Here is a 57,671-nt window from a genome sequence, read left to right on the forward strand (position 1 = left end):
AGCAATTCCCTGGTCGTAAGCTTCTTTCCAAACGGGAGTCATTACGAGCAGCGTCAGAAAAAGCGCAATGGATGTTAGAACCTGACTGGGGGGCAATTGTTGCGTACCCAGGGCCTGCCGCAATAGTCCTAGTACAACAATCACTCGCACAAAACAAGTTGTCATGAGCAAAACCGCTGGGGCCAAACTGAGCACGGTCAACAGCAGCATCACCTGCAACGCACTGGACAGCCCATCCGGACTGGCCCAGGCCTCGGGACCAGCGGCCAATCCCGAGGGAAGCCCCAATGTGGTTCCCGTGTTGGCCCCTTCCTGGGCCGTGGCGGGCAATTCGCTCATCAACCACGCGCCCAAGCCCAGCATTAATGGGGCAAGCAGTGCGGGTCGAAGTTTGAAGCAACAATTGGCCATCCTGGCCTCCCGTTTCCTTTTGAATACGTGGTATTTTTGTTAATTGATCCCTTAGCTGAGCAACCGCGTCGCCATACCCAGCTTGTTTCTCGCGCTTTCCAATTGACTATCGGCAAATGATCCTGGCCCGAGGGGGCTGGTCCCCCCTGCGGCGCGCCCCGCTGTCCCCCCGCTGTTTGGCTGAATGCCGCTCGTGGCCAGAACGCCTGGGGATGCGGATGGTTGCGGGGGGTAGGATTGCGTTGCGGAGGACTGTGGCGCTGCATCATCCAGGTCGGCATCTTTGCCGGCGCGCCCCGTTCCCCACTGGGCCAATAATTCACCAAACACGCGGCTAGAGCTGTCTTTGCGCCGCTGTTCGCACAGCCCCGCCAAGCGATCGATTTCCAGGGGATCGGTGATTTCGGTTAAGGTGTCGCATCCCGCGGGAGATACCGCCACCAGGAGGAGTTTATTGCCAAAGCGGATCACTTGCAGCGACTGCCGCCCCTGCCAGGGAACTTGTCCCAATAAGCCGACTACATCGCTTCCCAGCTTTTGCCCGGCGGCGGGTAGCGTTCGCTTGAGCAACTGCATGCAAATCAAAAACAGGCCAATCACCAGTCCCAGGCTTAGCAGCATCGTCACCCAGCCGCTGGAGCTTTTTGCCACTGGGGGCGTGGCGGCGGGTCCGGCCAAAACCAGGGGAGTCGTCTTTGCCGGCGACTGCCGCGGGAGTGGTGTCGCGGCCGGTGATGAGGGGGGGCGATTGTGCGAAGTGCCCGTCAAATTGGCGCTACTGTGCGTAACAGCCTGGTCAGATGGATGTTGCGGCAGGGGACGGGGGGTGGGTCCGACGGAGGGGAGGATGCGTGGCGGAGATACGGGGCTCGTGGCTTGTGCTTTGTCCGTAGAGGACCGCTGTTGCAAGATAGACAAGAATTGAGCCGAATCGGCGGGAGTGTCCGAGGGCGGCGTCGCGTTTGACCCCGGAGTGGCCGCAACTCCCGGCTGCCTCGTCGTTTCCACCGTCCCGGATCGTTTCCAAGGTGTCACTTCCTGGGCCTGCAATCCAATTGCCCGCCAGGGATAAGCCGCTAAAGCTACGCAGCAGGCCAGCACTATCCGCCAGTGGTTTTTAAAACGTCGGGAAACGAGGTTGGGCGATAATTCTGTGCGGGACATCCGTGGCCTGCCTGTGATGATCTAAAGTTTTGTATTTTTTGTTTCCGCAAAGTCAATCCGACCGTCATCCCGTATGGCGGCTAGGCGACAGCCTGTTCCCCCGCGACCAATTCGGCCACGCGCACGCAGAAATTGTCATTAAGAATCAACACCTCGCCCCGGGCTATCAAACGGCCGTTGACATAAATATCAACGGGATCCCCCGCCAGCCGATCCAAAGGGACCACCGCGCCGCGGTTGAGTTTGAGCACGTCCTCCAAGTACATTTGCGAGCGTCCCAACTCGATCTTTACCTCGAGTTCGACATCGCGCAGCAGATCGAGCGTGGTGCTTTCTGTATTGGCGGGGGTGCCCGCGAATTCCGGCAGTCGAAATGGCACCACATCCGGCGGCGCGGGAACGGCGGCATTAATGGATGCCAGGGCCTGTTCCGCTTGTTGAAAGAGCAGATCAATGTCGCTACCCAACTCGGGAGCGGGGGAGGGTGATGCCTTGGGGGGAGCACTGGTTGCCGCGCTCCTTGGGGAAGGCTCGCTCGCGGCCGGGGCGTCTGGCGTAGACGCGGACCCCGCGCTCGACGGGGGAGAAGCTGTGCTGGCGGGCGCGGTTTGCGCTAAGAGTTGTTCTATTTCCGCCTGACTGAGGCGCATGGAGTCATCGGCCATGGGAATCCTTTCCCGCGAAATTATTTTCGTCCGTAGCGGTAATTCCCGGCGCGGGGGTCTATGATACCACGTTCGGCGGGTATCATGGACCGCAACTGGCGGGCGGGACTTACTGCTGCACGACGGAAAAGTCGCTAAAAATCATCTCTTTGAGCAAGGGTTCGCCCAAGAGGGAGTTAGTTTTCGCTAAAATCTGTCGTTTGATCAATCCCAATGCGGGGTCCGAAAGGTCCACGCTGGAAGAATTACGAATGGTGACAATCACCGTGTCGCGAAAACGATGCTTATGCTTTTTTAGCAATTTGCCAAATTTGCTATCATCCTCCGGTTCTGCACCCGGTTTGCTAGCAGGGGCGCCATGCCCTCCGCCATGGCCACCATGCCCGCCGCCGTGGGCGTCGGCGGCTTCGTCCTTTTTGGTTTCCGGTTCGGCTTCGACCGTGCCATACAGGTGAAAATCAATCAAAATCGTGCTATTGGTCGATTGGTCAAACGAGGTGATGGAGTACTTGCCCAGGTCCACCTCGCGGGTTTCGGCCTTGTGGCCGCCATGGGCGTCATGGCCATGCCCATGCTCGTCGCCGTGGCTATCCCCGTGGCCTTCCGCGGCATGTTCGCCGGAGCCGTGCTCGGCATCGGTTTTTTGCTCGGTCGCGGCGGCCGTGGGGGCCGCGGGCAACAAAAAATACGCCAGTCCGCACTGCATGAGCACGATCCCGGCGATAATGCCGCCAACTTTTAGCTGGCCCATGATCCCGGGCTTGCCAGCGGCGGCGGGGGCTTCGGCTTTGGCGTCGTGGGCGGCGTTGCTCATGGGAAATGATTTAGCGCAAACAGGTGGGGGTGGGGCGGGGTAAAAAATCGACGGCGGACCGGCGCATTCTTATTACCGCGCGGCTTATCATGTCAAAACTAGCTTGCGACTGGGAGGCAGGCAAACGGCGAACCGGTGTCGCCTTATCCGCGGAGGGGATCGAGGGCAGTTAAGCCGATTGTGCCGGTTAGGCGGGCCATTCTCCGCCGGTCAAAGAGCGATTCTTGGCGATGGCGGAACTAACGATCGGGGGCAAAAGCACTTTGGCCCGTTGATAATCCAATGCCAACCGCAAGACTTCCTCTTGCGACTCGCGCACGACCAACCGGTCGCCATCGGTCAGGGTGATGGAAGTGTCGGGGAGCGATTCGATGTAGCGGATCAATTCGGCATTCAAGATGAATTGCTGGCCGTTGATGCGCGTCAGGCGGATCATGGGTTTTATAATGTGGATGGTAAATTTACGGTCGAATTCTACCTCTAGCCCCGCTGAAGGGGCCAGACACCCCCTCCTTACTCATTCTGCCCGTTCCCAGACTTGTGTCAATCAACGGCGTGGGTAAATCGGATGCTCTCCTGGTTACCGTTGCAGATTTAACAACTCGTCCAGCAACTGCTGGGCTGTGGTGACGACCCGGGTGTTTCCCCGATATTGGGAAGAAGCCAGAATCAAATCAATCAAATTCTTGCCAATGTCGGTGTTGGACAGCTCGATCGCCCCGGCGATGATGCTGCCGATCCCTTGCTCGCCGGGACGTCCCTGAATGGGCAGCCCGGAGTTGACGCCGGTGGAGTACAAATTTTCCCCTTTTTGCTCCAAACCGGTGGGATTTGCAAACCGCGCTAAGACAATCTGGCCCAGATCGCGGGAGGTGCCGTTGCTAAACACGCCGCGGATGATGCCATCCTCGCCGATGATAAAGCTGGATAACTCCCCCGCTCCCGACCCATCCTGCCGCGAAGCCGACAACGTGCTGCGGTTAGCGGCCAAACCGGAAAGTTTGGAAAAATCGAGATCAAATTCCAGGGGCGATACAGAGGAAACATTTCTGCGGTCGATGGAGACCGTGTTTTCATCAAAGGAAATCACGTTCCCTTCGCCGTCAAAGCGAATTGTGCCGGTTCCCACGGCAATCTTAGTCCCCGTCAGCGGATCATTATCCGGCGAATCGGCAAACCAACGATACGTGGTGGAGGTGCTGTCCCGGCTTTCCATCACCGCCGTGACCCGCACGTTGAGAGGGATACCCAGCGAGTCGTACACGATAAAGTCCGACACGGCGGATTGCCCCTTGGCGGTTTGAGTGGAGGTAAACCCCATATCGGGCGTTTCGACCTCGTTTGATCCCGTGGGGGTAAATTTGAAACCGGACAGACCGATATCCAGCGCGTTATCCACGCCATTGTTTCCTATAAATTGAATCCGTCCCGAGGTTAGCACGCTCCCCCCAGGCTGGGCTCCGGTGATGTCGACGGGGATGCCATTGGAACTGTCGGGCAACTGAATGCCAAAAGAATCCTGCATAAAATTCACCAGATCTTGGACCGTCGTAGCCGCGGTAATGGTCAGGGTTTTGGCATCCAGCGTGCGTCCCCCTTTGATCCCCTCAAAGGAAAGCGTCCCCGGACCAAACAAGTTTTCATAATTGCTGCCGTCGCGGCTCACCACATTGGACAAGAGCGTGCCGGAATTGATCTTTGGCCCGTCAAAGTCCAGCACCGGATTGGCTATGATCGCCGAATCGAGGGCGTTATCCACAAAGACTTCGCCGGTCGTCGTGGTCGTGGGATCAATCGTGGCCAGTCGGTAGTACGTGGTTGTCTGGCTGCTGGTGTTGCGGTAAATATTAATCCTAGCCCCGGGTCCGGCAAATTCCCCCGTGGGGGCTGGCAGATTATCCAGGCGGATCCGGTCGCCTGTGACGTTAATCGGTCCCACGATCGCGGAGGGGCGGCTTTCCAGGGTCCCCAGGCTGGTATTGGAAAATGTCACATAGTACTGATACTGGCCCGTAAGGAGATTCGTATTTTGCAGGCTGCCGGTTACGAGCGCGGCGTCGGTGGTTGTGTCGTTAAAGCTAGTGGTCGTTTGATTAGCCAGATCGGCCACCAAATAAGCGGGGCTGGTTGTGGTCCCCCCCACGGGAGTCCGATAAATCCGGCGGCCGGTGTAATCCCCCGTTCCATCAGTGGGAATGCTGGTCAAATTGATGCCGGAGGAAGCCCCGCCAAGTGTCACGGGAATCGTGGTGGAGGACGTTTCAGTGCCGTTCTTGCCGTAATACACCACTCGATAAATATAAGTCCCCGCCGCCAGGGCCGCCCCCGCTCCCGCGCTGGCACCGGCAAAAGCGCCCGCTGTCGGCGGATTGGCCACCAATATATCCGTAGATGACGTCGGATATGACGGATGATCATACAGCGCGTCGCCCAAGATGCCGCTTTGGATAATTTCCGCCGTGTTCGCCACATCTCCCGTCGGCGTGAGTGTCCCTTCAAAAAAAACATTCGCTGTCGCCTGCGCCACGGCTTCCGACCCGAGGGGAATCACCAGCGGCTGCAGGGTGGTGGATTGAATGTCAAAGTTTTGATCCACCCCGTAGCCTAGCAATTTTTGGCCTGTAATCGTGACCAATTCGTTCGAGGCGTTCGTCTTGAAGATGCCGTTGCGGGTATAAAACTGATCGCTGCCGGTATTGGAAACAATAAAGAACCCATCTCCCTGAATGGCCAAATCAGAGGGGCTGGAACTAACCTGGATCGTCCCTTGCGAAAAATCCGGGGTAATTTCGGCGACTTGCACGCCCAGACCGATTTGACGGGGGTTGGTGCCGCCGGATTGGTCGCTGGGACCGGACCCCAAGCTGCGCGTTTGCAAAAACTGCGTGGCAAAGTTGGCTTCGCTGGCCTTAAAGCCCACGGTGCCGGCATTGGCCAGGTTATTACCCACCACGTCGATCGTCGTTTCCGAGGCGTTCAGTCCGGTGAGGGCGGTATTGAGGGCGGATGCGAGACCCATGGCGGTAACCTTCTGCGGTAAATGGTGTTAAGGGATGGGGGACGGATGGAATAGGTACGGACAACCTGAATTCAAATGGCAATATATATTCACGGGGTGGTTGAAATGGCGGAATAAACCAGTCCGCCACAACCGATATGGGCGGTTACGATGCCGCGTTCGTGGGTAAAATTTCACGGACGTTGGTCAAGCTCGCGGTTCGCTCGCCAATGTGGACTTTAACCACCCCCCCCGCGACGGTCACTTTGTCCACCACGCCCGACAGATCCTTCTGATCATCCCCCAGGGCGGCGATTTTTTTGCCGATCAGGTTGGTCCCGCTGGACAAATTTTGGCCCAGCAAGACCGAGTCCAACGTGGACGACAACTTATCGCTGGCCGAGACCTGACGAATCTGGCTAATCTGGGTGAGCAGTTGCGTATTGTCCGCCGGATCCAAGGGGTCCTGGTTTTGTAGTTCGGCGATCATTAGCTTCAAAAACTCGTCGGTGTCGATATTTTGCAGCGCGGTGTTGGAGGAATTGTTGGAACTGCTGGACGTGCCGCTGACGGATGAAGTGGTGGTCATGGGTAATCCTAGCGAATCGGAAAATGAATTCAAAAAATGGTCCTGGGGATCAAACGATTACATTCAATCCCCCCGGTGGATGCGGGGCGTGCACACTGCGGGTGATTGTTGACAAGTTGGCGCGGGCGGGAGTGCTTCCCTCCGGAAGCCGATTATTTCGCTGAATTTGGCGTTCCCGGGCCTGATCGGCAAAATCCCGGGCTTGACCATCGGGGGATCGCTGTTGGTCGCTTACATCAACCTCAAACGCCTCGATTCGCACGTTTTGCTCGGCCAGGCGTTCTTTTAGTTGCGGCAGACTTTCCATCAGGATATTTCGCGCGGCCGTGGTTTCCGCCTCCAGCCGGGCGGTCAAATTCCCCTCGCGATAGGTGACTTCCAGTTTGAGCGAGCCCAGCTCCGGCGGGCTTAATCGCAGGCGCAATTCGCCCACCTGGTCCTCGAGCGAATGAAACGCCCGGGCGACGCGCTGGATCAGCCGCACCCGCTCTATTTCAGTCAGATGGGAGCCGGCGGAAGCGGAAGAGCCCTGATCAGCGGCGGGATTAGTGGGTGCGGAATGCGCTAACGCGCCCAATGGACGTGGCGGGACGCCAGCGGGTGGGGAGGGCGTGCCCCCTGGCGATGCGGGGGTGGCAACGGGGTTTGCGTGCGCGGAAGTCTCTTTGCTCGTGGCGTCCGACGCTGTGTCCGTATTCTGTGTGGCGACGCTAGTGACGTCGAGTTGAGTGGCCAGCGCTTGAACCAGCTCCGCGGCGGCTAACTCGGCCTCGGTGGAAGAGTCACCCTCGCCACGGGATTTGGCTTTTTTCAGCAATTCGGCGGTGGTGGGGACGGGCTCATCCGTTGAATCCGGGGAGGCTGGATCCGTGGTGGATTTGCCCGCTAAGGAAAGGTTACCCGCGACCGCTAGCGGCAACGCGGCAGGATCAGAACCAGGGGACTGACTGGGAGGGTTTTGATCGGTGGGTGTGGCTTTCGCCGGCAGCGCAGGATTTGCGTGGGGCTGGAGCAGTGGGTTGGACTCGCTCGGGGTAACACCAACGGCGGAACTCGCCAGGGAATCAGGCGCGGCAATCTCTATGCCTGATTCCGTCCCCTCCGTTAACACCAATTCGGTAGTGGAAAGTTCTGGGTCAGTGGTTTCCTCGCCCGGCAACGCAAGATTGGCGGGAGTGGATGCGGTGGGTGCTAGTGCGGCCAAACTGGCTGCTAGTTCCACCGCGGTTGACTCAGCCACTGTATCACTTTCTAAGGCCGCATCGACCGGTTTCAGACTGGCGTTGACGGGCTGGTTGGTAATCCCCGCCCCGTCGTCCCCTTTAGTAGCCTGGTTGGTATCGGCCTCCTCCCCAACGGGTCGACCAGCGTCCGTCGAGGCGGGCTGGCCCCCGTTTGCGGAAGCTACGTCGTGGTGGGATGTTGGAGCCTGGGAGTCGCGGGTCGATTGTGTCTGTTCCGGCTGGGCGTCATTTTCCCGTCGTGGTCCCTGTTTTGCTGTTGCCGCACGCTCAGAAGCGGTTGGCGGCGGGTTATTAGCGGGGCGGTTGTTGCGGGCGGATTGCAGGGTAGAGGCGAATTCCCGTTCCCGCTCGTCACGGTTTCGCTCGACCCGCGGGGTTGCCCCCCTCATCTCGCGAGGGGAAGCAGTGGGGGGAGGGGCGGCATGGGACAAGGTTTCGGCGCGCGCAACTGTTGTCGTGGCCTGGCCCGGCAACGCGCGCAGTCGTTGAAAAGCGGTACTCGCGCCGGTCAAAGTAAAATCCGCCATGTTAATAATCCATGCGCAAATGGTAAATGTGTCAGGCCCGCGTGTCAGGGTGTTAAGCGGGGAAAACAAAGCTTTAATGCCAAGCACCCCGCATCATGAATAACTCCCAAAATATTTGAACGGTGAATCCCTAACATTCGTTCCTGCTATGAGTCGCTCTAACTTCCCGCCGCGCCGGGTGAAACCGAAGGTTCGGGCGCGGACTCGGTGGTCTCTCCATCAAAGGTTGGCAACGATTGTCGGTCGAGTCGCAATAACCGCAGGAGTTCGTCGATTTTGATTTGATCCTCGGGCGTCTTGAATTCGGCGATGATCTTGGCTTGCTTGGCGATCGGCATAAAGCTAAAGATGCGGGCGACTTCCTCGTTCTCTCCTTTATTAATCATCGTCAACATCAGTTCCTTGGCTTGCTTCGGTTTGACCGATTCCCAAATTTGCCGAATCGCCGCCCGTCCCTCATCTTCTTTGGTGGTGATCAACTTATTCAGGTTTTCGGAGTAAAACCGCTTTTCCGCCGCAAAATTTTCGATCTTTTCCAACAGCTTGAGCCGCTCCCCCTCCAGCAGCAGCGACTCGCTTTTGATCGCTTGCTCACGCAGGTCGAGGTCTTTTTCGCGAACCTGGTTTTGACGCTCCCACTCCGCGAATGTTTTGGGTTTGTCATCCACTTTCTGCGCGGGTTGGGCGGCGGCGTTGGGCAGGGCTTCTCCCCGCGCGACGGCCAGCATCATCGCCACCTTTTGCGGCTCCAGGTATCCCTGGGACTTGGCATAGACCGCCAACAGGCCCAGCGTGATCATGGAAGCCACGCAAAAGTACACCATGACGGTGCCGAATAAACCCAATAATTTTCCCATGTTTTAGTCTCCGCCGGCTTGGCGAGCGGGAATTTCCCGTTGCCCGCTGACGCGCAAGGCCAATTCGTCAAACAGTTGCTGTTCACCGCGCAACTCCCCGGCCCGCCACTGTTCCCACTGGTTTTCCCGCAGGCGTTCCAGCACCCGCACTTCCTGGTCGGCGCGGGCTAGTCGTTCGCGCCGCTGTTCGATCTCGGCCAGGATCAACTGCCGCTGCTGTTCGGTGGCGGCGCGTTCCGCCGTTAATTGATATTCGTACCTCTGCCGCTCCACCAAGGTATCGACATTTACCGTCCCCCGGGCCAGCTCTTGCCGGCTGGCTTGGCGGGTAGCGGCGGTTTCGCGGTCCAGCGCGCGCACTCGCTCATGAACGATTTCTTCCGCTTGCAGCGCGGCCGCCAGTTCCGCGCGTTTGTCATCGCGGTCCGCTTCGCGCAGCCGTAACAGGGTTTGCAGGCGAAATTGAAACGGCGGCATCTTAATTCACCGTTTTGAGGTTGAGCCGGGCTTGGATTTTGGTGTGCAACTGTGCCAGCGACGCCTGGGCATCGGCCAGGGTGACGCGCTCATCCACGCGCTGCCGCAGGAACTTGTGCATTTCATCCAAAAGGTCGATCGCCGCGTCCACCTGGCGATTGGCCCCTTTGCGATAGGCGCCAATACTGATCAAATCCTCGTGATCGCGATACGCGGCCAGCAATTCGCGCAGGGCCAATGCCCCGTCCAAGTGCGTCCGGGGGACGATGTCATTCATTAAACGGCTTAAACTGACCAGACAGTCGATTGCCGGATAATGCCCCCTCCCGGCCAGCTTGCGCGATAGCCACGTATGCCCATCCAGCAGCCCCCGCATCGTGTCGGCAATCGGTTCCTGCGGGTCGTCTCCTTCGACCAAGACCGAATAAAACCCCGTGATACTTCCCAGGGGGGACCGTCCCGCGCGCTCGACCAATCGCGGCAAGAGGGCAAACACCGACGGCGGATAGCCGCGAGTGGTGGGGGGTTCTCCCGCCGCCAGGCCAATTTCGCGCTGGGCCATGGCAAACCGCGTTACCGAATCCATCAATAAGAGCACGTCTTTTCCCTGGTCGCGAAACGCCTCGGCAATGGCGGTGGCGGTATATGCGGCTTGCACGCGACGCAAGGCCGGTTCGTCGCTGGTGGCAACAACCACCACGCTGCGCGCCAATCCGGCGGGACCTAAATCCCGCTCGATGAATTCATTGACCTCGCGCCCCCGTTCGCCGATCAGGCCGATGACGATCACATCCGCCGCTGTATAGCGGGACATCATGCCCAGGGTGACGCTTTTTCCCACGCCCGATCCGGCAAAGATCCCCATCCGTTGACCTTTGCCGCAGGTCAGCAAACCATCCACCGCCCGAATTCCAGTCCCCAAGGGGGTATCGATCCGGGGACGGCTGGTGGCCAGGGGAGGATTACGATCAAGCGGCACGCGCTGGCTGAGCGCGGGCTGCGGCCGCCCGTCAATGCACTCGCCTCCGGCATCCACCACCCGCCCTAACAATTGATCTCCGACCCGCAGCCAGCGGGCGGTCCTGACCAGCCGGACGTTATTGCCATGCCGCACGCCACCCAAGGCCGCATACGGGTACAATAGCGTCAGTTCATCCTGAAAGCCGATCACTTCGGCGCGCAACGGCCCTTCGTGGGCGCGGTCAATTTCGACCAAGGCCCCCACGGGAGCGGGAAAATCCGCCACCGCCGCCGTCATGCCGACCGTCCGCACCACTTTACCCGTGAGCATGGTCGGCAAAATGCGTTCGAGTTGTTCCAAAAGTTCTGTCATACGCTTCGATCCGCGATTTATTTGTGCCGCTAACCGTTGAATACTATGCTTGTTCGGATATTTGTTTGTTATCCAAGTCCTTGAGGGCCGATGGCGTCAATTGCTTAATAGCCGACAACGTTTGATCCCTGCGGGCCAAAGGCCCGACCTATCCCAGCCTAGGGCAAGCGCAGCGTCGCCCTAGGTAATTGGGAATTAAATCATGGTTGGGCCAACGGCCCGGTTCATAACTTTCACGTCCCTCCCTAGCAACACACAGGATTCGCGAGTCTTCTTCACCTATGTCCACTTATTAACTACAGTTTCACCGTGTCAGGCTCCCGACCCCGCAAGCCGTACTTGTGGCGGTGTTTGTTCTCAACTTTCGTTTTGGCCCGTTAGTTCGCTAATGATGCGCTCTAGTTGGGCGGAGATGGTTTGATCGATCATTCCGTGTTGGGTCAGGATGCGGCAACCCCCGGCGCTAATCGCGGGATCGGGCACAATCTCGGCCTGGGCGATCCGGCGAAACTCCCCCGTAATTTGCGAAATTTGGGGGCCCAGCGCGGCGTGGTCCTGGGGATTTAGCAAAATTCGAATCTGGGTCGCGCCCGTCGCCATATCCAGCGCCTCGCGCACCAATTTGACCGGCAAATCGGGTTGTTGGGTTAATTCAGCGCGGAGCAGTTTTTCGGCGATCTTGGCGGCCAGGGTGACCGCGGTCGCTTCCCAATGCCGCAGCCAGGATTGCTTTTCATCCGCTAGTTCGGCAATGACCTGCCGCAGGGCCGGCAACAGGTGTTCCAGTTTGTGCGAAATTTTTTCATCCAGGATCTTTTCGGCGGCGACGCGCGCGGCGTTCTGACCCTCCGTCTGCGCCCGGGACTTTAATAACTCCGCCTGCTTCTGGGCTTCCACCACAATCTGGGCGGCCTGGACGCGCACTTGCTCAAGATAAGTTTGGGCCTGCTGGCTCAAATCATCCAGATTAAACGCCATTCGTTGGACGGCGCGGCCGGTCCCGCTTTTGATGACGGTGGACATAGGGGATAAATCTTGCTCTGGCGGTCAAAAAATGGTTGTAAAAAAATCTCTTTCGGCGCGGCGCTAATCTGGAGCCGATTAAGCAGCCAACTGGCGCGGTTTATCTGGGTACGCGGCGGCGGGCCCAGCGCGCAAATAACCTAACTCCAACGCGGTGCGAATCACCGCCGCCTGGGCAGCGGCACGCTCCGCCGCGGTCGCCTGCCCCACCTGGCGAATCGCGTCCAACAACTGGACGGCCTGGTGTCTGGGCAATTCCCGACCCACGGATTGGACAAAATCGGCCTCCGCGCTGGCCAAGGCCAGGACGGCGTCCCCGGGATCGGAAATTTGCAGAACATGCAGCGCGTGCCGGGGGTCCAGCCGTTGAAAATCCGCAAACAACGCGCGAGTGGAAACCCGCTGGTCCCGCAGTGAGTCCAGGGGTGCTGCGCGGGGAGCGCGGAGTACCCGCAGCCGGGGTGCCAGCTCTTCGCGCAAATGGGGCAAATTTTGTAGTACCTGGTGTTCGGTGGTTTCGGCGGAGACAGCTAAAATTTCAGCCAGGCGATGCACGCCGCTGGCGCGGCGGCGCTGTTGCCGCGTGTGCTGTTCGACTTCGCGGGTAAAGACCGCCGCGATCTCTTGCAACACCGCCGAGTCGGTCACATCCAGGTCGATCATCCGCCGGGCCAGATCCACTTGCTGCCGCTGGGGCAATTTGGCCAGCAATTCCGCAGCGCGGGAAGGGGGTAAATGGGCCAACACCACCGCCACCGTCTGGGGTTGTTCCCGTTCCAGTAGTCGCAGCAGCAAATCGCTTTCGGCCGCATGCAACGCGGCGAATGGATCCACCGGCCGCGCCGACGAACCGGGCCACGCCGCCGAAACATCCCCCTCATATGTGACCGCCGGCTGTTCATTATGATGCAGCGAAAGTTCCACGCCGCCGGGACCAGAGGTGTAGGTTACTTCGTCTTCGGTAAATTCCTCCTCCAACGGTGATATCTTCGCGGTGGTGGTCCCTATCGCGGGAGCGCCCCCTAAAAATTCCGCCAACACCGCTTGTTGCGTCTCGGGGGAAATATCATCCAAATCCAAAACCGCCCGCCGCACCAACTGGGCCTGGGCGGGCGTCATTTGCTCGAGCAGTCGATCGGCCGAATCCCGATCCAATGTCGAGATCAACACGGCGGCTTTTTCCAGGGGTGTCAAGGTTGTCAAGGATGGCATATCGTATTAAAGCTCCGGCAAGGCCCTCCGGCAGAAGGGTCACAATTTTTGGGCAAACAATCGCTGGACGACGCTGAACGTGTTGGGGGAAAAAAATGGTTCAGGTGTTTAGGGACCGCTGATCCAACTGCGCAAGACATTGGCCGCGGTATCGGGATCTTCGCGGACGATTTCCACCAGTTCCTCGCGCAGGGAATTTCCGGATTTATTGCGACGAAGCAGGCGTTTAACTTGATTGGCCGGATTGGCGGCGGGATCACCCCCAGCGGGAGTTTCACCGGTGGGGTTGGCCGCGGAGGCCGCCGCCGGGGCGGGTTCGGGTTCGGGAGGGGCCGGAGGAGTGGGAATACCCCGCACCAGCGACCGCAGCATGACCAAACCCATCAGGCCCAAGAATCCCGTCCCTAGACTGCTCCAATTTTTCTCCAGCCAGGATAACGCCGTGGCGGACAGTTCGGGCGCGGGGATCTCGGCCTGGGGCAGATCATGAAACATGGTGACCTGGACCAGATTGGTCGTGTCCTTATCGGGATCGACGCCTTCTTTGTATGGCAGCAGTTTACGCACAAAGTTTACGATCTTGGTCCGTTCGGTGGTTTCGATTTGGTTAAGTTCATTAATCGTGGGCTTACGCGCGGGCTGGCCGGCGGCGGGGGGATTTTGTTGCTGCCACAGTTTTTCGTAATAGCTGGCGGGCACGCCAATGCTGACCGTGACCACGCTGGGGGTCAGGGGGGCCCGTTTGATGACGGTGTCGCTGCCGGGGGTGGCATAGCGGTTATTCACCGTGCTTATTTCCTTCTCGTTGCGGCCCGCGGCGCTGGCGGCCGCGGCCAGGCTTTGCGGAGCGTTGCTGACTCCCCCCTGGGCGGCCAGGCCGGGACGCCCCGTGTTGGCGGGAAGCACCTGCGTGCTGGTTTCGGAGTTTTCTTGCTGGGTGAGCAAGATCGTCTTGGAATCAAGGCTGGTCTTGCGCTCGGTTTCCTCCAATTGCGGATTGAGCTGCACATTGACCGCGACCACGGCCCCCGGCACATACGCCAAGGCCTGGCGTATCTTTTCATGCCAGTTGCGCTCGTGGGCCAGCTTGGTCTGGTTGTAGGGGTCGAGGCTGCCACTGGCCACCTCTCCCGCGCGCCCGGCGGGATAAACGCGATTGTTGGCCAAGTCGGTCACGGCGACGCTTTCGGGTTGCATGCCGGCAAAGGCCGCCGCCACCAGGTGGCGTATGGCCTGGACGCGCTCTTCCTCCAGGGCCACGCCGCCAATGGTCTTGACCCCGACGGAGGCCGAATAAATTTTGCGGCGGGTCAAGCCCCCTTCTTCCTTGATGTCATACAGGACGCTGCCGCTTTCGATTCCCTGCATCTTGCTGATCAGTTGGGTCAACTCCATCTGCATGCCGTACTTGAGCCGTTCGGACTGCTTGGATTTACTTTCCCAAAAGCCGCCGTCATCCAGTGATTTTTTGATATAAGACAGCGCATTGGCGGGGAGGGCGTTCGCATCGGCCAGCGCCGCCATATAGGTGGAGGCCTCGCCTTGTGGCACGCGGATGCGGTTCCCCTCCAACACATAGTTTTTCAGCCCCGCCTTGCCAAACGCGGCCTCGATCGCGCCGATTTCGCTGGAACTGACCGCCTCCCCCCCAAACAAAAACGAATTGGGCGGGGTCAATTGGTTATTAAAAAGATAGGCCGTGCCAATCACGACCACCGCCAAGAGCAGCGTCACCACAATCCGTGCGCCGACGGACAGCGAGCGGTACACGCTATTCATCTGCGCCAGCAACTGATTCAAAACGTCCATGTTTTGACCAAAATAAAAGGGGCTTAGCCGGTGTTTCTTGCCATGACCAAAACTCGGTGTGTGTAATTACTCTCTGCCCCGGTACGGTGCGGGTTATCCCTGGCTGACGCGGCGGGCTAGGGACGGTGCCTGCTACTTACGAATTACACGCGAATGTTTTTAATCTCATCGTATGCCGCCATCAACTTATTGCGAATCTGCATCATCGTGCGAAAAGCCAGGTCGGCTTTTTGCACCGCCGTCAACACTTCGGCCGGGTTTCCCCCTTGTCCAGTAAATAAGGCCTCGACCGCGCGGTCCGCGTCCTGCTGCAGGTTATTCACCTGCTGTAGCGAATTCAGCAGCGTGTCCGCGAACTGGCCATTGGCCGTTTTAGCCTGTTGCAAGCTCGACAAACTGGTCACGCCGCTGACCAGGCTGGAGCCGGATAAATTGGTGTGAATACTGTTCATGGCTACCAAGGCTGTTGATTTTTCTTACCTGGCCGCTGGGAAAACCCGCGGCCCCCCGCTGGCGTATGCAGCGGTGTTTAACCGAGTATCTTTAACGTCGCCTGGCCCAGTGATTTGGTCATTTCGATCACGCCCACATTCGCTTCATACGCGCGGGTCGCTTCCAGGGCGTCAACGGATTGCTCAACCAGATTGATATCCGGATAAGCCACCCATCCCTGGCGGGCACCCTGGGTTTGGGCGTCGGGATGTCCGGGCTGGTACTTCCAGCGCGGCTCGCTGGCCACTGTTTCAATTCCCGCCACTCGCACGCCGGCGGCTCCCTCCGGAGTGTGCACCGCCCCATCCGTCTGAAAGACCGCGAACTTCGGCTGAAAGGGGACCGCCTCGCCCAGTTCATTGTGGGTGGTGCTGAGGTTGGCCATGTTGCTGGCAATGGTATTAAGCCGGACGCGCTGCGCGACCAGGGCGCTGGTGCTAATATCCAGGGCGGTGTACATGGGGTGTTCCCTTGGGACCGAGGATCGCCGCCTGACACAGGGCGGCTAGAAAAGCGGCGAATTATGCCGCAAACCGGCGGGCGATCGCAAGGGAGAAATTTACAAAAGAGCCCGCTAGCAAACGGGATTCTTTATTAGTTCTTTTTATTTTCTGATTTTTTAGCAGCAACACGCCTATCAGGGGCGTAACTAGGCCCGCTCGCTGATCGCCGCCTGCAATAGTCGAAATTGACTGGTCATGATGGAAATTGCCAGGTTGTGCTGCATCTGGTTTTTGGAAAGCTGGGCGATCTGCTCTTCCAGCGTCACATCGACCAGATCGTGTCGCATCACCGTTCCCCAGGCTAGGTCGGAATTGCGGCCGCTCCCCGCCAACTCGGGCAACATGCTAGCGGAGTCGGTCTCTAGCGCGGGCTGGCGCCGTTCCTCCACCAGTTGTTGCAGGTGGCTTTCAAATTGGGTGGTCGACAAATCCCGCGCTTGATAGCCGGGAGTGTCCAAGTTCGCGATATTTCCCGCCAACAGGTTGTGTCGCGCCTGGGAAAAATTCACCACCTGCTCCAAGATCGGCACGGTCGTGTTTTGCAATAAGCCATTGAGCATGCATTAACCTCCCCGGCAAGAAACGTCATTTAATGTGCGAAATATTACTCCGCGACAAGATCAAACGAATTAGCAAGTCAGCATGTTCTAGCAAGTCGTATTGTCAAAGAGCCTGCTAACTCTTTGGCAAACCGCATGCCAGCCCGACAAAAAAGCAACTCGGCTCCAGCCGATGGGGAAAATGCTCGGGGATTTTTATGGGGAAATTTGCGGAAATAAGCCAATCTGCCTCTTTTCACGCTTTTTCGTTACCTTGTCAAACCGCCCCGCATGCCAAGTTTGTGTATCTTGTTGAGCGGCAGGTTTTGCCATGCACCCATGCTAAAAATCTCCGCTAGCGGCGGAAATTGCCGATCGTCAGGCCGCGCTGGCCCTCGCCGCCGACGCCGGTGGCTTGGACCGGGGGGTATAACCATACAATTTAAGTTTGCCGGAGAGGGTGCGCACGCCAATGCCCAGCGCCGCTGCTGTTTTGGCCCGATGCCCCTCAAATCTTTCCAGCGTTTCTTCGATCAGTTGTCGTTCCATCTCGTGCATGCTTAGCGGGGCCGCGGGAATAGCGCGGGGCGGGTCGCAACTGGATGGGGTCAAAGGCCGGGCCATACCCGCCTGCGGCACAACCGCCGCCGGAGGGTGTTCGGCCAAAGCGTGTCTGGGTTCGCGGGAGTTTTGCGGCGCGGAAATCAGCCAATCGCGTAAATCGTCTGCCCGCACGGCGTCTCCCTGGCACAGCACGGTCGCGCGGGTCATCAGGTTTTCCAGCTCGCGCACATTGCCGGGCCAGGCATGTTCGGTCAGGACCCGCAGCGCGTCCGGGGTCAATTCGACGACGGACCGCTGCATCCGCTGGGCCGCGGCTTGTAAAAAGTGCGCGGCCAATTCGGGCACATCGGCGAGGCGCGTGCGTAGGGGAGGCAACTCCAGCGGCACGACCGCCAGCCGGTAATACAAATCTTCGCGAAAACGGCCCGCCTGGATTTCAGCCGGCAGATTGCGGTTGCTTGTCGCCAGCACTCGCACATCCACGGTTTGAGTTTTACTCGCGCCGACCCGTTCAAAACAGCGTTCCTGCAGCACGCGCAATAACTTGGCCTGCACCGGCAATTCAATCTCGGAAATTTCATCCAACAAAATTGTCCCCTGATCGGCCAATTCAAACCGCCCCACCCGCGGCGCATCGGCCCCGGTAAAGGCTCCCTTTTCATGGCCAAACAGTTCGCTCTCGAGCAATTGAGCGGACAGCACCGGGCAATTCAAGCTAATCAGCGGGGCCGCCGAGCGGCCGCTAAGAGAGTGAATGGCCCGCGCGACCAGTTCCTTGCCGGTGCCGCTTTCCCCGGTGATCAGGACGGTGGCCGGGGTGTCGGCGACAGCGGCGATGCGTTCGCGCAGCCGGCACATGGCCGGACTATCTCCCAGCAACTGCGGCGCGACGGGGGTCGCCTGCGCGGCTGCCAGGGGCGCCTGGTCCCAGGACGCGCCATGCGCGAGCGCCCGCTCCACGACTTGTTCAAGCTGCGTCAGGCCAAACGGTTTTTCCAAATAATCAAAGGCCCCATGCCGCATCGCGGCCACGGCGGTCGCCACCGAAGCATGCGCGGTGACCATGATGATTTGCGCGCCATGCGGACATTGCCGCAGCGCCTGCACAAACTCTAGCCCATTCATGCCGGGCATTTGCAGGTCGGTGATGATAATGTCGTACGCCTCGTGTGACAGTTTTTCCAGGGCCACGGGCGCGCTGGCCGCGCCGGCGACATGGTAACCAACGGAGGTCAGCACGTCGGCCATCGAGTTGCGCGCGGCATCGTGGTCATCCACCACCAAGATACGCGGCGACTGGGACGAGGGGGATTTGGCCAATAATCGACTCATGCCACTTTCTCCCGAAGGTGCGAAGGTTGCGTTCCCGGCTGGTAAGGGGGAATAGCGGTGGTGCGCGGCGCGGAATGATTCCTCAATAAAGAGGGATGCGGCAACGTGTGTGGCGCATCATCCCCCGCGTGATATTCCCCGGCGCGGGACGCCGGAAGGCAAATCGTCACCGCCGCCCCTCCTTCGGGACAATTGTGCAACAGCAACTCTCCGCGATGCGCGGTGACAATCCGTTCCACAATGGCCAATCCCAGGCCGGTCCCGTGGGCCTTGGTGGTAAAAAACGGCTCGGTCGCGCGCCGTAGTTGCTCCGTCGTCCAGCCGGGCCCATTATCGGCGATCTCTAATTCCCAGCCGCGACTGGTGCTGACGGCCGTCACGGTGATCTCCCCTCCCCGGGGAAGCACATCCAGCGCATTGAGGGCCAAGTTTAACAGCGCGCGGCGCAGTAAATCGGGATCGGCCCACAATAGGCGGTCCACGCCCAAGTCGCGATGACAAACGACCCGCTGGGCCGCGAACTGCGGGGCCAAGGAGTCCAGCGTCGCGTCGATCAGCGGCAACACGGCGAATTCCACCGCTTGTACTTCCCGTTCGACCGTAAAGTGAAGCAGGTCCTGCACCGTGGATTCGAGCGCGGTCAGCCCCGCTTGAATTTGTTCTAGTTGCCGCATCCCTTCGGCATCCTCGCGCAGCCTTCGTTCCAGCAGGCTGACGTATAATCGGACCGGCATCAAGGTATTGCGCACCTCATGGGCGATATGCGCGGCCATTTGGCCCAGGTCGGCCAGCCGGTTTTTGCGGGCCAATTCGCGATTTTTTATTTCTAGTTCCGCCGTCAGGCGATGCACTTCGCCCCGGAGTGTTTCGTGGGTTTGTTCCAGGCGCTGGGTCGCGCCTTGCCAGGCCTCCAGGATCAAACGCAAATCCTGATCCGGGGGGGACGCGCCCAGGTTTACATTGGTTTGCGGAATTGGCATGGCGGGGAGCTTTCGAAAAAAAATTATAAGATCCGTCTGATTGTGTCAAAGCTAACAATGTGTGTCGGGCAAATCAGCCGCCGGGCGCTGTCCATCGGTTTTTTTGCCTTTAGCCATCCGCGCACAAATCGAGCTGCGCGGGTAGTTCACCAGCGGGGGTTTCTTGCGCGTCATACGCCTGCCGCGCGGCCAGAGTTTGCTCCAGACCCAATAATTGGGACGCCACCGAATCACGCCGGGAGATCATTTGCGTTTCGCAGTACTGCTCTTGGGCCATGATCAGCCGCAACAACTCTTCGCACCGGGTTACACTCGCCTGACACTCTTCCTGTTCGGTCGCGGAATTCCACACCCGCTGGGCGGGGTCTTGCCGTTGCCATTCGGCCAAATCCCGCTGCAAACTTCCCAGTCCACCCAACAACCGCTGCTTCACACCCAGCAATTTGAACAATTCCGTAAAATCCTCGTTCTGGACCAGTTCCATCTGCCGCTGGCCCAATTCCCAAAGCCGCTCCAAGAGCGCAACCTTCAGCCGCAAAAGTTCGGCAGCGGCGACGGGGATGGTATGGGGGGTGGGCATCATGAATCACTGATTAAAATCGCGAAAATTGCACGGTCGAGGGTTATAACTGGATCATCCACTGAATGATGCGGGACCATTCTTCCCGTGTATGATTTGACGTGCTTAAAAACTCCTGATCGCTTTTGTCGATTCGCGATAGCACGACCCGCGCTTGCTCCAAGGTCAGGCGGGCTTCGTCCTTGCGTCCCAGTTTTCGTTGGGATTGGGCCAGTTGCAAAAACGCCTCCAAAACTTCTGGCTCTCCCTGATACCGATTTATCAGCCCCGTGTAAATGCTGATTGCCTCTTCATCCCGGTCCATTTCGGCCAGGGACGAACCTAGCGAGTAATAGCAATTCCTCAAGAGAGAGTGTTCCAATTCGTTTAAGGGAAGGTCTTCGCGGCGGTTTGCCAGAATTTCTTGGATTTGCTGATATTGCTCCATGGCCGCCAGCAGCAGCCGCCGAAGTTCCTTGGTGTATTCATCGCGGGCGGTGCGAATCGTGACCGACTTGAGCCGCTCCCGCGGGTAAGCCGCCAGCGCCCGGTAGGATTCGGCGATAATATAACGGGTGGTGATAATTTGGTGGGAATCGGGGTAACGCTCGACCGCTTCCCCCAGTCGGCGGATCGCTTCGCGATAGCGTTCCTGGGCTTGCAATTGCTCCGGCGCAAGCGTGCCGGCGGCCAGATTGGCTTTGGCGCCGCGGGATTCGAGCTTTTGGGCTTCTTCAAACAAAAGCGAACCCAGGGCAAACAGCGCGTCGCGCCATTCAATGCTAGCGGGCGTGAGCTGCGTGCTTTCCAGATTGGCCAGGTACAGCCTTTTGGCGTTTTCCAGGTCTCCCTGATTTTGAAATGCCTGCGCGGTTAGCAGCCGCGCGCGGTAGCTGGCGGCGTCGCGGGGAAAACTGTTGATACATTCCTGCAAGGTCGTGAGCGCTTGCTTGGGCTGACCGATTTGGATTTGACACTCCCCCAGGTTAAGCAGCGCCAAGGGGCGGCGGTCGCGCAGTTCATAGCGCAGGTAGTCCGTGAACATCTCCGCCGCGGCGGCATATTCCTGGCCCAACAGCAGATATTCCCCCGCCCGCCAGACTTCATTGTTATAGCGGGGTGAATCAAACCGCAGGCGGGCTAGTTCGGCATAGGCCTGGCCCGCCAAAAGAAATTCCGCCCGGGCGAGGAGCATGGTTTTATCCGCCTGGGGGGCGATTTGCGATTGGGATTCCGCCTCCAACTGCCGACCGCGCGACACGTGCGCGCTGGCGGTCATCTCCAGGCTTAGCTCGGGATTAAATATTTGGCGAAAGCTGGCGGCCAGGCGGGCGGCGGCGGCGAATTCCTGGTTATCGACCAGCGCGCGGTAAGCTCCCAGGAGCTGCGTCTGCAACTCTGACAGTGGCAATAGCGGGTTGTCGTATTCGGCCGCCGCTCCCGCCTGCTGAATGCATTCGATCAATGTGGGAATAATATCTCCGTGCAGATTGAGCCGTTCACAAAGCATGGCCTCGGCCAGGCAGGCCGAAATCCCCTCGGGCGTCTGCGGAAATTGCGTCCGCGTCCGCTGAAATGTTTCCCAAGCTTTTTTATCCTCCCCCAGCTCGCGGTGGCAAACCGCCATCAGGTAGTAGGCCCGGCGGGCGATCGCCTCCCGTCCCTGGCCCAGCGCCAGTGCCTCGCGCAAATGGTCCAGGCTCTCTTGGATTAACTGGGCGGCCTCCGCGCGCTGTTCTGCGGTGGGAGAATCCGTGGCCGCGACTCGTTCCCTGGCTGTGCGCAGGCCCAATTCCGCCTGCAATAACAACCCATCCAGGGCGGCCTCGCTATCGCTGCGGATTTCCCGCAGTGCGTCGCGGCAATCGTCATTGGCGCGTTGTTCAAAAAAAATCCTCGCCCGGGCGAGCAAGGCTTGCTGCCGCTCGGTAATGGGTAAATCCGGCAGGGCCAGCAAACGGGAGTTATAGTCGAGCGCCTGCCGCAGGTCGGGGCTGGGCTGCTGAAAAAACGCCTCGGTTGCCAGCTTGAGCAGCGTTATCGCGGAGGCGGGATTTTGCGACAGCGCGCTGGAGATGTAGGGGCGCGCGGCGGCTCCTTGGCCGGAAACAACCAAGGCTTCGCACAACAGCGCCAGCCCCTGCGCCTCACGCCCCGACGGCCAGCCGCGGGTGCGCGCTTGTTGCAAATATTTCGCCGCCTGGCGGGCATGGCGGACTTGATCCGCCTCCCACATCCGCCGGGAAATATCCACTAGGATCGCCCCCCGCACAAAATCCGGCGCGCCTTGTTCGGCGGCGGTTAGCGTTCCCCCCGCCTCCGCCCGGGCCAACAAGTCCTCCGCCTGGCGGGTCAAGCCGCGATCCAAGGCGTCCAATACCACCGAGAGGGGAACGCGCGGCGGGGGTGTCGGTAACAGCGGGTTAAGCCGGTGGTAAGAGACATACCAGGTCAACGGGATCAGGGTGAGCGAACTGACCAGGGACACCACCACAATCATACGTTGTTGCGAATTTAATCCGGGGAGCGCCGCCAGATGAATCAAACCCCGGCAGGTCCGCCACAATAATCGTCCCGTGCCGCGCGTCAGCCCCGCCAAGCGTCCCAGCCAACCGGGGGGACGCGGCGGGATAGCGGCGAGCGTGGCGACGGCCGGCGCGGGTTCCGCCGGCGCATCCAGCCCGGCCAGCGCGCCGCTTAGCTCATCAATCCGCGCCAGCGGATCAAGCTCGGCGGGGGTTGTTGCAGACGGTCCAGAAGACGCTGAACCCGCGGCGGGAGTGTTTTCGGCGGTATCGGGAACGACCGATGACATGCGACCCAATCGGAAAAAGCATCCGGCGGCGAATGTCAAATCAATTCAGCGGACGCCGCGCGAAATATGGCGGCGTAATCATGCCCGGACCCGCGGCGCGGGTCAAGAGTGGCTGCCCCCGGAATAAAACCGGGCTAATTACAAAAAGCACAATGCGCGCGGCGGACTAGTGCTGTGTCAACGTTAAAGATTCGAGTCAGGCAAATCAGCCGCTGGGCGCTAGCCCACGCTTTTTGCCGCACTAACCGTGGGCTAGCGCTCTACGGCTCATCCGAAAAACGAAATCGTTGACAGAGCGCTAGGATGTTAATTCCGTGGGGGCCCAAGCCTGCGCGGCCGATACGGAACGGCGCGGTTGGTTGATTTGCTCCATCAACCAGCGATCCATGTCTGCTAGCATCAGGTCGGTCAAGCCATCCTCGCCCGGATATTGGCGCAGCATCATGTTTAAGCCTGCGGCATGAAACAGCCGGAGTTGCTCGCAGACTTGGTGTTCGGGATAAAGCTGGCTCTCTTTGCAGGTGGTGATAAACAGGGGTAGTTCGCGGGCCTCGTGCAGTTTGGCCAAGGGAGCCGCCGAATCGGGAAACGCCCCCCCCAGGGACAATCCCCCCGCAAACAGCCGCGGCTGCCGCAACGCCAGCCGCAACGCCATCGTCCCGCCGGACTCCAGCCCCGCCACAAAAATCCGCCGCCGGGAGATATGAAATTTTTGCGCGGCCAGCTCTAAACAACGCAGCACCCGCTGCTCCGCCTGCTCCACGCCACGGGGCGAATGATCCCAGGTAAATCCCCCAACGCCCAGGGGCGCATGCGGGTGGTTATCCGGGGCGGTGCCGCGCGGGCCCACGGCGACATAATTTCGCAGACTGATGTGGGGCATCACTTGGCGAAGTTGCTGCTCTTGATCTTGGGGACCATGCAACCAGATTAACAGGGGATAGGCATAATTGCGTTCATAATGCAGCGGAGCAAATAAGGCAAAATGCAGCGGTTCCCGCGCGGAATCACCGGACTGGCGGTCCGCGTCCCCTATTTCAATCGCCCGAAGGTCGTGTGCCTGGGTGTTACAGGCGTCAACGTCGGAATCGGTTAAACCCGCCAGGGTGCGAAGTGAACCAGGATGGCGATGAAGCATGGGTACGATTTGTAAAGAGAAAGCGATTAACGGTAATCGCCGAAATGGATGGGATGATAAGACTCACTCTGACGCGACCGCAACAGTCAGCGAATTTTTAATCCACGGTGCTGTCATTAAACCCTTTCCGCGGGCAAGAGTTTCTCACAAAAATCGCCATTGAACCGGGGCAGCCCCGGGAGCAACAAACCGGCGAACAAACCAGCCCTCAACAATCGCTGACCAGACGCGGTAACTGTCGTGGCGGAAATATAACTGTCGTGAAAAAACGGAACTGTCGTGACACAAACAAAACTGTGGTGATAAGGTGGGAACGGTCCTCGCCAAGCTTCTGCAATTGCAAGTAGAACATCCCTGTTGTCGTGGACTGTACTGGAATGTCAGGACAATTGTCAATCGCAAACATTACGCATGGCATCCCATGATAGTTTGCTACGAACCAAAATTAATTGCTAGCATCGCAGAGGCATAAGAATAACTCATCCGTCAAACACAAAAATTGAATGGATGCTGCGGTTTGCTAGCGAAACCATGCGCTGCCTGCTCCGCGCCTTTAACCAGATTTGGCAAAAAACAAAGCAGAATGCGCGACCGCGATGACTAGCACCACGAGCAGCAAACAATGGCAAGTTACATCCACGCGACCCGTCGCAAGCCCACAATCTAACCGGTAAGCTTGCTAACCGGTAAGCTTGCCCATGGCGGCCACCAGTTCCTTGACGGCTAGCACGCTCTTATCAAAGGCAGCGCGTTCCTCGGCGGTCAATTGCAACTCGATGATTCTTTCCACCCCGGCGCTTCCCAGAACCACCGGCACGCCCACATAGTAGCCTCCCACGCCATATTCGCGGTCGCAATACGCCGCGCAGGGGATCAGGCGCTTTTGGTCGCGGACGATCGCCTCGACCATTTGGGCGGTGGCGGCGGCGGGGGCATAATATGCGCTGCCGGTCTTGAGCAGACCCACGATTTCAGCCCCGCCATTGCGGGTGCGGGTGATGATTTCTTGCAAGCGGGCGGGTTGGATCAATTGCGTAACGGGAATCCCCCCGACCGAGGTGCAACTGGGGATGGGGACCATCGTATCCCCGTGACCTCCCAGCAGCATCGCGCTGATATCCTCAACGCTGACATCCAGCTCTAACGACAAAAACGCGCGATACCGCGCGGTATCCAGCACGCCGGCCTGACCCAAGACGCGATTGGGGGAAAATCCGCTGACTTGGAGCGCGCGCTGGACCATGGCGTCCAGCGGGTTGCTCACGACGATGATGATCGCCTGGGGGCTGGTGGCTTTGACTTGTTCAGCGACCGAGCCGACAATTTTGGCGTTGGTCGCCAGGAGGTCGTCGCGGCTCATGCCGGGCTTGCGGGCGATGCCGGCGGTGATGACCACCACGTCGCTGTCGGCGGTGGCGGCATAGTCGGTGGTGCCGGTGATCCGGGCGGTGAATCCCGCAATGGGAGACGCTTGAAACAGATCCAGGGCCTTGCCCGCGGGCATCCCTTCGGACTGGGGAATATCCAAAAGCACCACATCCCCCAGTTCGGCGGCGGCACACCAGTGAGCGCACGTCGCGCCCACATTGCCAGCGCCAATGATACTGATCTTTGCGCGTCGCATATTCACAAACCCCCTTCGCAGAAAATGGCCGATTACCCGTCGAGGAAAAACTTACCAAACAGTTCCACCGCGCCGGGCTTTGAACAACTGCAAACTACCCCACAAAATTTCCTTTGAACAGGGGTAAAAAAAGAATTCTCCGGTTGAAGCGAGAAACCACTTGACAAGTACCAGGACGCTATTACACAACCCTGATTAAGACGAGCAAGCCGTTCCAGGGGATTCTTAGAAAAGAGCGAAATTTTATCAAGAGTAAACGCAGTGAACGATGGTTCGATGTTAGAAGAAACACGCGGCATTCAACCTACTTTGTTTCCTTTGTTAATTTTTATTCACAGTAACATGCGACGCGACGTTTGTTCACACAGTCCGTTTTTTGTGTCTCCGCTAGCTCCGTTTCTTCCTATTCAAAATGTCTTACAGGATTGTTTTATACAGGAGGAAGCAGAGGCAGCGGAAAATACATGGATGCTTACAAAGAGGAACCGTAGCGAATGAATCGCTTGATGTCAAAAGAGATACGCGGTGCCCAACTTTCGTTGTTAACTTTGTGCATTAATATTCGCATTTTAAGTATTTCACGTGCGAATAGCCCGGGCTATTGTTCCGCGGGCGGGGGAAGCTCTATCTTTACCGGCGTGGAAGGGACCGGTGAACCGCCCGCCGCGCGGGACTGGGCGTACAAAACCGCCGCCAGGATAATTCCCGCGGCCAATACGCCCAGGATAATCCAGCCCTGCGCGGCGTCATCTCTTTTTCCCGCTTGAAAATCTTGCAGCGGCTCCGGCATGCGCCCAAACAGGCAGGGACTGTAAAGCATCACGCGGCGATTGTTATGGACCTGCAATTCACTGCGGAAAGGAATATTTTTATAAAAGTAGCCCGCCACCCGCACGCTTTGTTGCCGCAGTTTTTCGGGTGTCAGCCCCCGTGGTAATTCGCGGGCATTAAAAATGAATTGCAGTGTTCCCAATTTTTGTTTTTCAAATCGAATTTGCGGCGGTTCGCCAGCCTGCGCGGCGGGTTCGGACACGGCAATTTTTAATTCCACCTCCCGCGGCAGCATTTGGGATATGCCTAATTGATAGTAATGGTCAAAACCTAGTTCGGCGACTCGTTCGGGATCATTGATCGGTTGGCGTATCACCCAATCCACAACGCCGGTCAACACCTGCGGTTTTCCCCGTTGATCCGCGGGACTTTCCAAAAGCTGGACCAAATCGCGATTAGCGTCGGCGGGCAGGGCGGAGGACAGGGGGGCCGACTGGGCAACGGCCAACAAGGCATAGAACGCGTCGTTTTCCGCCAGATGCAAATCCGCGTTGGGTTTGACACTGTCCCACAAGCCATGATCAAAGCCTAACTTGCCCAAATCTGTCGGCGGCAACCACGCCAGATTCGCCGCGACAAAGTACAGGTCGCCGCCGTCCGCCTTAAGAAACGTTCCCCGCGTCCGCACCAGATCTTCCAACGGGACCAGCGCGTTCCACGCTTGCGGCGCTTGGCGGGTAAAAACAAAAATCCGCGCGCCCTTTTCCGGAACTGATAGCTCGCTCAGATAAATCCCCTCCAGGTCCCCGCGCTGGGCCAATTGCGTCAAATAATCCCAGTCCCGCAATCGCGGATTGGGTGCTTGGGCGGGATCGGCGGGCCGCGACTGGTCCTCAGAAAGGGGGAATTTGGTTCCGGGGCTAAGGTTCACATATCCCCGCAACCGTCCCTCCAACAGAAAGCTTCCCCCCTGCCAGGTTTGCGGTTGGCTTTGGAATGCCTGCCAGCCGGGAACGGCTTGGGTCAGTTCACGCAAGCGACCGGAGGGAATCTTGGGCAGAAATCGCAAAAATTTTAACAGAACTTCATACTCTTGATCCTGGATCGCCGTGTTTTGCTCCACACGCCGCAGCAAACTGTCATCTATGTCGAGTTCTCGCCAAAATTCCCGCGCTGCTTTTACTTGGGCGTTGGCCGCGGGAAGGGCATCATCATTCATCGAGATGCCACTGTCATGATCCGACGGAACTAATCCCGCGGCAGTCCCGCCCGGGTTGGAGGTAGCGCCGGGCGTATCTGGCGAGCTAGCAGCCGGAGGACTTTCCTGGCTGTACACTCCTCCCAGACAAAACAGGCTGGCCAAGCAAACCGCAAGAGACACGCAAAAAAAAGTTTGCCGCATAATCGCGTCGCTACAGAGGAAGGTCTTTGGCCTCCGCCAATTTACGCAAAGCCTCGCGGGGGTCTTCATCGACCACCGGTTCTATACCCAGCTTTTGGCGTCGCATTTGGTCTCCAGCCTGTGGAATTTCAAACGTGGTTTTCTTGCGCCAAAAAAACCAAAACAATCCAACGAATACAACTCCACTGATTAACAGAGCCGCAAATAACCACTGCTCGGGACTGACGGAGGGGGCGGGGAGGGGGGCTTTTTCGGCTGTGGGTTCGCGCGCGGCGGCCAGACTGACGGTCTGCGCAAGCATCGCGGGGGCCTTGCGCTCTTCATCCACGGCTTTATAAATCAACAACTTATAAAAAATCCCCGTCACCGAAATTCGGGGGGGCTTTTGGGGAAAATGAAAACGTCGCGGCAACGTGGGGTCCGCCACTCCCCTTGGTAAATCGGGGGGTAATTCCAGGCAATAGACAAAGACGGGCGTATCTTTTTGATCCTGCAAACCCAGGCCCACCTCGTAATATTTATCTAAGCCCAGCGGATTATCCGCTCCGGCGGGCATTTCCTGATACCAGATCAAATGCCCCCGCAACTGAATCGCCCGGCCCCGAAACGTACCGGGATTGGTGTATAGCTCGCGAAATAAGCGCACCGGCGTGGCCTCTGCCGTCAATTGCTCTGGGGTGGTTTTGGATAATACTCCTAAGATGTGATACCACACGTCGTATTCGGCAGCGCGGGTAAAGGTGGAATCCTTGATCATGGCCAGTTTTGCCGGGTCTAGGCCGGTAAAAATTTGCGCCATGACCGGTTGTTTCTCTCCTGGTTGTTTCTCTCCTGGTTGTTTCTCTGCCGGTTGTGGTTGTGCTGGTTGTGGCTGTGCTGGTGGCAGGTTCGCCGCTGGTTGCGCCTGCGGGGGATCGGCCTGGAGGGGAGCCGTTTGTTGCAACGGGGCGTTACTATCGGCGGCAGGGTTTTCAGCCGCAAAATCCCCGGCAAGAGAGGCGCTGTCAAAAGGTTGCAGGGCGACCGTCCCCGGCAGGGGGGGCAACGCGGGTTGCCTTGATTCTGACTTGACCCGTGTGTCTAGTGGTGCGGGAGGATTCTTGAAACTGTGGGTCAAAAACAAAATATCATTAAAACGCAGTAAGAATATCAATAGCAGCCCCCCACCCACCACGGCATAGGTCAAATGCCGCCGATCCCGCCCCACCAGATAATTGCGGGCACGATAGGGAGACTGCAATCGGGCACGATTAAAATCGATTTGCATTACAGACCAAAAGATACGTGGCGACTGGCTTATAGGAAAAAAAGCCAGATGAGCGGGCGGACCTCGACGAGGATGCGCCCCAGCGGTTGCCCGCCTGGCGACGGACGGCGGCCCTCCCCAAGGAAAATACCCGCCTCCAACGGCCTCCGGGACGTCGGCTGTGATATGAGTTCTCGAATCTAAATCAATTTTATTCCCTAAATGCTTTGCGGGCAAGGAAATACCGCTTAACCATTCGATTTTTCAACCTTTACCGACGCAATTGCACCCGCTGCGCGCGGGCGAGGCTCTGCAGGGCCAACTGTAGGGTCCCGCTAACTTGGCCAAACGGCTGAAAGCCGACCAATCGGCCAATTTCATGCCCCTGGGGATTGAGCAGCAACAGCGTGGGATAACTACCGACCCGGTATTGCTGGCAAATCCGGGGAAATTGATCGCAATCCAGTTCCACGCAGACAAACTGATTTGTCAAAGAACGGATTTGTCCCTGACATAGCACTTCGTCCGCTAACTGATGGCAATATTTGCACCATTCAGCCGTAAAAAATACCAATATCGGCTTTCCCTCCGTGCGGGCTTGCAGGCGGGCTTGCTCCAGATCGGTCAAATAACCCAGGCTGGGAAGCGCGGGAGCGCTGGGGGTGGATGGGGGAGTGTGCGGATTTTGGGCCTGCTCGCAGCCGGTCAAATGAATGGCGACATAGGCCAAGCTGACAGCCACCAACCAAGACAGCAAACTAAACACACCCTGGCGAGCCCGCATAGGATAATCCCTTGATGTTAGCGACATGAATGCGTGCGTATGGCGGTTGGTTGGACTGCCCTGTTATCGGTTAGAGGTGGCCCGCTCTTGACGCCAATCCGCACAAATGACAAATGCGCCGTCGAAATGATTCATCCTTCCCCGGCGCAGTGGCGCGAACATCTGTGGGACACGCGGGAACCGGGCAAGTTCACGATGCTAGCGGCGCAAAAGCGATCTGGACCGCGAACGAGAGTTTCGCTACGTTTTGCGGGCCTCCCCCTCCGCGATTTGGCGGATGGGGCAATTGCAGCTCCATTCAAAATTGCCCGCGCCGTATGTCCGTCAGCGAAGCAAATCCCGATTCCGCGCTCCCTTTTTGGGCCCGCGCGCAGGATTTTTTGCTGCCATTGGCGGTAATAGCCAGCGTGCTGGTGATCATGATTCCGCTGCCGCCGGCGCTGTTGGATATTCTGCTAGCCTGCAATATCGCGGTCGCGGTCATTGTGCTACTGACGACGATTTATGTGCGGGTACCGCTAGAATTTAGCGTCTTTCCCTCGCTACTCCTGGCCACCACGCTGGCCCGGCTGGTCCTCAATGTCGCCACCACCAGGCTAATTTTGACCCGCGCGCCGCGGGACGGGGCCTTGGCTGCGGGGCATGTGGTTAAGGAATTTGGCGAATTTGTCGCCGGTAACGACCTGGTGGTCGGCATTATTATCTTTGTCATCATCGTGGTGATTCAGTTTATTGTCATTACCAAGGGCGCGACGCGGATCAGCGAGGTCGCCGCGCGGTTTGCCTTGGACGGCATGCCCGGCCGCCAAATGGCTATCGACGCCGACCTGAACGCCGGAATCATCGACGAAAACGAGGCCCAACGCCGTCGGCAAGAGGTCTCGCGGCAGGCGGACTTTTACGGGGCGATGGATGGCGCCAGCAAATTCGTCCGGGGGGACGCCATTGCCGGCATTCTCATCACGATCATCAATATTGTCGGCGGTTTGGTCATCGGCATGTGGGAAGGGGGGATGTCCCTGGGCCAGGCGGCGTCGGTATTTACCAAGCTCACCATCGGAGATGGGCTGGTCAGCCAGGTCCCCGCGTTTTTAATCTCCCTCGCCGCGGGCTTGCTCACCACCCGTTCCAGCCATGACAGCAACCTGCCAAAGGAGTTTGTTGGGCAGTTGTTTTCCCGCCCCCAGGCGTTGTATGTCGCGGGTGGGTTTTTAGGCCTCCTGGCGTTTTCCAACCTTCCCCCCATACCGCTACTCACCCTGGGGGGGGGATGTGTCATGTTGGCGGTTTCCCTGGGGCGTCAGAAAAAACAAGCCACCGCCGCCGCCCAAACCAAGGCCCAGGTGGAAGCGGCCAAGCCCCCGGAAGAACGGATCGAGGATTTTTTATCGACCGATCCCATGGAGATCGAAATTGGCGTCGGTCTGATCAAATTGGCCGATCCCAAGCGGGGGGGGGACCTGTTACAACGGATTCAGCGCGTGCGGCAAAACGTGGCGGGCGAGATTGGCATTATCATGCCCAAGGTCCGTATTCGCGATAATGTCCGGCTAGAACAAAATCAGTACCGGATCAAAATCGCCGATGTGGCCGTGGCCGAGGGACAGCTCGAGCCGTACAAGCTACTGGCGATGGATTCGGGAGTGACCACGGGTAAAGTAGGGGGGTTGGAAACACGTGAGCCGGCCTTTGGCACGCCCGCTACCTGGATCGATCCCGGACAACGGAGCCAGGCGGAATTGCATGGTTACACCATTGTCGAACCAGCGGCCGTGTTGGCCACCCACTTGACCGAGACCGTCCGTAAACACGCCGACGAAATCCTCACCCGCGACGCGACCAAGCACCTGGTCGAGGAACTAAAGAAATCACAGCCCGCCACCGTCGAGGAACTCATCCCCGGCCAAATGAAACTGGCCGAGGTGCAGCGCATCCTGCAAGCCCTCTTGCGGGAACAAGTCCCCATCAAGCTGCTGGGGCCCATATTGGAAACGCTGGGAGATTATGCCAGCCGGACCAAGGACCCCATTTTGCTGGCGGAATACGTGCGGCACCGCCTGGCACGGGCGATTTGTTCGCGCTATCGCGATAAAGAAAACCGGTTGTACGTGGTGACGCTGGATCCCGCGGTGGAAGACCGGATCAAGGCGGGACTAGAGCATAACGAACGGGGCCTGACTGTCCGCATGTCCCCCCCCGCGATCGATGCCACGTGCCGGGTCATAGCCCGTGAGATCGACAAATTAACGCAAAAACACAAACCGCCGGTGTTGCTGGTCAGTCCGCAAATCCGCGTGGGACTAAAGCAGTTGACCTCCGCGCAATTGCCTCGGCTGGTGGTGCTCAGCTTTAACGAAGTGACCCGCGATACCGTGATTGAATCCATTGGTATGGTAGTGGACGGAAAATAAATTGTTCCCGGCGCATGATTGACGCCAGGGCGGCCCTAGGTTCAGCAGGATGCAGGAATGACAGCAGCACGCGATTTGCGCAAATCCGACATTCGCACGTTTCAGGCCGGCTCACTGCGCGAAGCCCTGGAATACGTGCGTCAAGAGTTCGGCCCCGCCGCCCAGATAGTCCGCACGCGCGAAATACCCGCCGGTGGACTGTGGAACCGACTGGCGGGCAGGACCCAAATCGAAATTTCGGCCCAGGCCGCCCAACTGGCGGAAGAAGCGGTGGTTTATGAACCCGCCGCCGCGCCGCTGGATCTCGGTTTGGATCTACAGGATCCGCGCTGGCAATTGGCACAACGCTTTGCCCCCGCAACCTCCGATGGCCCCGCCCCGCCATCCCTCCCGCCCGTCCCAACCCGGCAAACATCCACCCCCACCGCCCAGTCCGGCTCTACCCGCGCTGAACAAGCCCGCGCGTCTTGGGCGTGGCCGGCGGAAGCCTCTTTGTTATACGCCGAACTGGTTGCCGCCGAAGTCGACCCCACGGCGGCGCATCAACTCATCACCGAGGCCCTAAGAATTTCAACCTCCACCGCGTCCACGCCTGAACGTTCGCTCCGCCAAGCGCTACTCCGTTGTCTCGAGTGGGAATTCCCCGTTGATGGCCCCATCCAGCTTCCACCGGGGGAGCAGCGGCTGGTGGCGTTTATCGGGCCTACCGGTGTGGGAAAAACCACCACCCTCGCTAAACTGGCCGCCCATTTTCATTTGCGACAGCGGCGGCGCGTGGGCCTGGTGACCCTGGACACTTATCGCGTGGCGGCGGTGGAACAACTGCGGATTTATGCCGAAATTTTGGATGTCCCCCTGGCCGTGGCCAGCACCGCCGCCGAAGTCCCCGCCGCGCTGCTAAAAATGGCGGATCGCGATTTGGTCCTGATCGATACCGCGGGACGCGCTCCCCAGGACAACTTACGCATGGCGGAGTTGCAGGGGCTGTTGGCGGCGATTCGCCCCGCCGAGACCCATTTGGTGCTAAGCCTGGCCCAAGGCGCGCGCGGTCTCATGCAAGCGGCCGAGGGCTTTGCCGCGGTTCCCTATACGCGGCTGTTGCTGACCAAACGGGATGAAGCGGCCACCTGGGGAGGCTTGCTAGGCGTTTGTCGCCGGACCGGAAAGGGGATCGGTTATCTGTCTACTGGCCAAAATGTTCCCGCCGACTTAATACTGGCCGATAGCCGCGAGCTGGCACGGGGCATTCTGGGGGAACCGCAAGCTTAGCGGGTTGACGCGCGCGAAGTTCCCTTTACCCGGAAATCTGTTTCACTAGTGCCTTGTCAACGATACGTTTTCGGATGAGCCGTAGGGCGCTCGCCCACGGTTTGAGCGGCAAAAACCGTGGGCTAGCGCCCAGCGGCTGATTGGCCTAACTCGAATCTTTAAATTTTACAAAGTACTAGGGAAACAGCTTAATGTGAGGCCCACTTGTCTTTCACCGCTAGCTTAGTCCGCCGCGAAACGGAACGGTGTTGCGGACTTCCGCCAGAAATTCCGTGGAAGTACCCAGCTTCACTTGACATTCATGGGGGCATCTTCGTACTCTTCCGCCCAAATTGGCTAGCGCGCTTGGCAAAATCTTCCGCGCTGGCCCAAGCGAACAAAATTTGGAATTTTACCGCGGTTCCCCTGCAGAAAGGACGCCCCGACAACCGATACATTCACTGCCCCTGTCCCTACCCCGGGTTGGTAAACTTTGCGGGTTGCAAAAGGGATAACGGGAAGAACCCTTTACGGTGCGCTAACGATGCAGATGGCACGGCAATACGCGGTCATCCTGGGCTTATTGGCGTTTACCGTGACAATGGCCAGAAGCTTATGGCACTATGCCGACGGCCTGGCCAATGTGTGGATGGCGCTTGGTTGGATGGCGGGGTTTGCCTGCCTGGGGGCGATTGTCGGCGGGTTGGCGGATTGGATGTTGGGGGACGCGCTGCGGCGGGAATTGTCCCAGGCGTTGGCCGCCCAGACGGAGGCGGGAAGCACCGTCAAACCGGGAACCTAAGCAACATACCTTTAGACGGCCTACATAGTCGCTGGCGGCGCGATAGACTTATCCGATCGAGACTTCTCATCGTTCACGCGCTGCGCCGGTTGACAACGGAAATCACGCGACGGGAAACAAGATGTTTCCGCCACGTCGTAAAAAAACTCATTGGAGGAGTGCATGGCGACGATCACCGGCTCGGGCACGATTGCGGACATTGCGGAACTGTGGCAACGATTCAAGGCCGACCCCAATAACCAGGACTTGCGCAATCTGCTGGTGGAAAACTATCTGCCGCTGGTCAAATACAATGGCGAACGCATCTGGGCCCGCCTGCCCGAAGGGGTGGAACTGGACGATTTAATTTCCGCCGGGATTTTTGGCCTGATGGACGCGATCGACGCGTTTGACCTGTCGCGCGGGGTAAAGTTTGAAACGTATTGCGTCCCCCGCATCCGCGGCGCGATGTTGGACGAACTGCGGACGATGGATTGGGTGCCCCGGCTGGTACGCTCCAAGGCTAGCAAACTGAACGAAGCGGTAAAAACCCTCGAGGCAAAGCTGGGACGCAGCCCCACCGAGGTGGAACTGGCCGAGCAAATGCAGATCTCCGTCGCCGAGCTGGAAAAGCACATGCTGGACGCCAGCGCGGTCAACCTGATCAGCCTGAATAAAAAATGGTACGAGACCGACAGCTACAAGGATGTCCGCGAAATCGACATCCTGGAGGATAAAAAAGGGGAAGACCCCACCCGCCGGATTCAAAAGAACGACCTCATGCGGCTGGTGACCAAGGGGCTGAACCGCAATGAGCGGTTGATTATCATTCTGTATTATTATGAAGAATTGACCATGAAGGAGATCGGCGCGACGCTGGATCTCAGCGAAAGCCGCGTCAGCCAAATGCACTCTAGCATCATGCAACGCCTGCAACAGCAGTTGGGCCGCCGCAGACCGGAATTCGCCGGCGGCGCGCAGTAAGAAATGATTTTGGTTTTTGGTTTTTGGATTATGGTTTATGGATTTGAAATCTAAAATTTTTGTATCTGAGATTTCAAATTTGTGATTTCAAATTTGAGATTTGAGATCGTATCCGGTGTGTTGCACACGTTAAAAACTACTTAACCCGCAAAATTAGCATTAAGCTGAAAGTTCGCCTAAGCCGAACATCTTAGTTAGCAGTCAACTGCGTGGACGCGGATTCATGGTAGTTTCTCAACTACAATCCGCGCAAATGAAAAATGCCTGATCAACCGGAGCCAGCGGAGATCAATCTAGCTGATTTGAGCGATGCGCATGCTCCGAATCCTACCGACAGGCTTCATTTGCGGTCTCTGGCTGCTAGCCAGCGTAAGGTTGCTAGCGGAAGAGTCCCATCAAACTCCAGCGGATACCCTCACCGCCATCGAAGCCCGCCTGGCCGAACAACAGGCCGAAATTTCCTCCCTCCGCGGCGAATTGCGAGCCCTGCGCCAAGCGGACGCATTGGATGCAAGCCGGACGGCAATTTCCGGGCCGCCACCGGAACCTCCGCTGGCAAGTCAACTGCTATTGATTAGCTACGAACAAGATTCCGCGAAAGGGAATAACGCCGATGGCGAAGCCGAAAAGAAAGCCCCCGCCGATCCGCAAACAGAGATCGCCGACCTAAAAAAACGCCTGGAAAAACTCGAGTCCGCCGCCGCCAAATCCTCCAAGGAAAAAAAAGAGGCGGATGATTGGGTGGACGTCTCAAAGGAAAAATGGACCGTCAAATTGGGGGGGCATATCCAGATGGATTATGTCACCTGGGCCCAGGCCGATCCCGCGATCATCGGCGCGCAAAATTATTTCAACTTTCGCCGCTTGCGGCTGGTGGCCGACGGCACCGGTTACGGCGTGTACGACTTTCGCCTGCAGATGACGCTGGAACCGGGGCAGGGAATCAACCAAAGCCAGTTCGCCTCTCCCGATGTCAAGGACGCCTATGTGTCGATGAATGAAATCCCCTGGTTGGGGCGTTTTCGGATCGGCAACTTTTTTGTCCCCTTTAGCCTGGAGCAAGTCACCAACGACACCAATAACATTTTTCTGGAACGCTCTATCCCCACCCAAGGGATCTTTGCCGCTGACCGCGAGGTGGGCGTGGCCTTTTACAATTGCACGGCCGACCAAAATATCACTTGGTGCGGAGGTATGTTTTTTGATGATATCAACGATACGGAAAAAACCCGCTTTGACGATAACCAAGGGTATCGGCTGAGCGGCCGGCTCACCTGGCTTCCCTATTACGATGAACCGTCCAACGGACGCTATCTTGTGCATACCGGCGTGGGCGTGTTGCACACCAACGATTTTGACGACCGCGTTTCGTTTCGCGCTCGACCCCAGGTGCAGCGCGGGCCGATCCTCATCAACAGCGGCACGCTGTTGGCGGATACCTATACCACGGGCAATCTGGAACTGGCGATCGTCTGGGGCCGGGTTACCCTGCAAAATGAGGCGTTTATTTCCAGCGTGGACCTAGACTCGGGCGACACCGAGCAAGTTGGCGGGGCATATTCGCATATTAGCTACTTTCTGACGGGTGAAAATCGCGTGTTCGAGCGGTTTGGGCAGCATGGAGCGCAATTTGCCCGCAACGTCCCCTATACCAATTTTTTTGCCACGCCGGGGGGGTGGGGATCGGGGGCCTGGGAAGCAAAGGCCCGCTGGTCCTACCTGGACTTGGCAAATACCGACAGCGGCCAATACAACGACCTGACCGTGGGCTTTAACTGGTACTGGACCGACCGAATGCGGATCATGTTTGACTGGATCCATCCCGTGACCACATCCGAGACCGTGTTTGGCGCGACCGAATCCGACCTGATCGCCATGCGCTACGATGTGAATTGGTAAGCCTGGATAAAAGAGTTGAGCAGACAGTTTACAAAAGTTAACAAAGAAAACGAAAGAAGACTGGGGTAATTTTTTCCCTCTTCGTTCCCTTTTGTTTTAGAAACAAGAATGCATTGAACAAGAGTTAGCAGAGGTAGCGGAGGGGGAGAGCTAGGCAGTCCGGCCTCTGCTCTCTCTGCTTCCTCCTGTTAAAAATATTTCATTTGATACCTCATGTTACAGAAATCCGCCGCGCGCTAGGGGCCAAAGATCTCCCGACCGCGACGTTCATCCATTTTTCTCCAACAAAGAAAGTGCCGCCATGTTCCGCTTATTGCGAATGTTCGTTCGACTGACACTGCTGCTGGCGTTCTGCGCGACAAACCGACTGGCACTGGCGGCTTGTCCGCACTGCGGCGGCAATGTCCCCTGCCATTCCGTCTGCCGCTTGGTCTGCGAAGAGAAAAAAGTGGAAGTCGTCTGCTGGGGCTGCCAAGTCGAGGAATTTTGTCTGCCGGGACCCAGCCACCCCGGCTGTCAGCATGCCGAAACGGTGTGTGACTTTTGTGATGAAGCGGCGGAAAAAAATCCCACCCATTCTAAGCCAAAATTGTTTGTCTGGACCGACTGGATTCCCGGTTGCGCGACGGTTCACACAAGAAAAAAGCTCATGAAGCGGACCATCACCCGCACGGTCCCCAGCTATAAGTGGGTGCTGGAGGATATCTGCGACCAGTGCGAGTCCAAGCTGCCGCAGGCGCCGGTCCCCGCCACGGCCAGCATCCCCGCTCCCCCCCAACTGGCGGCGCCGGTCAAAGTATTGCCCGTGGTGCGGGAACAGACAAAATAAGTTCTTGGCGATAATATTCAGACTACAAGCAAAAGATTGAACAAAAGTAAACGATGTCAGACCGGAGGATTTTTTTCCCTCTTCGTTCCCTTCGTTCCCTTTGTTTAAAAAATAAGAATGAATTAAACAGGAGGTAGCAAAGTTAACAGAGGGGGGAATAACTGATGCATTTTCTCCGTTCCCTCCGCTCCCTCCTGTTCAAAAAAAATTTATATTCACCCCGCGCTGATTGACCCTTGCCAAAAAACCGAGTTAAATAAGTTGGTCAATCCTTCTTTACTCCGGGGTGTGCTATGCGCTTGGCCAAGTTGAATCGCACGTGGGCGTGTCTGTATCTATGCGGGTTGTTTGCGCTAGCGGGTTGTGGCGCCAAGCCCGCCGCCAATCCCAACGCCCCGGTCCAAGCCATGACCAATCACGGCGCTCCCGTGACCATGGCCGAGGCGGAGGAATTTACCAAAAAACTCGATGCGGCGCTCCTGGCCAGTGATATGGCGGCCTTGAATGAACTCATTCCCACCGAGGAAATCCTCCTGCACGGGGTTAAAGGGCTGAATGCTTCGGATGCATCCATCCAAGGCTTTATCCGGGGGATGCGCAAATCCGGCGGCATGAGCACGCAATTAGCCGATGTGGTTCAATCTGGCGGAGTGTACAAACTCTTGCGAATTCGCGACGTCAACCGCCGCCCCCAACCCATCTATCGCATGCAAACGCCTGATGGAGCTGTCAATTACCATGAATATTCACTGATTCGATATCCCAATGGCAACATCGGGGCGGAAGATGTGTACATCATGCTCATGGGCGAAACCTTTGGGCAGTTCATGCGCCGGTTGGCGATCATGGGCATGGCGATTGACAACAAAAGCATCTTTGCCAGCTTTTCCCCGGAAGATCAGTTGTATGTGAAGCATCAAAAGGAAATCATGCGCGTCCTGGAGGGTATAAAAAGCGCGGGCCCGCCCACGGGCGCTTACCAGAATTTCCGCGCTTTGCCAGTGGAACTACAAAAAAGCAAGGCATTTCAGGTTATTGGATTGCAACTGGCCCAAAAGGTGGGAAACGATGAATACCTGCAGCAAATGAAGGATTATCAACAATTTTTTCCCGATGATCCGTCGCTCTCCCTGGTGCAGATCGATTATTTTATCTTAAACAACATGAACCAGGAATTGTATGATAATGTGGTCAAATTGGAGACTGCGCTCGGGGGAGACCCGTATTTAAAACTATATAAAGCTTATGCGCTGTATGCCCTGGATAAAGCCGCGGAAGGTCAAAAGGTATTTGCCGACGCTTTCGCGGAAGATAGCTCGCTGCAATCCCATCTAGTTAATTATGTGGGCTTGCTTATTATGCAAAAGAAGCACGCCGCCGCCGTGCAATTGATCAAATGGGGAGAAGGTGAAAAATTTTTAGAACTTGACTTGGCGAATTTACGTGAAAATCCCGAAGCAAGCGACTTTGTCGCATCACCGGAGTTCGCTGATTTGGAAAAATGGTACACTGAGAATTAATCAAAGAGCCAGGAACTTTTCTCACATCTCACTCAACTTAATAATTGCCATGCGCAGCTTATTCGTATTCATTTGCTGCTGTTTGGCAGTAATTGAATCGCACAAATCAACGTTCGCCGCAGATTCACCCCCGCCAACGGCCACCGCACGATCCGCCGCGCACTCTGCACCTCCCCCCCTCACGACCCTCGACTCCTATTTCCCGTTTGCCGTCCCCCCCGACCTGCCCGCGTGGGAGGCTCGCCGCAAATCCCTGCGCCACCAGTTGCAGATTTCGCTGGGCCTGTGGCCCTGGCCCACGGTGCGGCCACTACCCCCTGTAACGGTCCACGGCAAAGTCGAACGCCCAGAGTACACGGTCGAGCGGGTCATTCTGCAGTCCTTTCCCGGTCATTTTGTCACCGGTTCGCTCTATCGACCGCGGAACAAATCAGGCCGACTCCCCGCGGTCCTCTCGCCGCATGGGCACTGGCAAAACGGGCGGTTTTATGCCGCGCCTGAAAATGAAATCGCGGCCCAACTCAAAAACGGGGCGGAGGAACTGGAAAACGCCGCCCGGCACCCCTTGCAGGCCCGCTGCGTCCATTTGGCCCGCTTGGGTTGTGTGGTATTTCATTATGACATGCTGGGCTATGCCGATAGCGCGCAAATTCCGCAGGAGGTGGCGCACGGCTTTCGCGCGCGGCGCAAAGCCGCCGAACAGCCTGACAACTACGCGTTTTTTAGCCCCCAGGCCGAATCCCGCCTGCAAACGATCACCGGCCTACAAACGTGGAACTCGTTGCGGGCACTCGACTGGTTGGCCAGTTTGCCGGATGTGGACCGCCAGCGGATCGGCGTGACCGGCGCCAGCGGCGGCGGCACACAGACGTTTCTTTTAACCGCGCTGGACGACCGACCCGCCGCGGCCTTTCCCGCCGTGATGGTCAGCACCGCCATGCAGGGGGGCTGCACCTGCGAAAACTGCGCGTACCTGCGCGTCGGGACCGGGAACATCGAACTGGCCGCCCTTACCGCCCCGCGACCCCTGGGCCTGACTGCCGCGGACGATTGGACCAAGGAAATGGAGACCAAGGGCTTTCCCGAACTGAAACAACTCTATGGCCTGTATGAAAAAACCGACCGCGTGGAACTGCATCCGTTTTTACAGTTTGGGCACAACTATAATTCGCCCAGTAGACATGCGATGTACGCATTTTTTAATAAGCACCTCAAACTCGGGGCCGCCGATCCGATCCGCGAGCGCGATTTTCAGCCGCTGACGATCGAAGAAATGACGGTCTGGAGCGGAACACACAAGCGCCCGCTCCCAAGTGTGGAGCATGAGGTGGATTTATTGCGTGTCTGGCGGGAGCGGGACGAGCAATTGCTGCGGCCGCTGTTGGATGTGCGCGACAAGAATGCTTGGCTGCGATTTAAGCAAGAGTTGGGCGGGGCGTGGCGGGTGCTACTAAACCTCCAGCCCAATGAATCCCACGTGAAAGCCGTCATAAAGCCCACTTGGACGGAAATCTCGCGAACTCCGGGCGTGCTGGTCACCCTGCGGGGGGAGATCGAATCGCTTGCCGGGACATCGGTTGAAAAGACTTCCCCTGATAAAACTAGAAGAACATCCGTAACCCGGTTGCAACCCCCGCGGGTGGAACGAGTGGTGGTGTATGCCACGCCCCGGGCCTGGGACGCCGCGGAGCATGAGCAACGCTTGGCGGAACTGCTGCACGCCAACTGTGAAGTCTGGATTCCCGACTACGCCGAGCGCGCCGCGCAAGCCGCTGCTGGAGAAACGTTTCGCCAGCGCCGCGTCCCCCAGGATCGCGACTACGCGGGATACACGTTTGGCTATAATCCGCCGCTGTTAGCGCAACGGTCAGGGGAACTGGCCAGTGTGATTACCGCCGCCAACCAGGAGCATGCCCAGTTGCCTATCATATTATGGTGCGAGCCGCTGGCCGCGCCGGCGGGCCTGGCCGCGCGGGCCATCGCGAGAGAACAGCTTTCGGCCAGTGTGATCGAAACCGGAGGGTTTCGGTTTAATGCATTAGCCGATTTTGATCATGCGGACTTTTTGCCCGGCGATGTCAAGTACGGCGACGTACCGGTCTTGGCCGCGCTGGGCGCGCCGAGCGCGCTCTGGCTGGTGGAGGAACCGGCGGTTGGGGATAATCCAGCGAATACACCACCAAGGGCCAACGAATGGCAAATCACCCGCGCGGCGTATAAGGCTCAGGACCGGGCCAAGTTCTTACGTATTGAACTATTGCCGGATAACGCCAAGCAAGCTGCCACAGCGGTGCTAGACTGGATGCAAAGCGTGAAGTGAGTCAGGCGATCGCACGCGGATAAAACTACGATAGAACGGGGATGATACAGATCGGATAGATTTGCATGGATCAGATGTGAGATAGTAGTTTCATAAGCAAATTTTGTCATTTGGTTTTAAATCCGCGCATATCGGTGTATAAAAAACTTTAGCCACGGATCGACACTGGTTTGCACGGATCAGAAATGAGATTTAAAATTTCAAATTTGAGATTTCAGATTCGAGTACCTTGTGCCGAGCCTACCCCTGATCAGTGTGAATCTATATTATCAGCGTCATCCGAGTTCCAGTCTTAAGAAATACGATAGAACGGGGATGATACAGATCGGATAGAATTGCATGGATCAGATGTGAGATAGTAGTTTCATAAGCAAATTTTGTCCATTCGTGTTTCATCCGCGCCTATCCGTGGCTAAAAAACTTTAGCCACGGATCGACACTGGTTTGCACGGATCAGAAATGAGATTAAAAATTTCAAATTTGAGATTTCAGATTTATGTACCGCATTTCCGGTATTCTTCTGATCTGTGTCAATCAATAAAATCAGTCTAATCAGTGTCCTAGTCTTAATTGAGGCAGCGGTTACCACGGCTCCTGCCGCCAGCCGCGGACTTCCAGCCCCACGTCGGTCCAGCGGATACGGACCGCCCCCACTTTGGCCAGGTGCAGCGTTTTTGCTCCCGCCGACTCATAAACGGCGATGGTGCGGTCAATGACATCGTACAGCCCGCTGCAAAAAATCACATACCTCGGTGCGGCCCACTTGGCCAGTCCCTCGGGATCATGGCCGTAGCTGCCGTGATGCGGAGCCTGAAGCACAGCGGCGGTTAGTGGCGGTTGCTCCAGCATCCGGGCCAGGCCCGTATCCTCTAGGTCGCCGGTCAGCAACACGCGCTGGCCCGCGTGCTCGATTGCTAGGACCAGGCTATTGGCGTTGTCGGTTTCGCGATTGGTGCGCGAGGCCCCGACGCCGCCGGTGGGGGGGTGCAACACCCGCAGGCGAATATCATTATCGCCGGGATAAAGCTCCATTCCTCCCCGCACGATCGTGACCAGCGCGCCGGAATCCGCGATCGATTGTTGCAAAATTTCCACTGCGGGAGCTATCGTGCCATCCGCGCGAGGTTGCCAGAGCTGCTCGGTCGTGATGATTTGCGTGACGGAAAACCGCCGCAATAGTTCCGGCACGCCGTTATAATGATCGGTGTCCGCGTGGGAAATGATGACCGCATCCAACCGCCGCACGCCTCGGCTGCGCAGGACCCCCTCGACGGAGCGTTGCGCCTGGATTGGCGCGCCGATTCGGCCGCAATCGTACAACAGCGTCCGTCCGTCGGGATACTCAATAATCGTTCCCCCGCCATGCCCCACCGCGACAAAAGTCACCCGCAACCCAGGCTCGCGCTCTCGTCGCCAGAGTGCTTCTCCCCAGCCCGCCGCGCAGTACACTATTAGGCACGCCCCGGCCCACTTCCATCCCACCCAATAGCGGAACGCCGCCCACAGCGCCAATAGCGTATAAAAGCCAATCAACCACGCGTCGCTGGGACCGCTGGTCCAAAAGTGGCTGCCGGGGGTCCGCGCGGCCAGATGGACCGTGTGGCTAATGATGCCCAGCGCGGTGTCGCTGAGCCAGCCAAACAAACTGGCCAGCCACGGCGCCCACCAGCCAGTGGCGAGCACTAAAAATCCGCAGATCATCGCGACCGACACAACCAGGCTGAGCGCGAGGTTCAAAAACAATCCCGCGGGTGAGACCAAGTAAAACCGGCTCATTGTCAGGGGCAGGGTCACCAGCCAAATCAGCACGCCGCTGATGATCCCAAACAGCAGCCACAGGCCCAGCCGCATCCCCCAACGTTCCAGCGGAGATCTGAGCCGCAGCACCAACCGCTCTAAAGCCGAATATTGCGTCGGCCCCGACCACACATCCGCCAGCCAACAAAGCACCCCCATCGACAAAAAAGATAATTGCGGCCCGGTGCGGAATAAATCGTTGGGGTTGAGCAGCAACACAATCATCGCCGCCAAGCCCAGCGAATTAAACGCCAACCCCGGTCGGCCAATCAATAACGATAAACAGACTATCCAGACCAGCACGGTGGCCCTTAGCGCGGGGGGTTCACTATCGGTCATCAGCGTGTACAACATCGTCAACGCCGCCACCAGGAAGAGTGCCCATCCCCGCGGCAGCCATCCGATCCGCAATCCCCAAAACAGCCCCCAGGCCAACAAACCCACGTGCAAGCCGGAAATGGACAGAATATGGATTGTGCCGGTTACCAAAAATTCCTCGGTTTGTTCCTGGGGGAGGAGTTCGCGGCTGCCCAGCAGAACCGCGCTGGCCAGTCCGGCCTGCTCGTGCGACAGATGTTCCCACAGTAGTTGATTGCCAAATTGTCGCATCCGCGCCAGCCAGGTGGTGGGCCAGTACCACTGCGCCCGCTTGCGAATGGTGATCCCCCCTAACATGTCGCTTTTGATCCGGCAAAGCTGCCAATCCCCGCGCGCATGCGCGGCAAAATCAAATTCCCCCGGATTCAGGGGAGGCGCGATCGCCTCGATGAATCCCAAGATGCGGACCTGATCCCCCGGCTCCAACTGGCTAAGCAAGGTTTGATACCTGGTAATGGCCGCGTTATCCGGGGAAGCGTCTGGCAGGCGAAAATCGAGCTGGGTTTCGACTTGGCAAATGGCCCGGCCCGAGGCCTCGCGCATGGAAAGTCCATCGCGCAGGGCAATGGCCGATATTTCAAAGCGGGTGCGCGTGCTGGCCGCGGCGGGGGCCAGGGGGTTTTTGAGTCCCGGAGGGGCCACGCGGGGCGCGGTCAAAATTTCCGCCTCGAGCACAATCGGCTGCGACAGTTCGGTCGCGTACAAGCCGATCTCGGTCGCGGGATAGACGCGCCAGCATTGGATTTGCCAGGCGCCGCCGGCGGCCGCAATCGAGCATAACAGCGCCCCCGAGCCAAACGTAACCCAGCCAATCTTGCGGATAAAAAAGGAAACCACCGCCAGCGCCGCGGCCGCGGTCCACCACGCCCAATAGTCGCCTCCCAGCGCGCGGCTGGCGGCGATACCCAGGATGAATACGGTGGCCACCAAGACCAACGGCTGAGCGCGGGGCGGGCGGCGCAAACGGGCTAAAAGTTCGCGCCACCACCAGACCCAGGGATTGCCAGAGGATTCAGCCGTGGCTGGTTCGAGCTGGTCCCCGATCCCCATGTTTCAGTATCCGCGCCTAGGTGAATTGCCGCTACCGCCGCTAAGCAGCCGCTTGCCTGAAAGATGTAAAAAAGCCAATATTAAATGGGCCGAGCCGCCAGTTGTCGCCACACGTTTTGCAGGATGCGTCCCGCCGCCGCGGTATCCTCCGCGGTCACATCCAAATGCGTCACCGCCCGAATCATTTGCGGCCCCAAGGAGAGCACTAATAACCCCTGTTCGCCGCACAATCGTGAGATCTCCGCCCCCGTGGCTAACACGGGGTCAATCTCAAATATCACAATATTTGTCTCCACCCGCGGTGGATGCAAACGGCACCCCGGCAACGTGGCGACTATCTCCGCCAGTTGCCGCGCATGCTCATGATCCTGGGCCAGACGGTCGATATGGTGTTCGAGCGCGTACGTCGCGGCGGCGGCCAGCACGCCCGCCTGGCGCATCGCCCCGCCAAATAGCTTGCGGTGCCGCCGGGCTTGCTTGATCAAATCCCGTGGGCCAGCCAGCGCGGAACCGACCGGACAGCCCAGCCCCTTGCTAAAGCAAATACTGACAGTGTCAAAATGGCTAGCCCAATCACGCGCGGAAATGCCGCTGGCGACGACCGCGTTAAAAAGCCTGGCCCCATCTAAATGCGTGGCCAGGCCATTTTGGCGCGCCCAGGCGACGCAATCGGTCAGCGCCACCAGCGGCCAAACCTTTCCGCCGCCGCGATTGTGGGTGTTTTCCAGACTGAGCAGCCGCGTGCGGACGCAATGGTCGTTTTCGGGGCGGACCAGGCCAGTTAACTGAGCCGGATGAAGGACGCCGTATTCGCCGGGAAGCGTGCGGATGGCCAGCCCGCTCAGTTGGGCGTAGGCCCCTTGCTCATAATTGTAAATATGGCAACCGCTATCACAAATAAACTCATCCCCCGGTTGGCAGTGCAGTCGCAGGCCAATTTGGTTGGACATGGTCCCCGACGGCATAAAGAGCGCGGCTTCCTTGCCCAAAATGTCCGCCACCCGAGCTTGCAATTCATGCAAACTGGGATCGTCGTCAAAGACATCGTCGCCGACCCGCGCGGCGGACATGGCGGCCAGCATCCCCGGCGTGGGCCGGGTGACCGTGTCGCTGCGAAAATCGAGGGGGCGGGTCATTGTGTTGTAGGTTCCGTCCGCCGGACGGGACTGACGGGAGATGGGGGATGTGGCATGAGCATCTTGCCCATGAGAGACAGGGGACGGAAGGGGTGCGAGGGGGGCAGGGTGGTAGCTTGGGCTTTAGCTCGTAGCAGAGTGAGGGGAGTAACTTGTGGTTTTCAATTCGTAATTTGTAATTCGTAATTCACCATTAAGATACCCCGCTGGTAGTCCGTGACACAAGGATTTTGTCGTTCCAGAGTGAACATTTTTTCGGGGGAGAGTGCTCTTTATGGTAAACCACGACTCCGCCTGTAAATTTCAGCAAACTTGCATTAAAATGTGCCCAAAGCACGGACTTGCCGATTGTTTATCCTTATCGCAATTTACCAGCGGACTGACGTCCGCCGCTCGCCACATTCCTCCCGTCTCTCACCCCCGACCCCTCTCCCCTGCCTCACTAACTCCCGCCTCCCGTACCTACATACCAAATCCCGTCAGGCGGACGGGACCTACTACCTTACCCCTAGCCCCTCCCACACATGCCCCTCAACAAATATTCCGCCCGGATCACCCAACCCAAGTCCCAGGGAGCATCACAGGCCATGCTGTACGGCACCGGCCTACAACCCGCTGATATGGACAAGGCGCAGGTCGGCATCGCCAGCATGTGGTACGACGGAAACACCTGCAACATGCACCTGAATCAACTGGCCGATGAGGTCAAAGTTGGCGTGCAGGCCGCGGGCATGGTCGGGATGCGGTTTAACACGATCGGCGTGAGCGATGGTATTTCCATGGGGACCGAGGGGATGAGCTTTTCCCTGCAGTCGCGCGATCTAATCGCCGATTCGATCGAAACCGTCATGGGTGCCCAGTGGTACGATGCCCTGGTGGCGATCCCCGGTTGTGATAAGAACATGCCCGGTTGTGTGATGGCGATGGGCCGGCTGAACCGTCCGGCGATCATGCTCTATGGCGGCACAATCAAGCCCGGCTATACGGGGGATACGCCGCTGGACGTGGTGAGCGCGTTTCAGTGCTTTGGCGAGTGGCTGGCCGGACGCATTAGCGAGGAAAAACGCCAAGAGATCGTTCGCTGTAGTATTCCCGGCGCGGGGGCCTGCGGCGGCATGTACACCGCCAACACCATGGCCAGCGCGATCGAGGCCCTGGGCATGTCGCTCCCCTATAGCAGTTCCACGCCGGCGGTTGATCCGCTCAAGCGGGACGAATGCCGGCGAGCGGGGGCCGCCATCAAAAAACTGCTGGAACTGGACCTCAAGCCGCGCGACATCATGACCCGCGCCGCGTTTGAAAACGCCATGGTCGTGGTCATGGCGACCGGTGGCTCCACGAATGCGGTATTGCACCTCATCGCCATGGCCAAAAGCGTGGATGTCCCCCTGACGATTGACGATTTCCAACGCGTCAGCGACCGCATCCCCTATTTGTGCGATCTCAAGCCCAGCGGCAAGTATGTCTTTGAGGATTTGCACAAGGTGGGTGGCGTCCCCGCGCTCATGAAATACTTGTTGGCCCAGGGTCTGTTGGACGGCTCGTGTATGACCTGCACGGGAGTGACGATGGCCGAAAATCTGCGCGCGGTGCCGGATTTGTCCGCGGGACAGACCGTGGTGCACCCGCTGGAAAATCCGATCAAGCCGACGGGGCATATCCGCATCCTGCGCGGCAACCTAGCCCCCGGCGGCGCGGTGGCCAAAATTACCGGCAAAGAGGGGCTAACTTTTACCGGCACGGCCCGCGTGTACGATAGCGAAGAAGCGATGCTGGCGGGGCTGGAAAACAACGAAATCGTCAAAGGGGATGTCATTATTATCCGCTATGAAGGCCCCAAGGGGGGGCCTGGCATGCCGGAAATGCTCACACCCACGAGCGCGATCATGGGCGCGGGGTTGGGGGCGGATGTGGCACTGGTGACGGATGGGCGGTTTAGCGGCGGTTCGCACGGTTTTTTGATTGGGCATGTCACACCGGAAGCGCAAGAGGGGGGGCCAATTGCGCTGGTGCGGACGGGGGACCGGATCACGATTGACGCGGCGGCGAACACGATGGACGTGGAACTAGGGGACGCGCGGAAGACCGAGCAGGAACTGGCCGCCCGCCGCGCGGCGTGGAAGGCCCCGCCGCTGAAGGCGACCCGCGGCACGCTGTATAAATATATCAAGAATGTGCAAAACGCGAGCGCAGGTTGCGTGACGGATGAATGAATGTAGTAGGCACGGTCCCCGTGCCGTCTTGCATCGTACTAGGCACGATTTTCTTGCCGTTAACTGACGAAAATGACAATCACACGACGGCTGCGGGACGCAGCCTGCTATTTTTACGTAGCAGGCACGGTCCCCGTGCCGTCTTGCATAGTACTAGGCACAATTTCCTTGCCGTTTACTGACGAAAATTACAATCACACGACGGCTGTGGGACGCAGCCTGCTACTTTTTACGTAGCAGACATCGTCCGGATGCCGTTCGGTATTGTTTTCAGTTACATTTTTTGAGCCATCATCGAGCTGGGGCTAAGGCAGTCCATGTGCCGTTTGAGTGATTTTTGGCCTAAAATCACGCATAGCCAATTTGCGGCGGTGGGTAGCCTACCAAATTGAGAAAATTTCCTTGCATCCCGCCGCGTCGCGCGGTATGGTAATTTTGCTTTTCTGACTGGCGTTTCTCCGTCGCCGGTTTTGTTTGTGGAGTTGATCGGCGTTGGGTTGGGGCGATTCTTTCCTTTCTCGGAACAGTCAGGAGAAGTTATGCGCACGCGTTCTTGGACAATGATGGCGGCGGTCGCGGTGATTCTATGCGGGTTGGCGGTCAACTTTTGGCCGCAAGGGCTGGCCGTTGGGCAGAGCCAAGCAGTGGAACAGGGCCAAGCAGTAGAGCAGGGGGGTCTTACGCCACCGGCGGGGACATTTTCCCCGGCGGGGAGCGATCCGTTTGGCTCGCCGGGTGGTTTGCCACAACAACCCACGGCACAACAACCGGCAGTACAACCCGCTGCGCCGCAGCCCCCCGCCGTCCCGCCGCAACTAGTGGATGGGATCGGCTTTGTCGGGGTCAAGCCGCAGGATAGCCCCGATTGGGCGGAACTGACCGACGAGGAAAAAATCGAACGAGTGCTGGACGCGCGGGTGGTCGTGGAGTGGCAGGAACTGCCGCTGTGGGAAATAGGCGTCATCCTCACCCAAGCGACCGGCGTCAATGTATTGCCGGACAAGAAAGCCCTGGCGGATGAAAGTTACGAATTGGATAAGCCGCTCTCCATCACGATCCGCCATCCGCTGCCTCTCAGGCAGGTGCTGGCGGATTTATTGGCCGAGCACGATTTGGCGTTTGTTATCAAGCATGGCATGGTGAAACTAACAACTCTTAATTCCGCCACAAATCACCTCATCACAAAAGTGTATCTAGTTCATGATTTGATAAACCATCCATCTCCTGACAATCCCTATGACCATGACGAAATCATCGAACTTATCACCAACACGATCCGCCCGGATGTCTGGAAAGAAAATGGCGGCCAAGGCAATCTTGGTCCGCATGAAAATTCCGACAGTTTGGTGGTTTCCACACAGGAGCACGTCCACCGCGACATAGCCGAACTCCTAGAGGAACTTCGCGCAAAACAGGCGGAGTTGAAAGCCGACGGCAAAACCACCCAAGCGCCCCCCATCGATCCCAATACCCCCGTGCAACGCATCTATGAATTAAATTTGATTGAAATCAAAGATTCGGGCATGGTGGCCGACCGCATGATTGCGATTGCCGAAAATCTGAAGAAAGTTGTGGCTCCCGCGTCTTGGGAGTTTGCCGATAACCGACTGCATATTATTGAACGGTCGCTTGTGATCCAGCAAACCCCCGCGATCCACGAGAAAATCAAAAAGCTCCTGAGTGAGTTAAAATTAACTCCCCATAGTGTTCCAACCTACCCGAACTCAGCTTATCAGTATCAAGATTTTAATTTTAGCGGTAAATAATTCACGAGTCGGGCGCTCAACTACTCCGCGCAACGAAGGCGGTATTTTTAACACACCCGAACCGACGTCCGTTAACAAGTGAGCAATCCTCGTCTGGACCAACCGCATGCCCTGCAGCAAATTAGCCGCTGGGCTCTAGCCCCGGTTGTACAACGGCAAAATCCATTCCAACCGCCACTTGCGCGGGTCGGCTGAATACCCACCGCACTTTATGTTAAATCAGCCGTCATGCGCTAACCTCGGTTGTATGCGGGAATTACGAATGAAAAATTAAGAGATGCATTCGGCCATTCCGCTTTCTTCATTCCTACTTCTCATTTCCCCCACGGGGGGCTTGGCGCGTCCCGCGCACCTCCGCTCCCCCGCACCCCGCAACCAGTTTTTCCCACCCCTGCCAGGCCTGATTCGGCAACAGAGTTGCCTCCTACAAATTAACGTCGCTTGACCGATCATCATCCGAAGAGGCATCCACCTGATTCGGCAACAGAGTTACCTCCTACAGATTAACACCGTTCCTCGTTCCCGCCCGGCGGGCTGGACCTACCCCATTCCCGTCCGGCAGACGGGATCTACAATGCGTTCCCGTCCGGCGGACGGGATCTACTTTAGCTCCCGAATCCGGATATTCCGGAATCGCATTTCGCTGCCGTGCGTTTGCAGTTGGATCGGACCGGTTTTGGCCAGCGGTTTGCCCCGTTCGTAGTAATTGTCCATCGTCGCGTTATCGACTACTAGCTTGTCGTTCAGATACACCGTGACATGCTCGCCGGTCATTTTGATCCGCATGGTGTTCCATTCGCCGATCGGGTTGTCCGCCTTGACCAGCGGAAATTTGCCATTCTGGACATCGCTATTGTTCCATAGCGCCCCCGAGCCTTTGTCGGCCCCGTTGGTCCGCTCGTTGGCGTTCCCCGGATCCCAAATTTGCACTTGCGGATACCCCCGCAGGTAAATACCGCTATCCCCCCCCGCGGCCATCATTTTCCATTCCAGTTCCAGTTCAAAATCGCCATAGTCTTTTTCCGTGGTCAGATACACCCCGTGGCCATCATTGACGATCTCGTCATTTTCCACCTTCCAGTGCTGCATCTTGTCAGCATTGGCCGACTTCTGCGCGGCGGCCCGTTGGGCCGGGTCCATTGCCTGCCATTCCAGCGGGTTCACCATCCCCTGCCCCCGCCAGCCCTGCAGGTCCTTGCCATTAAAGAGCACCACCCACTCCGGCTCGGCGGCGGTGGCGGCCGAGGGGGCCCAGCCCAGCGGGCTAAATAAACCGGTGAGGCACGGAGGGACGATCATCAGCATCATCCCCAGAACAAGCGTTTTTGCAGCCGACATTGGTTTTCTCCCGTTGGGCGTAATAATTGTGGGTTTCCGGACATAAAGGGCCGTTGCCGAGGTTCTCTTGGCCAGCCCCGGCTGCGTACCAGTTCGCCGTGAAGGCCGTTTTCCTGTTTTTTGGCGACCCGGCAACGCCGTATCTTAAAATGTCACCCCGCCGATCGCAAATCAATTTTTTACCATCCCAATGGGGAAAATTTGCTATTAAGGGGGCATTTTAGGAAAAGGTCGGAACAAAAAAGTTTGCCCGGCGTCAAATTTTTTGGCCTTATAGGGCAAGATGGGGCCTCCTAGAGCGAAAAATTTGCCGAAAAAGCCGAAGGAGGGCTCTACCTTGTCAAAATTTGCCCCCCTGCTTATCCCGCTTTGTGCAAACTCTTTACCAAGAAGTTACACTAGTATGGTGGTATTTTCGTTCACCCCATGAGACGATTAATTCCTGCCTCTGTTATTGCATAGAAACCTAAGGTGCGGCATGAAACGCGTTTTTCGCATGACTCAGTTGGATGGTTTATCACTTTCGCTGGCTGCGGCCGTGCTCTTGGGCTGTTGGCAGGCGGTAACCCTGCACGCCCAGGTGGCGGAACTTCAGGTCATCCAGGTGCAGGCCGCGCCGGCGGATGCGCCGCTGCCTCCTCCCCTCGCTGGGCCAGGTGACCCAGTTGTGGGCCCCCCGACAGACGCAGTGCCCGCGGAAACGCCCGGTGAACATGCCCCGGACAATTCCGCCGAAAAGCCCTCCTCTGAAAATAATCAAGAAACCGAACCAGAGCCAATGCCGGCGATCATGACGCCGCCGCAAGATCCAGACGTTATCAAATTGAGCCTGATGGACGGCTCGATTCTCACGGGCAAGCTGGCATTAAAGGAATTGATCGTAGAGACCCAATACGGCCAGCTCAATGTCCCCGTGACCAATATTCGCAGCTTTACGCCGGGTCTTTCCAGCCATCCCGCCCTGGGCAAGCAAGTGGCAACCTGGATTGCGGATTTAGGCTCGGCAAATTTTAACGATCGCGAGAAAGCCCAAAAAGGCCTGTCCAAGCTGGGGCCCAGTATTCGCCAAGAACTGGAAAAATACCAGGCGGATAGCGACACCGAGCGCAAGAACCGCGTGTTGGCGCTCTTGTCCGAATTTGACGAACTGGCCGAGGCGGATGCCATGCTGGGGGCACAAGATGCCGCGTGGAACGTCCAGCAGCGCGACGTGATCGAAACGGTGGACTTTACCATCGTGGGCAAGATCGTCCCGCAGTCCTTTGCCGTGACCAGTCAATATGGCAATCTGACGATCCAACTAAGCGACATTCGCAAGGCCCACCGCGAGCAAGTCCGCAAAGAAGACATTCGCCAGAACCTCTCGATTGACGCGTCGCACTTTGCCCTTAAAAATCCCCTTAGTACACCGATCAAGCTGGAGCGCGGGGATCAGGTCTTTATCACCGCCGAGGGGACCTTGCACATGCAACCGTGGGGAAACGGGGCCAGCTCCAATCCCGATGGCAACCAAAATTACGGTTGGTTCATGGGGAATCAGATTCCCATGGCGGCACTCGTGGGCCGGGTAGGAAATAGCGACCAATTTGTCAAATTTGGCAGCAAGCACAACTTTACCGCGGAAAAGGCGGGCGTTTTGCAACTGGCCATCGGCATGCAAAACGACTATCAGGAAAGCCAATTCCCCGGCAAATATAACGTGAAGATCCGCGTGGTGAAGAAGCAGTAGTATGGGAGTTTGGAGTAGTGGAGAACTAGAGTAATGGAGAAAAAGCATACTCCATTCCTCCAAACTCCACTCCTCCACCTAGTGCCGCAGCTTCTTATACTTAAACCGATGCGGTTCATCGGCGGCCATTCCCAGGCGTTCCTTGCGCTGGGTCTCGTAAGCGTCAAAGTTGCCGTCGCACACATGGACATAACCGTCCCCTTCAAAGGCGATGATGTGCGTCGCCAGGCGGTCGAGAAACCACCGGTCGTGGCTGATGACAACCACGCAGCCGGCAAAGTTTTGAATCGCTTCCTCCAGCGCGCGGAGGGTGTCCACGTCCAGGTCGTTGGTCGGTTCGTCCAGTAACAGCAAATTGCAACCCCGTCGCAGCAGCTTGGCCAGGTGGACGCGGTTGCGCTCCCCGCCGCTCAGGTTGCCGACCTTTTTTTGCTGATCCTGGCCGGTAAAGTTGAACCGGGCCAGGTACGCGCGGGAGTTGATCTTACGCCCCCCCATTTCCAGCATGTCCAGCCCGCCGCTGACCTCTTCCCAAACGTTTTTATCTGGGTCGAGGGCGTCGCGATTTTGGTCCACATAACCGATCTCGACGGAATCGCCCACGCGAAATTCGCCGCTGTCGGGCTTTTCCTGGCCGGTGATCATTTTAAAGAGCGTCGTCTTGCCCGCGCCATTGGGACCGATAATACCCACAATGCCGCCGGGAGGCAGCCGGAACGAAAGATTCTCGATCAGCACATTATCGTCAAAGGATTTGCTGATATTTTTCGCTTCGACGACGAGCGTGCCGAGCGGCTTGCCCGGGGGGATTTGAATTTCAAATTCCTGGTCGCGATCCTCAAACTTTTCAGCGGCCATTTTTTCGTAGGCGCTGATGCGGGCCTTGCTCTTTGCCTGGCGGGCCTTGGGAGAGCTGCGAATCCATTCCAACTCGCGCTCCAGGGTCTTTTGCCGGGCGGCGCTCGCTTTTTCCTCTTGGGCCAGGCGTTTTTGCTTTTGTTCCAGCCAACTGCTGTAGTTCCCTTCCCAGGGGATACCGCGGCCGCGGTCGATTTCCAGGATCCATTTGGCCACATTGTCCAGAAAATAGCGATCGTGCGTCACGGCGACGACCGTGCCCGGGTATTCGGCCAAGTGGTGCTCCAGCCAGAGGATGCTTTCGGCGTCGAGGTGGTTGGTCGGTTCGTCCAAGAGCAACAGGTCAGGCCGTTCGAGCAGGATTTTGCACAGGGCCACGCGCCGCCGCTCGCCGCCGCTCAGCTTGGACACATCCGCGTCACCGGGGGGAAGGTTCATCGCGTCCATCGCTATTTCCACCGTCCGGTCGAGTTCCCAGGCGTTGTGGAACTCAATTTGATCCAGCACACGGGCCTGCTCATTGAGCAGTTTTTCCATCGCGTCAGGTTCCAGCGGCTCGCCCAATTGGGCGTTGATTTCGTCATAGCGGCGCAGGATGGCGCGGACGGTTTCGACCCCTTCCTGGACATTGCCAAAGACGTCCTTGTCGGGATTGAGGCGGGGTTCTTGCGGCAGGTAGCCGCGGGTAAAGCCATCCGTCAGGCGGGATTCACCGTCAAAGTCCTGGTCCCAACCCGCCATGATTCGTAAAAGCGTGCTTTTACCAGAGCCATTTCGTCCCAGCACGCCAATCTTGGCACCCGGATAAAACGACAGCCAGACATTTTTTAGGATTTCTTTTTGGCCATGCTTTTTGACCAAATCGCACAATTGATAAATATATTGGGTGGACATAAGGGGGCACTTGGCGAAAGGGGGTAATCCCATCCGCCGGACGGGACAGGAGTTGCGGGAAGGACGTGATAGGGTCTTATAGCGAAGGTACGTAATTTTAGCCAAAGTAGCAGGGGACTGGCGAGGGGGCGGGAGCGAGGTGTACAGGAAGAGGCGGGAAATAGCGTCAACCCCTCACGCGGGGTGGAGGGCGACTTTCCCCTTGCCAGACGCCCCGTTGCTACCCCACAATACTATTCTGCATCCCACTTATACAAAACTTCCCGGCGAACGGAGTCAGTCTGATGCCCTTCCGCGATCAATCCTTACAATCCACAAGTTCATGGGTGGTGTGGGAATCATGCCTGCCACGATTATCCACCCCGTGGTTCTCTCGTCTGACTCAGGCTGGGCTTTTGTGCCTATGGGCCATGTACCCGCTTGCGCTTTCCGCACAAAGAACTGGCCCAGCGACAGCAAAAACCGCCAAGCCCACTCCTTTAGCAAACCAAGCCCCCATGAATCTGCCCACGCCCACCGCCACCGGCCCCGCCACGGGATTGATTCCCCGCGCGGTTTTGTTTGGCAATCCTGACAAGGCCGCCGCCCGCATCAGTCCCGATGGCAAACGGCTGAGTTTTTTAGCCCCGGTGGATAATGTGCTAAACATCTGGGTGGGGCCGATTGACGATCCCGACGCGGCCAAACCGGTGACACAGGATAAAAAGCGGGGGATTCGCTCGTACTTTTGGGCCTTTACCAATGAACATTTGCTGTACACGCAGGACGCTGACGGCAATGAGGACTGGAACGTCTACGTGGTGGACCTAAAAACGGGCAAAACCACGAACTTGACCCCCATTAAGGGGGTGCGGGCGGAAATTCAGGAAGTCAGTTATAAGTTTCCCAACGAAATCTTGATCGGGTTGAACCAGCGCGATCCGCAATACCATGATTTGTACCGGCTGAATATTCTTACCGGCGAGAAAACACTCATACAAGAAAACCCCGACTTTGCGGGTTTTCTTACCGATGAGGATTATCGCGTGCGCTTTGCCAGCAAGCTGACGCCCGATGGCGGATCGCTCTTGTTTGAGCCGGATGGCCAAGGGGGCTGGAAAGACTTTATGAAAGTCGGGATGGAGGACGTGATGACCACTTCTCCCGCCGGTTTTGACAAGACTGGCAAAATTATGTACCTCATTGACAGCCGGGGGCGGGATACCGGCGCGCTCAAGACCGTGGACCTAAAAACGGGCAAGGAAACCCTGGTAGCGGAGGATCCCCGCTGCGACACCGGCGGCATCATGGCCCACCCGACGGAAAACACGATCCAAGGGGTTTCGTTTACCTATGATCGGACGATTTGGAAGTTTTTTGACAAGGCCGTGGAAGCGGACTTTGCCGTATTGCGTAAAGTGGCCAATGGCGAAATCACCGTCAGCAGCCGGACGCTGGATGATAAAGTTTGGATCGTGGCGTTTCTCATGGATAATGGGCCGGTACGCTATTATGTGTATGACCGCGCGACACAAACGGCCCGGTTTTTATTTACCAACCGCAAAGCGCTCGAGGGACTCCCCCTGCAGCCGATGCAATCGCACGTGATCAAGTCGCGCGACGGCCTGAGCCTGGTCAGTTACCTGACCCTTCCCCCTGGCAGTGACGCCGACCAGGACGGCATTCCTGATAAACCGGTCCCCATGATCTTAAATGTGCATGGCGGTCCCTGGGCCCGCGATGGCTGGGGATTTGACCCCGAACACCAACTGCTGGCCAATCGCGGTTACGCGGTGCTGAGCGTCAACTTTCGCGGCTCGACCGGCTTTGGCAAGGGGTTTGGCAATGCCGGAAATAAGGAATGGGCGGCTAAAATGCACGACGACCTGCTGGACGCCGTCGATTGGGCGGTGGAGAGAAAAGTCGCCGATCAGGATAAAGTGTGCATCATGGGGGGGAGCTATGGGGGCTACGCCACACTGGTAGGGTTGACCTTTACTCCCGAGAAATTTGCCTGCGGCGTGGATATTGTCGGTCCGTCCAACATTGTCACCCTGCTCAACACCATTCCTCCTTATTGGGCGTCGGGGTTGCAAATGTTCAAGGACCGCGTCGGGGACCACACCACCGACGAAGGGAAAAAGTTTTTGGAATCGCGCTCGCCGCTGAACTTTGTCGAGCGGATCAAACGTCCGCTGCTGATCGCGCAAGGGGCCAACGACCCGCGCGTCAAACAAAGCGAAGCGGATCAAATAGTGAACGCCATGACCAAAAAACACATCCCCGTGACGTATGTGTTGTTTCCCGATGAGGGGCACGGCTTTGCCCGGCCCAACAACAGTCTGGCGTTCAATGCCGTGACCGAGGCTTTCTTGGCCGTCCACCTCGGGGGCCGGTTCGAGGCGATCGGCGACGCTTTTGCCGGTTCGACGATCCAGGTTCCCACCGGCGCGGCGGCGGTTCCAGGTCTAGTCCAGGCATTGGAACAGCAGAAACAGCAACCCGCGGCGGACTTGCCGGAACCAAAGTAATTACGAATTAAAAAATTACTAATTACTATTGGGGTATCTCAAATTTGAGATCTGAAATTTGAGATCTGAAATCTAAAATCCCAATTACATCGCCGTCCAAGTTGAACTTGCTATTCCACACCCCTCTTTCTTGAACTT

At 57.8% G+C, this 57,671-nt stretch carries 43 protein-coding genes; 13 read left to right on the top strand and 30 right to left on the bottom strand.

Going from position 1 to position 57,671, the window contains the following annotated elements; genetic code table 11:
- The 21 genes from SFX18_05185 to SFX18_05285 form a co-directional block, all read right to left on the bottom strand.
- Nucleotides 1-411 (bottom strand): hypothetical protein (locus tag SFX18_05185; protein MDX1962525.1); only part of this gene is annotated, 411 nt, incomplete at its 3' end.
- Nucleotides 412-462: 51 nt separating this feature from the next.
- Entirely contained in the window at nucleotides 463-1,575 is a 1,113-nt protein-coding gene (locus tag SFX18_05190; GenBank protein MDX1962526.1) for a flagellar biosynthetic protein FliO, read from the bottom strand.
- Nucleotides 1,576-1,655: 80 nt separating this feature from the next.
- On the bottom strand, nucleotides 1,656-2,240 hold the full coding sequence (fliN, locus tag SFX18_05195; GenBank protein MDX1962527.1) for a flagellar motor switch protein FliN: 585 nt from the start codon (nucleotides 2,238-2,240) through the stop codon (nucleotides 1,656-1,658).
- A gap of 109 nt (nucleotides 2,241-2,349) precedes the next feature.
- Nucleotides 2,350-3,054, bottom strand: coding sequence for a flagellar basal body-associated FliL family protein (locus SFX18_05200; protein MDX1962528.1), 705 nt, complete (start codon nucleotides 3,052-3,054; stop codon nucleotides 2,350-2,352).
- Between the two features lie 187 nt (nucleotides 3,055-3,241).
- Nucleotides 3,242-3,490, bottom strand: coding sequence for a flagellar FlbD family protein (locus tag SFX18_05205; protein MDX1962529.1), 249 nt, complete (start codon nucleotides 3,488-3,490; stop codon nucleotides 3,242-3,244).
- 144 nt (nucleotides 3,491-3,634) lie between these two features.
- Nucleotides 3,635-6,073 (bottom strand): flagellar hook-basal body complex protein, encoded by a 2,439-nt coding sequence (locus SFX18_05210; protein ID MDX1962530.1) that lies wholly within the window; start codon nucleotides 6,071-6,073, stop codon nucleotides 3,635-3,637.
- A gap of 145 nt (nucleotides 6,074-6,218) precedes the next feature.
- Nucleotides 6,219-6,641, bottom strand: a complete 423-nt coding sequence (locus SFX18_05215) for a flagellar hook capping FlgD N-terminal domain-containing protein (protein MDX1962531.1) — start codon at nucleotides 6,639-6,641, stop codon at nucleotides 6,219-6,221.
- 49 nt (nucleotides 6,642-6,690) lie between these two features.
- Nucleotides 6,691-8,412: a flagellar hook-length control protein FliK gene (locus SFX18_05220; GenBank protein MDX1962532.1), complete on the bottom strand. Its 1,722-nt coding sequence runs from the start codon at nucleotides 8,410-8,412 to the stop codon at nucleotides 6,691-6,693.
- A gap of 158 nt (nucleotides 8,413-8,570) precedes the next feature.
- Nucleotides 8,571-9,269 carry a hypothetical protein gene (locus SFX18_05225; protein ID MDX1962533.1) on the bottom strand — a complete coding sequence of 233 codons (699 nt, stop codon included), beginning with the start codon at nucleotides 9,267-9,269 and terminating at the stop codon, nucleotides 8,571-8,573.
- 3 nt (nucleotides 9,270-9,272) lie between these two features.
- Nucleotides 9,273-9,746, bottom strand: a complete 474-nt coding sequence (gene fliJ / locus SFX18_05230) for a flagellar export protein FliJ (protein MDX1962534.1) — start codon at nucleotides 9,744-9,746, stop codon at nucleotides 9,273-9,275.
- Nucleotide 9,747: 1 nt separating this feature from the next.
- Nucleotides 9,748-11,079 (bottom strand): FliI/YscN family ATPase, encoded by a 1,332-nt coding sequence (locus tag SFX18_05235; protein ID MDX1962535.1) that lies wholly within the window; start codon nucleotides 11,077-11,079, stop codon nucleotides 9,748-9,750.
- Nucleotides 11,080-11,436: 357 nt separating this feature from the next.
- Nucleotides 11,437-12,102 (bottom strand): FliH/SctL family protein, encoded by a 666-nt coding sequence (locus SFX18_05240; protein MDX1962536.1) that lies wholly within the window; start codon nucleotides 12,100-12,102, stop codon nucleotides 11,437-11,439.
- Nucleotides 12,103-12,180: 78 nt separating this feature from the next.
- Nucleotides 12,181-13,314: a FliG C-terminal domain-containing protein gene (locus SFX18_05245; protein MDX1962537.1), complete on the bottom strand. Its 1,134-nt coding sequence runs from the start codon at nucleotides 13,312-13,314 to the stop codon at nucleotides 12,181-12,183.
- Between the two features lie 108 nt (nucleotides 13,315-13,422).
- A complete protein-coding gene (locus tag SFX18_05250) occupies nucleotides 13,423-15,123 on the bottom strand; it encodes a hypothetical protein (protein MDX1962538.1) in 1,701 nt (566 codons plus the stop codon).
- Between the two features lie 143 nt (nucleotides 15,124-15,266).
- A complete protein-coding gene (fliE, locus tag SFX18_05255; GenBank protein ID MDX1962539.1) occupies nucleotides 15,267-15,575 on the bottom strand; it encodes a flagellar hook-basal body complex protein FliE in 309 nt (102 codons plus the stop codon).
- Between the two features lie 77 nt (nucleotides 15,576-15,652).
- Nucleotides 15,653-16,075, bottom strand: coding sequence for a flagellar basal body rod protein FlgC (gene flgC, locus SFX18_05260; protein MDX1962540.1), 423 nt, complete (start codon nucleotides 16,073-16,075; stop codon nucleotides 15,653-15,655).
- A 189-nt stretch (nucleotides 16,076-16,264) separates the two neighbouring features.
- On the bottom strand, nucleotides 16,265-16,678 hold the full coding sequence (gene flgB / locus SFX18_05265; GenBank protein ID MDX1962541.1) for a flagellar basal body rod protein FlgB: 414 nt from the start codon (nucleotides 16,676-16,678) through the stop codon (nucleotides 16,265-16,267).
- 357 nt (nucleotides 16,679-17,035) lie between these two features.
- Nucleotides 17,036-18,553: a sigma-54 dependent transcriptional regulator gene (locus SFX18_05270; GenBank protein ID MDX1962542.1), complete on the bottom strand. Its 1,518-nt coding sequence runs from the start codon at nucleotides 18,551-18,553 to the stop codon at nucleotides 17,036-17,038.
- The gene (locus tag SFX18_05275) at nucleotides 18,550-19,533 is read right to left on the bottom strand and encodes an ATP-binding protein (protein MDX1962543.1); all 984 of its coding nucleotides are present in this window, start codon (nucleotides 19,531-19,533) and stop codon (nucleotides 18,550-18,552) included. Before SFX18_05275 ends, SFX18_05270 begins: the two co-directional genes overlap by 4 nt.
- Nucleotides 19,534-19,642: 109 nt before the next feature.
- On the bottom strand, nucleotides 19,643-20,116 hold the full coding sequence (locus SFX18_05280) for a hypothetical protein (protein MDX1962544.1): 474 nt from the start codon (nucleotides 20,114-20,116) through the stop codon (nucleotides 19,643-19,645).
- 40 nt (nucleotides 20,117-20,156) lie between these two features.
- Nucleotides 20,157-22,907, bottom strand: a complete 2,751-nt coding sequence (locus tag SFX18_05285) for a tetratricopeptide repeat protein (GenBank protein ID MDX1962545.1) — start codon at nucleotides 22,905-22,907, stop codon at nucleotides 20,157-20,159.
- On the opposite strand from SFX18_05285, the gene SFX18_05290 reads away from it, so the two are divergent.
- The gene (locus tag SFX18_05290) at nucleotides 22,906-23,034 is read left to right on the top strand and encodes a hypothetical protein (protein ID MDX1962546.1); all 129 of its coding nucleotides are present in this window, start codon (nucleotides 22,906-22,908) and stop codon (nucleotides 23,032-23,034) included. The genes SFX18_05285 and SFX18_05290 overlap by 2 nt on opposite strands.
- 171 nt (nucleotides 23,035-23,205) lie before the next feature.
- Here the strand turns inward: SFX18_05290 and SFX18_05295 are convergent, their stop codons facing one another.
- The 5 genes from SFX18_05295 to SFX18_05315 form a co-directional block, all read right to left on the bottom strand.
- Nucleotides 23,206-24,045 (bottom strand): alpha/beta hydrolase-fold protein, encoded by an 840-nt coding sequence (locus SFX18_05295; GenBank protein ID MDX1962547.1) that lies wholly within the window; start codon nucleotides 24,043-24,045, stop codon nucleotides 23,206-23,208.
- Nucleotides 24,046-24,724: 679 nt separating this feature from the next.
- Nucleotides 24,725-25,669, bottom strand: a complete 945-nt coding sequence (gene mdh / locus SFX18_05300) for a malate dehydrogenase (protein MDX1962548.1) — start codon at nucleotides 25,667-25,669, stop codon at nucleotides 24,725-24,727.
- A gap of 598 nt (nucleotides 25,670-26,267) precedes the next feature.
- Entirely contained in the window at nucleotides 26,268-27,842 is a 1,575-nt protein-coding gene (locus tag SFX18_05305) for a hypothetical protein (protein MDX1962549.1), read from the bottom strand.
- A gap of 10 nt (nucleotides 27,843-27,852) precedes the next feature.
- Nucleotides 27,853-29,109 (bottom strand): hypothetical protein, encoded by a 1,257-nt coding sequence (locus SFX18_05310; protein MDX1962550.1) that lies wholly within the window; start codon nucleotides 29,107-29,109, stop codon nucleotides 27,853-27,855.
- Between the two features lie 250 nt (nucleotides 29,110-29,359).
- Entirely contained in the window at nucleotides 29,360-29,872 is a 513-nt protein-coding gene (locus tag SFX18_05315) for a thioredoxin family protein (GenBank protein ID MDX1962551.1), read from the bottom strand.
- Nucleotides 29,873-30,189: 317 nt separating this feature from the next.
- Between SFX18_05315 and flhA the strand changes: the two genes are divergently transcribed.
- The 8 genes from flhA to SFX18_05355 all read left to right on the top strand — a co-directional run bounded on the left by flhA (nucleotide 30,190) and on the right by SFX18_05355 (nucleotide 41,864).
- Entirely contained in the window at nucleotides 30,190-32,283 is a 2,094-nt protein-coding gene (gene flhA / locus SFX18_05320; protein ID MDX1962552.1) for a flagellar biosynthesis protein FlhA, read from the top strand.
- Between the two features lie 57 nt (nucleotides 32,284-32,340).
- Nucleotides 32,341-33,552 (top strand): flagellar biosynthesis protein FlhF, encoded by a 1,212-nt coding sequence (gene flhF, locus SFX18_05325; GenBank protein MDX1962553.1) that lies wholly within the window; start codon nucleotides 32,341-32,343, stop codon nucleotides 33,550-33,552.
- Between the two features lie 523 nt (nucleotides 33,553-34,075).
- Nucleotides 34,076-34,333, top strand: a complete 258-nt coding sequence (locus SFX18_05330; GenBank protein ID MDX1962554.1) for a hypothetical protein — start codon at nucleotides 34,076-34,078, stop codon at nucleotides 34,331-34,333.
- 162 nt (nucleotides 34,334-34,495) lie between these two features.
- Nucleotides 34,496-35,296, top strand: a complete 801-nt coding sequence (locus tag SFX18_05335; GenBank protein ID MDX1962555.1) for a FliA/WhiG family RNA polymerase sigma factor — start codon at nucleotides 34,496-34,498, stop codon at nucleotides 35,294-35,296.
- A 315-nt stretch (nucleotides 35,297-35,611) separates the two neighbouring features.
- The gene (locus tag SFX18_05340; GenBank protein MDX1962556.1) at nucleotides 35,612-37,195 is read left to right on the top strand and encodes a porin; all 1,584 of its coding nucleotides are present in this window, start codon (nucleotides 35,612-35,614) and stop codon (nucleotides 37,193-37,195) included.
- A gap of 301 nt (nucleotides 37,196-37,496) precedes the next feature.
- The gene (locus tag SFX18_05345; GenBank protein MDX1962557.1) at nucleotides 37,497-38,024 is read left to right on the top strand and encodes a hypothetical protein; all 528 of its coding nucleotides are present in this window, start codon (nucleotides 37,497-37,499) and stop codon (nucleotides 38,022-38,024) included.
- Nucleotides 38,025-38,317: 293 nt separating this feature from the next.
- The gene (locus SFX18_05350) at nucleotides 38,318-39,544 is read left to right on the top strand and encodes a hypothetical protein (GenBank protein MDX1962558.1); all 1,227 of its coding nucleotides are present in this window, start codon (nucleotides 38,318-38,320) and stop codon (nucleotides 39,542-39,544) included.
- A gap of 49 nt (nucleotides 39,545-39,593) precedes the next feature.
- Entirely contained in the window at nucleotides 39,594-41,864 is a 2,271-nt protein-coding gene (locus SFX18_05355; GenBank protein MDX1962559.1) for an acetylxylan esterase, read from the top strand.
- Nucleotides 41,865-42,446: 582 nt separating this feature from the next.
- Here the strand turns inward: SFX18_05355 and SFX18_05360 are convergent.
- A complete protein-coding gene (locus tag SFX18_05360; protein MDX1962560.1) occupies nucleotides 42,447-45,089 on the bottom strand; it encodes a ComEC/Rec2 family competence protein in 2,643 nt (880 codons plus the stop codon).
- Nucleotides 45,090-45,169: 80 nt separating this feature from the next.
- Nucleotides 45,170-46,225 (bottom strand): GntG family PLP-dependent aldolase, encoded by a 1,056-nt coding sequence (locus SFX18_05365; GenBank protein MDX1962561.1) that lies wholly within the window; start codon nucleotides 46,223-46,225, stop codon nucleotides 45,170-45,172.
- 524 nt (nucleotides 46,226-46,749) lie between these two features.
- Here SFX18_05365 and ilvD point away from each other — a divergent pair.
- The gene (gene ilvD, locus SFX18_05370) at nucleotides 46,750-48,438 is read left to right on the top strand and encodes a dihydroxy-acid dehydratase (protein ID MDX1962562.1); all 1,689 of its coding nucleotides are present in this window, start codon (nucleotides 46,750-46,752) and stop codon (nucleotides 48,436-48,438) included.
- 539 nt (nucleotides 48,439-48,977) lie between these two features.
- Complete coding sequence (locus SFX18_05375) at nucleotides 48,978-50,204, top strand: hypothetical protein (protein MDX1962563.1); 1,227 nt, start codon at nucleotides 48,978-48,980, stop codon at nucleotides 50,202-50,204.
- 600 nt (nucleotides 50,205-50,804) lie between these two features.
- Here the strand turns inward: SFX18_05375 and SFX18_05380 are convergent.
- Nucleotides 50,805-51,542: a DUF1080 domain-containing protein gene (locus tag SFX18_05380; protein MDX1962564.1), complete on the bottom strand. Its 738-nt coding sequence runs from the start codon at nucleotides 51,540-51,542 to the stop codon at nucleotides 50,805-50,807.
- 478 nt (nucleotides 51,543-52,020) lie between these two features.
- Between SFX18_05380 and SFX18_05385 the strand changes: the two genes are divergently transcribed.
- Nucleotides 52,021-53,271 carry a hypothetical protein gene (locus tag SFX18_05385; protein ID MDX1962565.1) on the top strand — a complete coding sequence of 417 codons (1,251 nt, stop codon included), beginning with the start codon at nucleotides 52,021-52,023 and terminating at the stop codon, nucleotides 53,269-53,271.
- 78 nt (nucleotides 53,272-53,349) lie between these two features.
- On the opposite strand, the gene ettA is transcribed toward SFX18_05385, so the two are convergent.
- Entirely contained in the window at nucleotides 53,350-55,023 is a 1,674-nt protein-coding gene (gene ettA, locus SFX18_05390; GenBank protein MDX1962566.1) for an energy-dependent translational throttle protein EttA, read from the bottom strand.
- Between the two features lie 497 nt (nucleotides 55,024-55,520).
- On the opposite strand from ettA, the gene SFX18_05395 reads away from it, so the two are divergent.
- A complete protein-coding gene (locus SFX18_05395; protein MDX1962567.1) occupies nucleotides 55,521-57,533 on the top strand; it encodes a S9 family peptidase in 2,013 nt (670 codons plus the stop codon).
- Nucleotides 57,534-57,671 lie beyond the last annotated feature (138 nt).

This window comes from Pirellulales bacterium, assembly GCA_033762255.1.
Lineage (GTDB): Bacteria > Planctomycetota > Planctomycetia > Pirellulales > JALHPA01 > JANRLT01.

Bases quoted from the DNA above. Each gene is read 5' to 3' on its own strand.
- SFX18_05190 (MDX1962526.1), bottom strand. From the start codon at position 1,575: ATGTCCCGCACAGAATTATCGCCCAACCTCGTTTCCCGACGTTTTAAA.
- fliN (MDX1962527.1), bottom strand. From the start codon at position 2,240: ATGGCCGATGACTCCATGCGCCTCAGTCAGGCGGAAATAGAACAACTC.
- SFX18_05200 (MDX1962528.1), bottom strand. From the start codon at position 3,054: ATGAGCAACGCCGCCCACGACGCCAAAGCCGAAGCCCCCGCCGCCGCT.
- SFX18_05205 (MDX1962529.1), bottom strand. From the start codon at position 3,490: ATGATCCGCCTGACGCGCATCAACGGCCAGCAATTCATCTTGAATGCC.
- SFX18_05210 (MDX1962530.1), bottom strand. From the start codon at position 6,073: ATGGGTCTCGCATCCGCCCTCAATACCGCCCTCACCGGACTGAACGCC.
- SFX18_05215 (MDX1962531.1), bottom strand. From the start codon at position 6,641: ATGACCACCACTTCATCCGTCAGCGGCACGTCCAGCAGTTCCAACAAT.
- SFX18_05220 (MDX1962532.1), bottom strand. From the start codon at position 8,412: ATGGCGGATTTTACTTTGACCGGCGCGAGTACCGCTTTTCAACGACTG.
- SFX18_05225 (MDX1962533.1), bottom strand. From the start codon at position 9,269: ATGGGAAAATTATTGGGTTTATTCGGCACCGTCATGGTGTACTTTTGC.
- fliJ (MDX1962534.1), bottom strand. From the start codon at position 9,746: ATGCCGCCGTTTCAATTTCGCCTGCAAACCCTGTTACGGCTGCGCGAA.
- SFX18_05235 (MDX1962535.1), bottom strand. From the start codon at position 11,079: ATGACAGAACTTTTGGAACAACTCGAACGCATTTTGCCGACCATGCTC.
- SFX18_05240 (MDX1962536.1), bottom strand. From the start codon at position 12,102: ATGTCCACCGTCATCAAAAGCGGGACCGGCCGCGCCGTCCAACGAATG.
- SFX18_05245 (MDX1962537.1), bottom strand. From the start codon at position 13,314: ATGCCATCCTTGACAACCTTGACACCCCTGGAAAAAGCCGCCGTGTTG.
- SFX18_05250 (MDX1962538.1), bottom strand. From the start codon at position 15,123: ATGGACGTTTTGAATCAGTTGCTGGCGCAGATGAATAGCGTGTACCGC.
- fliE (MDX1962539.1), bottom strand. From the start codon at position 15,575: ATGAACAGTATTCACACCAATTTATCCGGCTCCAGCCTGGTCAGCGGC.
- flgC (MDX1962540.1), bottom strand. From the start codon at position 16,075: ATGTACACCGCCCTGGATATTAGCACCAGCGCCCTGGTCGCGCAGCGC.
- flgB (MDX1962541.1), bottom strand. From the start codon at position 16,678: ATGCTCAATGGCTTATTGCAAAACACGACCGTGCCGATCTTGGAGCAG.
- SFX18_05270 (MDX1962542.1), bottom strand. From the start codon at position 18,553: ATGAGTCGATTATTGGCCAAATCCCCCTCGTCCCAGTCGCCGCGTATC.
- SFX18_05275 (MDX1962543.1), bottom strand. From the start codon at position 19,533: ATGCCAATTCCGCAAACCAATGTAAACCTGGGCGCGTCCCCCCCGGAT.
- SFX18_05280 (MDX1962544.1), bottom strand. From the start codon at position 20,116: ATGATGCCCACCCCCCATACCATCCCCGTCGCCGCTGCCGAACTTTTG.
- SFX18_05290 (MDX1962546.1), top strand. From the start codon at position 22,906: ATGCGACCCAATCGGAAAAAGCATCCGGCGGCGAATGTCAAATCAATT.
- SFX18_05285 (MDX1962545.1), bottom strand. From the start codon at position 22,907: ATGTCATCGGTCGTTCCCGATACCGCCGAAAACACTCCCGCCGCGGGT.
- SFX18_05295 (MDX1962547.1), bottom strand. From the start codon at position 24,045: ATGCTTCATCGCCATCCTGGTTCACTTCGCACCCTGGCGGGTTTAACC.
- mdh (MDX1962548.1), bottom strand. From the start codon at position 25,669: ATGCGACGCGCAAAGATCAGTATCATTGGCGCTGGCAATGTGGGCGCG.
- SFX18_05305 (MDX1962549.1), bottom strand. From the start codon at position 27,842: ATGCGGCAAACTTTTTTTTGCGTGTCTCTTGCGGTTTGCTTGGCCAGC.
- SFX18_05310 (MDX1962550.1), bottom strand. From the start codon at position 29,109: ATGCAAATCGATTTTAATCGTGCCCGATTGCAGTCTCCCTATCGTGCC.
- SFX18_05315 (MDX1962551.1), bottom strand. From the start codon at position 29,872: ATGCGGGCTCGCCAGGGTGTGTTTAGTTTGCTGTCTTGGTTGGTGGCT.
- flhA (MDX1962552.1), top strand. From the start codon at position 30,190: ATGTCCGTCAGCGAAGCAAATCCCGATTCCGCGCTCCCTTTTTGGGCC.
- flhF (MDX1962553.1), top strand. From the start codon at position 32,341: ATGACAGCAGCACGCGATTTGCGCAAATCCGACATTCGCACGTTTCAG.
- SFX18_05330 (MDX1962554.1), top strand. From the start codon at position 34,076: ATGCAGATGGCACGGCAATACGCGGTCATCCTGGGCTTATTGGCGTTT.
- SFX18_05335 (MDX1962555.1), top strand. From the start codon at position 34,496: ATGGCGACGATCACCGGCTCGGGCACGATTGCGGACATTGCGGAACTG.
- SFX18_05340 (MDX1962556.1), top strand. From the start codon at position 35,612: ATGCTCCGAATCCTACCGACAGGCTTCATTTGCGGTCTCTGGCTGCTA.
- SFX18_05345 (MDX1962557.1), top strand. From the start codon at position 37,497: ATGTTCCGCTTATTGCGAATGTTCGTTCGACTGACACTGCTGCTGGCG.
- SFX18_05350 (MDX1962558.1), top strand. From the start codon at position 38,318: ATGCGCTTGGCCAAGTTGAATCGCACGTGGGCGTGTCTGTATCTATGC.
- SFX18_05355 (MDX1962559.1), top strand. From the start codon at position 39,594: ATGCGCAGCTTATTCGTATTCATTTGCTGCTGTTTGGCAGTAATTGAA.
- SFX18_05360 (MDX1962560.1), bottom strand. From the start codon at position 45,089: ATGGGGATCGGGGACCAGCTCGAACCAGCCACGGCTGAATCCTCTGGC.
- SFX18_05365 (MDX1962561.1), bottom strand. From the start codon at position 46,225: ATGACCCGCCCCCTCGATTTTCGCAGCGACACGGTCACCCGGCCCACG.
- ilvD (MDX1962562.1), top strand. From the start codon at position 46,750: ATGCCCCTCAACAAATATTCCGCCCGGATCACCCAACCCAAGTCCCAG.
- SFX18_05375 (MDX1962563.1), top strand. From the start codon at position 48,978: ATGCGCACGCGTTCTTGGACAATGATGGCGGCGGTCGCGGTGATTCTA.
- SFX18_05380 (MDX1962564.1), bottom strand. From the start codon at position 51,542: ATGTCGGCTGCAAAAACGCTTGTTCTGGGGATGATGCTGATGATCGTC.
- SFX18_05385 (MDX1962565.1), top strand. From the start codon at position 52,021: ATGAAACGCGTTTTTCGCATGACTCAGTTGGATGGTTTATCACTTTCG.
- ettA (MDX1962566.1), bottom strand. From the start codon at position 55,023: ATGTCCACCCAATATATTTATCAATTGTGCGATTTGGTCAAAAAGCAT.
- SFX18_05395 (MDX1962567.1), top strand. From the start codon at position 55,521: ATGAATCTGCCCACGCCCACCGCCACCGGCCCCGCCACGGGATTGATT.